Below are 55,439 nucleotides of genomic sequence, written 5' to 3' on the forward strand. Positions count from 1 at the left end.
CCGGCGTCGATCGCGGCCGGGTTCGCCGGTACGAACGCGGTCAGCTCGTAGTGCTTCCGGGCCGGCTTGCCGAGCGCGTCGAGCTGGCGGCGGAACTCGGCGACGAGCGCGGTGAAGTTCTGCTTGTCCTCGGGCCGGTAGACCGTGTCGACGTCACCGGCCGAGCCGGGCCACTCCCAGTCCAGGTCGATGCCGTCGAAGACTCCGGCGAGCGAGCCGGGTCCACCGGCGCTGCCGTCCGGGTTGGGCAGGTTGCCCCTGAGGTAGAGGTCGATGCAGGAGGCGACGAACTTCCGCCGCGACTCGGGGGTCAGCGCCGCGTCGGAGAAGTGTGTCGACCAGCTCCATCCGCCCAGCGAGATCAGCACCTTCAGGTCGGGGTGGATCGCCTTGAGCTTCTGGAGCTGCCCGAAGTTGCCGTTCAGCGGTTCACCCCAGGTGTCGGCGACGCCGTCCACGCTCTCCTCGGCCGGTACCGGTCGCTGGTAGTCGGCCCAGGCGTCGCCCTCGCCCGGCCCGCCGTCGACGTAGCAGCGGCCGTCCGGGCTGACGTTGCCGAAGGCGTAGTTGAGGTGGGTCAGCCGGCTGGCCGCGCCCGAGTCGTGCAGCTTCTTGACGGTGAAGGCCCGGCCGTAGATGCCCCACTGGGTGAAGTATCCGACCTTGACGAAGTCGCCGCGCTGGCCGCCATCGTGCCGGGACGGTGCGCCGGGAGCGGCCGAGGCCGGGGGTACGGCGACGCCGGCGAGCAGGGCGGTGACGGCGGTGGCCGCGGTGAGGGTACTGAGTCGACGGAGAACGGATCCGCGCATATGCACTCCTGAACGGGGGATGGAGCGTCGGCAGAACAGTTAGGAAACTTTCCGGTGCCTGCCCTGCAAGGTAGGGCGGTCGATGTCGGGTGGTCAAGTGCGCCGCGCCGGATCGCACCGAAGGTGTAGCGGTGGGTAGTTAAAGAACATTTAGGAATCTGAACTGATCCACTTCGTACCGTCCGCCGTACCCATCGGTAGCTGCAACCGGGCAGCGGACCATCGAGGGAGCGGTGTATGTACAGGCGACGCAGGACGACCAGCCGGGCGCGCAAGGTGTTCCTGGGCGTGGCGGCGGCGGCCCTGCTCGGCGGTGCGCTGGCCGTCGGCACCGGACTCGGCAACGCGGGTGAGAGCTGCGCCGGCCTGGACACCGCACTGCGCAACAACCTGAACTTCATCGCCGGCCAGCAGGCCAACCCGGACGCTCAGTCCGAGGCCCGGATCGCCAACCGGCAGGCCGTGGTCGACCTGATCCAGCAGCGTCGGGCCACCGCCGGCTGCACCGCCGACGTACGCGCGGACGCGTCCGCGCCGCCCGCCGCCCCGCCGGCGGCCGAGCCGACCAGGACCCCGGCGAAGCCCCCGGCCCAGCCGCCCAAGGCACCCGCCCGGCCGCCGGCCAACCCCGGCGGCGGCACCGGCTCCAACGGCGGTGGTGCCACCGGCGCGGGTGAGGTGGTCTGCAAGGGTTCGACGGTCACGCTCTTCAACGAGGACGCCGGCCCGGCGGCGTCCAGCGGCACCTTCCCGATCGGTACCACGTTGAAGGTCACCAACCTGGACAACAACAAGAGCGTCACGGTCAGGGTGACCAGCCCGTCCGGCAGTTGCGTACTGCTCAACAACGCCGCGTTCGAGCAGGTACGGGAGCCGGGCAAGTTCCTGATCCGGCGACCGGTGATCGAGCGGATCGGCTGACACCCGGGCTCGGGTGGCCCGGCCCGCACCGCCGACCGGTCCGGGCCACCCTTCCGGACAGTCCTTCACCGCTCCGCGTACGATCACGCCTGCCGAAGATATCTGACACGATCTAACGTTTTCGGCGCCGATTGCCACGAGGTCGTCAGCCACAAGGCTCCTACCAGGCGCAATACGGCATTCTGCGGCCTCCGCCGTGCTATGTTCCATCGGCCGACGGGTCCTTGGCAGGCATGGCTCTTCAGGTCAGTGAGGAAAGGGAAACGGTGGGCTCCGACCGGACGGTTTCTGATCAGCCAACGTGGCGGCGCAGTTCGCGGTGCGTCACCGAACACCATTGTGTCGAGTTCACCCTGATGGGTGACGGTGTCGCGCTGCGGAATTCCCAGCGGCCGATGGACATGCTCCTGATCCGGCGCAGCAGGTGGTCTGCTCTCGTTGCCGCGATCAGGGCTGGTGCCTTCGACGCGCCGGCTGCCGACGCATAGATAACCTCGCCGTCCTATTCCGTGGCCCGCGACTCCCGACGTCGCTGCGGTCGTACGACCTTGTCGCCGAGTCGGGTCGACTTGGCGAAGCCGTTCCAGGGCGGGTTGACCGGGAACCCGGGTGGTTCGTACGGGCGTGACGGCGGGCCGACCTTGACGGCGCGGAGGTATTCCTCGTTCACCAGGGCCATGAAACGGGCGGCCCGGGTACGTGGCTTGCGGTAGAGGTGCCAGTCGCCGTGCCGCTGCCAGAACAGCCGGGGAACCTCGCTGTCGAAGAACTGTGCCAGGAAGTTGCGGGCCTCGGGGGCGGTCAGACCGCCCCGCTCCCAGGCCCGGGTCCAGGACTTGATGATCAGGCTGCAGTAGTAGAACAATCGTTCGTCGACGTGTTCCGGTGAGACCCGAGAGCCCCAGCACTGGCAGTATTCTGGATTTTCGATGGCGAGCTTGACGAGGTCCTCGGTACGTTGGTGGATCGCCTGTATCCGTTCGTATCTGAACTGGCCGTACTGAACGGCCAGCGAGGCGGAGACGACCAGCAGAGCGAGCGCGGCCAGGAGGGCTGAGGCGGCCCCGTACGCCTGCCCGATGTCGCTGGCTCGCGAGTAGTCGTCACCACTGGTATAGAGACGATTGAGGATTGCCGGCGACACCGTCGCGACGAGTAGCGTGCCGCCCATCAGGAACGTTGACACGACGAGCAGTGCGCGTCGACTGAGTGTGCGCCCCAGTTCACCCAGAGGGTAGGGCTCGCGAACCGCCATCCGTGACTCCTCCGTCGGCCGGGGTCAGATAGCAATTCTGCGGGTTGCCCTCCGATGACTTCTCCTGTCATGCATGTTCATTCACAATCCAACGGGAGGCCTGGGGATTTGCCCGGTATCATGCCCCGTCAATCCGTGGAAGTTCCATTCCCGCCGACGTGCCGATCTTAGTTCGTGCCGCGACCGCCGGAAATGCCGTTGTCGCCTCCGATATCCGATGGCCGTTGTTCGATCATTATCGAGGCTTCGGCGTCGACAGCGCCGGGAGCCGGTGTGGCAGCTGCCAGCCGTCGGCGAGCCTCGACGGATGCACATTGCGGCCGCCGCCGAAGAACTCGCAGAACTTCATGATCAGTGGATCCCAGCCCAGCGGGTCGACGTGGTGCGTACCGGGGATGACCAGGGACTCGTCGACGTGCGCGCGGAGTACCTCGACCTGGAAGGCGGTGCAGTCCGGCGTCGGCTCGGCCATCGGCAGCACCGAGACGACCCGGCACTCCAACTGGATCGGGCACTGCGCGACCCGGGGCGCCCGGACCAGCTCGGACGGCTGCTCGGTCAGCCCGGCGAGAGCGAACTTCTCCGGCTCGTACCGGTAGCCCTGCGCCAGCTTGTGCTCCGGCACGTCCCGCTTCCCGGTGGTGAGCGCGATCCGGTCCACCGCTCCGACCAATGTCGACGACGGCAGGTTGAGTACGCACTCCCGCTCCCGCCGCAGGTTCGCCGTCGTCTGACCGCTGTTGCCCAGCCCCAGCATGCCGGACTGCCCCAGCCACCAGGCCGAGGACATCGGTGCGAGATTGGCGCTGCCGTCCTCGTTGCGGGAACTGATCAACACCACCGGGGTGCCGAAGTACAGCACCCTGAGCCCGGGAACGATGTGCATGCGGCAACCCTCGCCCTCCCGGCCGGTGGTTGCTGGCGGTCATCGGACGTCGCGCTCCGGCAGCTCAGTCACGTAAGTCCGGGACCGTGGAACCGGGAAGGCGGGTCAGCAGGTGCCGAAGCCCTCGTCGAAGAGGCGCCTCGCGTAGTCGGTGTAGCCGGCGACGGTCTTGCGGACCGTCCGCCCGTCGTGCAGGAACAGGTAGGCCCGGTCGCCCTGCATCGCCAGCAGCCCGTCGTAGCGGTAGCTGCCGGGTGGTGCGGTCAGCCGGGTGGCGGCCGGGTAGGCGGCCTCGACCTGGTCGACCGGGGTGCCGGCGGTGACACCCTCCGGGGTACGCACCGGAGGGCTGGCCCAGAGCAGCACCAGTCGGTCGTCGGCGAAGACCGGACTGACCGTGGTCGGATCGGTCAGGCTGGGACCGCAGGCCAGCGCCGGTTCGGCGTCGAGTTCACCGCGTCGGAGCAACTCCTGCTCGGTGTCGCCGAACCTGATGTCGCGGACGCCCGTGAGGTGGAGGACGTCCGGCCCGTAGGCGGGTGTCGTCGCCGGCTCGTCCGAGACCGTCCGGTACGCATGGCAGAGCGCCACCGCGCCCGCCACGAGTACGGCCACGAGACGTACGACTTTTCGTGCCTCCATGTAACCCTCCGGTGGCACAGCGTAGTTTACCCCTGATTTGTCCAGTTCGCCGGGGTGTGGATCCGCATCCACACCCTGTGGATAGCACATGTGTACGAGCAAAACCGGTTACCTTCCGCTGGCCACGCCGGCACAATCCCGGTGATGGTGATCATCGCGGAGCCGCTGCACGCGCGGCCTCGACCGGCGGAAAATCTGGCCTGGCTCGGCGACGGCTGGCCGGAGTTCGTCTTCCACGACCAGGAGACCGGCCGGCACATCGGGCGGATCCGCGAACTCTTCGCCAATCTGGAACTCGTCCTCCTCGACGACGACGTCGACCGGCCCGCCGGAGGTGCCGACGTCGACCGGCACGTCAGGGGTGACGGCGAGATCGTGGCCGCCGGCTGGGCGGTACCGCTGCGCTGGACCGGCGCCGTCGACGACCTACCGACCGGCTACACCGACTCGCTGGCCCGTGCGCTGGAGGCGTACGACGCCGGTGAGCCGCCGGACACGCTCGCGATTCTCGCCGCACAGGTAAGGCCCGATCGGCAGGGGCGAGGGCTGGCCGGGAAGTTGCTGCGGGCACTCGGCGACCTCGCCCCCGCGCACCACCGCGTGATCTGCCCGGTCCGGCCGACCCGCAAGGCCCGCTATCCGCTCACTCCGATCGACCGGTACGCCGGCTGGACCCGGCCGGACGGGACGCCGTTCGACCCGTGGCTGCGTACCCACGTCCGGTTGGGTGGGCGGGTCCTGACGACGGCGCCCAGTTCGCAGGTGATCACGGGCACCGTAACGGAGTGGCAGCGCTGGACCGGTATGGAGTTTCCCGACTCCGGCGAGTTCGTCATCCCGGACGGCCTGAGCACGCTGCACGTCGACCTGGCCACCGACTCGGCCACCTACGTCGAACCCAACATCTGGGTCCGGCATCGCTGACCTCGACACGCCCCGGACTCGTACGCCGCCGCCCCGGTCAGCATCGAGTCCTGCTCCGGGATAGCGGTCCAGGCGGCCCGGGTTACGGGGCCGGGAGCAGGTCCTTCGCCACCAGTTTGCCGTGCGCGGCGCAGACCCGGTAGACGTCCAGCCGAGGCTGGAGCACATCCCCGTGCGAGCGGTAGTACCGGCAGTCGGCGCCGGCCGGACTCGACAGTGGATCCGGATCCGGCGGCTCCAGCATCTCGCGGCGGGGCAGCAGCGGGAGCGCGCTGGCCCAGTCCTGCCCGACCCGCAGTTCGGCGTACCGGTCGGGGCTGAGTACCGAGTTGCTGGTCGCGTAGAGGTAGTAGCCAAGGGCGGCACCGCCGAGCGTTCCGGCGAACGCGGCCAGCACCATCGTCGCCGCGACCAGTCCCCGCCGGGCCTCCCGGTGCACCCGGCGCCGCCGGTCGGCGGCCGACCCGACCGGCGGGACCACGCCGGACGGCACCGGATCCGGCAGCGCCGCCGCCCGGGAGCCGCCGACCTGACCGGGCGGTCGGGCTTGGCCAGGCGGTAGGGGCTGACCGGACAGTCGGGCCACCACCTCGAAACCGCCGTCCCGCGCGCCGGTGTGCAGCGTGCCGCCGGCGAGCCGTACCCGCTCGCGGAGCCCGACCAGGCCGCGCCCACCCCCGACCGGGACCGGAGCGGGCCGCTGTGCCGTCGGCGGCCGGGCATTCGTCACGGCCACCAGCACCGTCCCGGTGTCGTCGACGTCGAGCCGTACGCTCACCGCCGCGCCGGGCGCGTACTTGTTGGCGTTGGTCAGCGACTCCCGCACCACCCGGTAGACGGTCCGCCCCACCAGCGGCGGAAGCGGTTCGGCCGGGCGCCTGTCGTGCAGTTCCACCGGCATACCGGCCGCCCGCGCCCGGTGCACCATATCGGCGACATCTCCGGTCTCGGCCCGCAACGCCGAACGGGCCGTCGACCCCGCCCCCGACCCCCGCCCCGGCTCCAGTCCCGACTCCGGTTCCGCCGGGGAAGAGGCACCCGTCGGGTCGGCGTCGTCCCGGAGGACGTCGATGATGTCCCGCAACTGCCCGGTGGCGGCGGCCGCGCCGGCCCGGAGCTGGCCGGCCACCGCCCGGGTCCGCTCGTCCAGGTCGGCCGACACCTCCAGGGCGCCGGCCCGGAGCGCGAGCAGGCTCAGCTCGTGGCCGAGCGAGTCGTGCATCTCCTCGGCGATCCGGGCCCGCTCGCGCAGCCGTACCTCGCGGGTCAGCATCCGCTGTTCGCGTTCGAGCTGCTCGGCCTGCTCCCAACCTGCGGCGACCAGCGCGCGCTGCTGCCGCCGGTACCGTCCGACCAGCCAGGGGAAGAGTCCGGCGTAGACCAGTGCGCCGGCCATCGTCGCCCAGTCCACGAAGCCGGACCAGCTCAACACCAGCGGGGTGCCGAAGACCGCCAGCGCGGAGTAGCTCGCCGCCGCCGGCCAGGTGCTGTCCGTACGCCGGCCGAGCAGATAGCTGACCAGCGGCAGGCCGAGGGAGTAGTTTCCGTCCAGCGCGCAGAGCAGCACCACCGCGAAGAGCGGGACCAGCGGCAGCCGGCGCCCCGCCGCGACCGCGCCGCCCCAGACCGCCAGGCCGCCGAGCAGCAGCCCCAGCGGGTACGCCCGGTGCCCGGTCCAGGACCAGCCGACCGGTGCCGCCAGCGACGCCCAGAGCAGCACGTCCAGCAGGAGAGCCCGGTAACGCCACCGCCCGCTCCCGAACCGGTCTGCCTGGGCCACGGGTCGCACCGTTCCGACGGTACGCAGCGAAGCGCCGCCCGACGATCCGGGACCTCGCCCGGCCGACCCGGAAATGCCGGCGTCATCGACCCTGAGAAAGGTCAGGGTCGGCAGGTGACCATCGGGTGCAGCCGACCTGCGGCCCGGCTTCGTAGCTTCGAGCCATGCTGACAACCGAGGCCGGGCTGAGTACCGCCCAGGTCGCCGAACGGATCGCGGCGGGACAGGTCAACGACGTACCGGTGCGGTCGGGGCGGAGCGTCGGGGAGATCGTCAAGGCGAACCTCTTCACCCGGATCAACGCGATCATGGGTGTGCTGTTCGGGGTGATCCTCGCGGTGGGACCGATCCAGGACGCCCTCTTCGGCGGGGTGATCATCGCCAACACCCTGATCGGGGTGGTGCAGGAGCTGCGGGCCAAGCGCACCCTGGACCGGCTGGCGATCGTCGGCGCGGCCCGTCCGGTGGTACGCCGGGACGGCCACGCCGTCGAGGTGACCTCCGCCGACCTGGTCCTGGACGACCTGATCGAGATGGGACCCGGCGACCAGATCGCGGTCGACGGGGTGGTGGTCGAGGCGGAGCAACTGGAGGTCGACGAGTCGTTGCTGACCGGCGAGGCCGACCCGGTGGTGAAGCAGCCCGGCGACCCGCTGCTCTCCGGCAGTTTCGTCACGGCCGGTGTCGGGGCGATGCGGGCCACCAAGGTCGGCCGGGCGGCGTACGCGGCCCGGCTCGCCGAGGAGGCCAGCAGGTTCACCCTGGTCAACTCGGAGCTGCGCGGCGGACTCAACACCATTCTGCGGTTCGTCACCTGGCTGATCGTCCCGACCGGACTGGCCCTGATCGTCAGCCAGTACCTGGTCAACTCCGACGACCTGCCGGAGGCGGTACGCCGGATGGTCGCCGGGCTGGTCCCGATGGTGCCGGAGGGGCTGGTCCTGCTCACCTCGGTCGCGTTCGCGGTCGGGGTGATCCGGCTCGGCCGGCGGCGCTGCCTGGTGCAGGAGTTGCCGGCGATCGAGGGACTGGCCCGGGTCAGCGTGGTCTGCCTGGACAAGACCGGCACCCTCACCGACGCGGCGATGACGGTGGCCGAGGTACGCCGGCTCGACCCGACCGCCCCGGTTCCGGAGGTACTGGGTCTGCTCGGCGCGGCCGACGAGCGGCCGAACGCCAGCCTGCGGGCGGTCGCCGAGGCGTACCCGGCGCCGCCGCACGGCACCGGGGCGAGGGCGGGGTGGCGGATCGGGGAGCGGATCCCGTTCTCGTCCGCCCGGAAGTGGGGCGGGGCCACCCTCACCGACCCGGACGGGATCAGCCGGCAGTGGCGGCTCGGCGCTCCGGACGTACTGCTGCCGGCCGGCCATCCGGCGCTGGCCGAGGCGGACGCGTACGGTGCCCGGGGTTTGCGGGTACTGCTGCTGGCCAGGGCCACCGCCGACGGGTCGGGGCGCGATCCGGTGCACGCGGTCGCGCTGGTGGTACTCGCCCAGCGGCTGCGGTCGGAGGCGCCGGACACGCTGCGCTACTTCGCCGAGCAGGGGGTGGCGGTCAAGGTCCTCTCCGGCGACAACGCGCTCTCGGTGGGCGCGGTCGCCCGCAGCCTCGGACTGCCCGGCGCCGAGCACCCGGTCGACGCCCGCGAACTGCCGACCGATCCGGCGGCACTCGCCGAGGTGCTGGGCCGGCACACCGTGTTCGGCCGGGTCGGGCCGCAGCAGAAGCGGGACATGGTGGCGGCGCTCCAGGGCGCCGGGCACACCGTGGCGATGACCGGGGACGGGGTCAACGACGTACTCGCGCTCAAGGACGCGGACATCGGGGTGGCGATGGGCTCGGGCAGCCCGGCCAGCCGGGCGGTGGCGCAGATCGTGTTGCTGGACAACAACTTCGGCGCGCTGCCGGCGGTGGTCGCGCAGGGGCGGCGGGTGATCGGCAACATCGAGCGGGTCGCGAACCTGTTCCTGACCAAGACGGTCTACTCGGTGCTGCTCGCCGTGATCGTGGTGTTGAGCCAGGTGCCGTACCCGTTCCTGCCCCGGCACCTGACCATCATCTCGTCGCTGACCATCGGCATCCCGGCGTTCTTCCTGGCGCTCGCGCCGAACTCGGAGCGGGCCCGGCCCGGTTTCGTGGGCCGGGTGCTGCGGTTCGCCGTACCGTCCGGGTTGGTGGCGATGGCGGCGACGATCACCTCGTACCTCTTCGCCCGGAGCGTCTACGGCGGTGACCTGGCCGCGGAGACCTCGGCCGCGACGCTGACCCTCTTCCTGGTCGGGCTCTGGGCGGTGGCGATCATCGCCCGGCCGTACACCTGGTGGCGGATCCTGCTGGTGCTCGCCCTCGGCCTGGCCTTCGTGACCATCCTGGTGGTGCCGTTCCTCCAGGAGTTCTTCCAGTTGAGCCTGGTCGGCACGACGGCGCCGGGTGTGGCGGTGGGCCTCGCGGTCGCCGCCGGGGCGCTGCTGGAACTGGTCCGGGTCGCCGTGCGCCGGACGGTACGCCATTCCTCGTGACTACTCGGCAGGGCGGCACGAATTGGTGAGTCGGGTGTGGACTCCTCTCCCGTAATCTCGTTCTCGGCCGGGAAAAACCCAGGTCGGAGACGGGTCGGACCCGAAAGAAACGGGTTCGGGAAACTGTCGGGGAATTGACAGTCCGGGCGACCCGAACAGCGGCGAGAAATGAGGAGAGCTGCCCCATGTACGTACGACGGAATGGCGCTGGGCGTACCCGACGGATCGTCACCACGGCGGGCCTGGCGTCCGCCGCGCTGCTGGCGACCCAGTTGGCGCTGGTCGCGCCGGCCAGCGCCGTGCCCGGCCTGGTGTTGAAGGTGACGGGCGGCCCCAGCAACAGCGGCTGGAAGACGACGAACGCGCAGTGTCCGCCCGGCACGACGGTGCTCGGCGGCGGCGGCCGGATCGTGAACGGCGACGGCCAGGTGACCATGGACACCATGCTGCCGCTGGTCGGCGGCGAGGCGTACTCGGTGACCGGGCGCGAGGACGGCGACGGCTACGGCAACTCCTGGTCGATCACCACCAGCGCGCTCTGCGCCCCGGCCCCGGCCGGCCTGGAGACCCGGACGCAGTTCTCCGACCACGACTCGAATGTCGGCAAGACGATGGAGGTCGAGTGCCCGCCCGGCAAGAAGGTCCTCGGGCTCGGTGCGGAGATGTCCGGCGGTCTGGGGCGGGTGGTCATCGACGACCTGCGGCCGAGCGCCGACCTGACCGGGATGACGGTGACCGGCATGGAGGACGGCGGCCCCGACCACCTCGGGAAGTGGACGATGGTCGGCAAGGCGATCTGCGCGACCCCGCCGGCCGGACTGGTCCGGGTGACCGGCTTCGGGATCCTGGACTCGCAGACCCCGAAGACCGCGACCGCGCGCTGCCCGGAGGGCAAGCGGGTGCACGGCGTCGGCGGTGAGATCGACAACGGCCAGGGCGAGGTACGGATGACCGCGATGTGGGCGAACTCGTCGACCACGGTCACGGTGACCGGTGCCGAGGAGGAGGGTGGCTACGGCAACTCCTGGGCCGTCAAGGCGTACGCGATCTGCGCCTGACCGTTCCCGTATCCCGGATCCCCGTACGCCCGCGCAGGGCGGTACGGGGACCCGGGTCGCCCGTGCTCCGGCCAGCTGGTCGAGGCGCATGTCGAGAATCGGGAGTGGCCGACGACCTGTCAGTAGAGATCCGAACGAAGGGAACAGTGAAATGGGAAAGGTCATCACCGGCGGCACGATGTCGCTCGACGGCTACATCGCCGGCCCGGACGAGAGCGGCTTCGACCTGCTGTTCCGGTGGTACGGCAACGGTGACGTCGAGATACCGACCGCCAGCCCGGACGTGCCGCCACTGCGGCTGTCGGCGGCGAGCGCGGAACTCCTCCAGGAAGAGTGGGGGAAGACCGGAGCCCTGGTCGTCGGCCGGCACCTCTACGACATGACCAACGCGTGGGGCGGCCGGCACCCGATGGATGTCACGGTGGTCGTGCTCACCCACCGCCTGCCGGAGGACCGGCCGGTGGCGGACGAGAACTTCGTGTTCGTCACCGAGGGCATCGAGGCCGCCGTCGCGAAGGCACAGGAGATCGCCGGCGACCGGACCGTTGTCGTCAACGGTGGCCAGATGGCCCGGCAGTGCCTCGAAGCCGGGCTGCTCGACGAGATCGGCGTCGAACTCGTACCGGTGGTGCTCGGCGGCGGCACACGTCTCTTTGCCGACCTCGGCGCCGTACCAGCGCAGTTCGACGGCCCGATCAAGGTGGTCGAGGGCGCGGGCGTCACCCATCTCCGGTACCGCGTGAAGAAGTGAGCCGACGCGGGTGACTGGCGGCCGGGCCGGCGTCCGGCCGGCCAGTCAACCCCGAACCGGTCCGAGCCGGTCCGATCCGGTCAGCGATGCAGGAGCGTGTGGCCGATGTTGTACACCCCGAGATCCGAGCCGGTCCAGACGTCGGACACGGTCAGGCCGGCGAGGGTCCGGCTGTCGGTGGGGCGGCGCTTCACCGTGTACCAGAGGTCCAGTTCGGCCACCAGCCCGCTGCCGCCGACCTGGCTCCCCGCGGCGAGCATGTCGAGCGGGCCGGTGCCGTCGAGGTTGAGGATCGAGGTCGACTCGCCGAAGTAGTCCCCCTCGGCAGGCGACCCGAGGAGGTTCGGCTGCTGGTCGTGCAGCGGTCCGTTCGGGCCACCCGGAATCAGCATGACCGAGCCGGCGCCGGTCAGCCCCTGGGCGGTACCGGGGATGAGCAGCACCGCTCCGGCGTCCCGCACCGTACCGACGTCGTACGCCATCGCCCCGGTGAGTACGTCGGCGCGTCCGTCGCCGGTCACGTCCCCGGTCGACAGTGCGTGGCCGAAGGAGACGTGCGGCGAGCCACCCTCCAGGTAGGCGTGCGGGTCGCCGGGGACTCCCGGCGTGTCCATGCTGATCACCGTTGCCTTCGCGACGTCCATGCCGGCAGGCACGCCGGGAGCGTAGGCGATGTAGCCGACCCAGCTCCTTGGGGCACTCGCGACCACGTCGCCGTCCCCGTCCCCGTCGATGTCGGCGATCGCCGTCTCGTCGCCGAGAGCGCTTACGCCGAGATCGGTACCGAGCAGGGTGGTGGCTCCGGTGGTCGTGATCCCGCCGGGACCGCCGCGCAGCAGCCTGACGAACCCGCCCCGGTACGGGCTCCCGTAGTTGTCGCCGTGCACCGGAGCGCCGACGGCAAGTTCGGCGTACCCGTCCCCGGTGGTGTCGCCGATCGCCACCGATTCGCCGAATCCGGCGATGGGGACGGCGACCGGGTCCGGGGTGGTGAAGAGTTGGACGTTCACCGTCGTGAGTCCCGTCGGGCTGCCGTAGAACAGCGTGACGGTGCCGGCGCTGCGCGATCCGTTGATCGTCTCACCGGGAGCGCCGACCGCGAGATCGTCCCGGCCGTCGCCGTTGACGTCACCGGCGGCGAGCGCGGCACCGAACTGGTTGTAGTAGCTCATCTCGCCCGGCACTCCGGCCGTGTCCTGGTTCAGATGCTGGGGACGGTCGATGTCGAGTCCGGTGGCGCTGCCGTAGAAGATCCAGGCCGCACCGCCGAAGGCATCGCCGGTGGCGGTGAACTCTCCCGGGTTGGCGACCACGAGATCCGCGTACCCGTCGCCGTTGAAGTCACCGGAGGTCATCGAGTCGCCGAAGTTCGGCCGGGTGGGCGAGGTGATCGGTGCGGTGATGTGGTCGCGGTACGGCAGGCCGGAGTAGGTGACGACGACGCCGTAGCCGCGCAGCAGGAAGCCACCGGCGACGACCTCGTCCCTACCGTCCCGATCGATGTCGAGCCGGGAGGTCGTGGCGGCGGCGGCGAGTTTCGGGGCGGTCGTGCCCGAGGTCCGTACCCGCTGGACGTCGATCCCCGGGTTGTCCCGGGTGATGGTGGTGCCGGGCCGTGGTTTGACGGGTGCTCCGGCGGCGGTGGTGGGCAGCAGTCCCACCAGGAGCGTGACGACACATGTCGCTCCGGCGAACGAGCGCAGCCGAGTACCCATGGAATTTTCTCCCCGTGATTAGCAGTGGGCACATGATGCCAGGCCCGTCCCCGGATCGGCTCCGCCGTTCGGAGGACGACCGGACGCTGTGCCGCCACCGTGACTCCACACAGGACTGTTCACGGCACAGGTGCGGTCAGCCCTGCTGGTAGCGCTCGTTCTGCCGCAGGGCCTCGGCTAGCTGGTCCTCGAGGATGATGATGCGGCAGGCGGACGCCATGTCGGTGCCCTGGTCGCACATCTCCCGCGCCCGCGCGGCCAGCCGCAGTTGGTAGCGGGAGTAGCGGCGGTGCCCGCCACCGGAGCGGTACGGGTCGATCAGTTTCGCTTCGCCGAGCCGGCGCAGGAAATCCGGTGTGCAGCCCACGATCTCCGCTGCGCGGCCCATCGTGTATGCCGGGTAGTCCTCGTCGTCGAGCATGTCGTCGGGTTGGGCCATGAAACCTCCATCACGAGGGCCCCGGCGCTCGAAAGCGCCGGGGCCCAAGGGTTAACGGGTCTGAAACACCATCTACCGGCAGAATCGCCGGCTTGTCGTATCCGCACCACCCGTGCGTGACGGGTTCTGGTGCGAGGATCGCATAAGCGTGACCGGAGACCACCTCTCGTTCGATGGAAGCTGCGGTGTCCGCGCCCAGCCCGGAACTGCGGCCGGCAGCGGGCGATCCAACGGTGTAAGAGCCCTCCCTTTCCTCTGACTTCCTCTGTCGTACTCCGTGCTGTCCGCCGGTGTCGGAGCCCACGCGACTTCATGGCCCCGCACACGTGCGGCGGACGTACTCGTACCTACTGCTACTCGTGCGTACTGCTCAACTGCGATGGATCTTTACTTCGGTGGATCTCTGTTGCCTAGCCGAGCGGAGCCGGAACGAGCCTCGGCCCCTGCTCCTCCGCCCTCGGGTGGGGCGGTTGCGTCAGCGTCTTTTCTTCACCCTTGACCTGAGGAAGATTAGCCGACGACGGCGAGAATATCTAGTACTTCGCACATAGATTTCCTCGCAGGACGCGGACAGCTCTCCGGCCGCTCAGGGATCGTCGGGGCAGCTCGTCCGACACCGCCCGCGTGCCGCGAGGGCATGCCGGCTAGGCCGGCGACCGTCCGTCTGTCGCCGCGACAAGAGCGTCGACCCGCACAATGACCTGTAGGCACGGTGGGTGCGGGTCGACATCCGCCCAGGTGCAGGCAGGATGCTTGTGCCCGACCACCCAGACCCAGAGCCCCGCCGGGGCCGTGCGGACGGCGTTGCGGTGGATTCGAGACAAGGTCATCTCCAGGTACGTGCCGAGCGGCACCGTGGCGCAGTGCGACCACTCGCCGGGGCCGAGCCGGAGCAGGGTGCCGACCGGCAGCTCCGGGATCTCGACGGCGGGGGTGACGGTTGGGCGCGGCCCGGTCACCGCCACTCCCGGTACCGGCGCCAGCGGCGACCATCCCAGCGGTAGTCGAGTACATAGCCCGGCAGACGCCGCAGCCACCACCACCGGAGCCAGCTCAGCACTGCTGTCCTGCCCTTTGCGGCAGTTGCAGGCCGAGGAGGAGGATCTGATCACACGAGGCCCGGGCCGGCTGGGCGGCGTCGGAGTCGTTCCCGTGGCCCAAATCGTCGCGCTGCCGGCGAGCCATTTCGAGCACCCGCTGACGCGCGGCCTCCGCTTCAGCCGCGTCGTGCTCCCGCGCTGCCCGCTCGACCGCTGCGATCCGGCGCTCTTTCCACCGTCCCAATATGTCCACCGCTCGCGCTCCTTCCGGATCGGAAAGCGCCGGCCCGGGGCTCGGCGGGGGATTGGCCCCGGGCGGGCGGGGCGCTCGGGTTGCGACCTCTGACACCGTGAAGACACCGGTCGCGCGCCCCGCTCGTAGCCTCGCCGTAGCCGTGGGTGAGGGACAGGGTCGGCGCGTCCTCCGGCCGTCCGCCACTGATTCGATGTGCGTCCGCAGACGGTGGGACCACTACGCTCTTCCCACGTGACGGACTATCTCCAGGTGGCTACCGCGACCGAGACGCGCGACGCGGCGGTTGATCTCGCCCAATATGTCGTTGGCGCCCGGCTGGCTGGCAATGCTCAGATCGTCGGACCCGTGACCAGCGTCTTCTGGCATCTTGGTCAGCAGGGCACCGGGGAGGAGTGGCGACTGTTGCTCTATACGACAAGAGACCGATACGCAGAGCTTGAGGCCGCCCTAATAGCCCGGCACCCCTGGGACAATCCGCAGATAACCGCTACTCAGATTGTGGCTGGCTCTGCGGAGTGTCTGCGCTGGTTGCGGGAGTCCGTTGCCGAGCAAGCTGGGCGATGACCATCTCCCGGAGATCCGCGACACAGCCCAGCCTCGCGTACGGGTCGAGTCGTCTGAGTAGGGATTCGATCCGCTGACGGGGTCGAACGGAGGCGACATCGGCGGAGAGCCGGAGCGCCTTCGCCGCAGTCGTGCAACACTGCTCGACCTCGTTGGCGTCCAGGTAGGCGTCAGCCAGCCAGGACAGGTACAGGGCCTTGTCCCGTGCGTGAGTGTCGTCATAGCGGTTGAGTACCGATTCCAGGATGGGAATCGCGCGCAGCGGCCGGTGCAGGACTGTCCAGCACCGTCCGGTCATGATCTCCGCTTCCTCATGGTCGACCCAGTACACCCAGTCGGGATCGGGTCGTTCATCCTGCTCGGTCAGGCAGGTCACGCCGATGCCGAGATGCCGTTCGGCTTCGTGATGCTGCTGGTCAACCGCGTGTATCCAGGCACGGCGCATGTGCAGTAGGGCGCGGACGCCGGGCGTGGCAGTCGGCTCGGCAGTGTCACAAGCCGCGGTGATGGTCGGCGTGGCGGGCCGGCCCAGCGTCAGGTCCTGATAGGCGAGGAAGGCCATGGCGTTGCCGGCCAGCGGCGGGTCGTCGGCATCGCGAGCTGCGGAAAGGCTCGTGCGGTAAAGCTGCTCGGCGTCGCCGTACCGCCCTGCGTCAAATGCTGCCCAACCGGCCATCTGTGCCTGCTCGGCGCAGACTGAGAGCAGCGCGCGACCGGTGGTGTCCGCGTAGTCGCCCTGTTCGATGAGACGGACGGTAGAACGCAACTCGGCGGTGTACATCTCGTAGGTGTCGGCGCCGCCGAGGTAGTCGTCGATCCGTCGGAGCCGGGCGGTGCGTTCGGCGATCTGTCGGGGCACTTCAGGGCCGACGCGGCGCCCGTAGTCGAGCATTGTCTGGGGCAGAGCGACTGCCATCCCCGCGCGTGCTATCACCTCCCGGCGCCGGATGCCGGTTGTGGCCAGAGCCGTCAACTCGCCACGTGCGCCGAGCGCGTCGTCGATCCGTTGAGCCGCCTGCTGCGTCGGCTCCTTTGCTCCGGTCTCCAGCTCGTGCAGATAACTCTTGCCATAGAAGGCGACCCGGGCGAGTTCGCGGAGAGATATCCCGCGCTCGGCGCGTAGCTGCCGCATCCGAGCCCCGAACCCCGGCGTGGAAGTTGCGAACATTGGCGCCTCTCATGTTGAGGACCCAGCCGTTGACCTCTGCTTTTCGACAGCGGTCGTTGTGGACGATACCGGGTAGAGACATGCGCCGACACCGATTGCCACGAGGATTTCGGCCCGAGGTTGTGCGGGCAGGCGTCCTCGTGCTTCCGGAGCCACCTGCGGTGGAGCTAGTCGAACCACACGACCAGGCGTACCCCGTCAACCTCGAAGCGCTGACTGACGGCGCGCCTCACGGCGATGACGTGTTCCCAACCGCTGTCCGGCCCGAGAAGGTCGTGCCGTGTCATGGGGGCGTGCTCGAATCTGGCCTCGACAGTGGTCCAACGATCCGGCCGCGCCTCCGCTGGGGACGCGCCCGGCGGGGGATTTGATACGTCCACCGGCAGGCCAAGAGAGCGGGGTTAACGGCATCGAACATTTACACGGCTCCCCTGAGTACCGATTTTCTTCGACAAAGGGGTTTCGGACTTCAATAGAGCCAGAGCCGTAAATGTCGGACGGCGCGCAGTGCTCATCTCGTCAGCGTCGCCACGAGGAAGTCGTCGGGGCGTCGAGCAGGACTGCCTGTCGACGTCCCAACGGCGGTCGTCCGGCGAACCAACTCGTACGACACGAGAAACGCCCGGCAGATCCGTGCGGTCTGCCGGGCGTTTGCGCTGCTCAGGTGAGCGGAGGATACGAGATTCGAACTCGTGAGGGTGTGAACCCAACACGCTTTCCAAGTCTGCCAGGCCCTGTCCGGTGTGCGGGACGGCCGGCTACACGATGCCCGGCATACTGCCGCAACCGCGCTCCTGGTCCTGGGCGTCTCCGGCCGCGCTGTGATGGGCATCATGGGCTGGTCGAACTCGGCCATGGCGGTTCGCTACCAGCACATGACCAACCAGGTACGGCGGGACATTGCCCAGCAACTCGGCATACTGCTCTGGGGAGAGCCGTCGGCGGATCAGGCAGGAAGTACGATTGGGTAACGACAGTTTTGCCTGGTCAAGCGGTTGAAGTGAATGCGTTAGCGGCATCTGCGACTGATCTTGAACAGGTTGATCGTAGCGGTGTCGCACCCTTCCGGCATAATCAGCGCCATGGAAGTTAGATCCGACTGGGCACTTGAGCTGCAGTTGCGGCAAATCGAAAAGGTAGCGGAGCGGCAAGAGGTCAAGACTGCCCTTTCGGCGGTGTTAGCGCACATTGCTGGTGGAGGCCGGAATCGCCGAGGCGGGCGGCAGTTGCTAACACTTCTAGGAGAGGCTCGTGACGAGGCGGCTGCTGCTGCCGAATGGCAGGTGGTACGGCTGGTTCTAGACTCAATCGATTACGCGGAAGGGCGGATCCTGAAGCCTGAGTTCGAGGAACGATATCGACTCTTTCAGGATGGAGCGGACCGCGATAGGCATCTCCGAGATGCATTGGGGGGATCTTTGAGGGGGGCATTTCAAATTGCCGCAGATGAAGGCGCGAATTATCTGAGCAAGAATCCTGAGGCTAGTGTGGAGGAGGTGATAGAGCACATGCGGGGCATAGGGAAGGATGCTCAATTCCTTCATGCGCCAGTCGATCGGCCAGGCCGTTATCGCATTGTTCGTGGACAAGCGGAGCTGTCTTTGTGGCTAGAGCAGGTCCTCCGAGGTAAAAGGATCGATGTAGAGGACGTCGAGATAATTGCCCGAGAGCTAGCCATGTCTCCTGAAGCCCTGGCGGTACTTGCCGCAGATAGGAACGGGCAGCTGATATTTGGTGCCGCAGAACTTCAGCGGCGTGCGTCTGACCTGAGAGGCTTGCGTAGGGTTGTTGAGGACCGGCGCGCTTCCGAGCTTGACCTTCAACGAGCCCTCGAAGGGCAGCACTGGATTTTCGGTGGGAGATTTATTGGGGAGGCCGCACACCGTAGGCTGGTACCCGGTGACGAAGTCGATATACCGCTGATTCGCGGTGACGGTGCCCTGCATGTGGTTGAACTGAAGCTGTCGATGAATTTGAGCGGTCCATTAGTGAAGCGGCATCGGAACGCGTGGGTGCCGTCGGGGAAGGTGCACGACGCTGTCGGGCAGGCAGTGAACTACCTGGTCGGCTTGGATGAGAATCGGGAACGTATCCGTCGTGATTTTGGGGTAGAGACTCGCCGGGCGAGCGCGCTGGTGCTGATCGGGCATCCGGCGTTGCAGTCGGAGGTGCCGGAAGACGAGATTAACGAGACGCTACGGACTCTCAACACGCATCTGAGCCGTGTGGAGGTCCTCACCTACAAGGAGCTTGTCGACAATGCCGAGCGCAGCCTTGGCGGGTCCGTCGGGGTGGCCTCTGTGCCGTCCCCCTGACGTTGGCACCGTTCGGCGGAGATCCACTCTCCTGGGCGCTTGTCTCCTGGGATGCCAGACCAAGCAGGCGGTCGACTGACTCGAACCGGACAACTGAGACGGAAATTGAGACGAGAGTGCTCAGAGTGACGTCGAGGCCGGTCCCGTGCGGGGCCGGCCTCGACGTTTCTGCTGCTCAGGCGAGCGGAGGATACGAGATTCGAACTCGTGAGGGTGTTAACCCAACACGCTTTCCAAGCGTGCGCCCTAGGCCTCTAGGCGAATCCTCCGTCCGACAGGATACAGGCTGCCCGCCGCCTGCCCACCCCGCCGGTCCCCCCGAAGATCCCGGAGCGGGCCGGGTACACTTGGCGGCACCCCCCGTGTGGCGTCACCTCGTGAACCTCCCCAGGGCCGGAAGGCAGCAAGGATAAGCGAGCTCTGGCGGGTGCACGGGGGGCCTTGTCTTCCCCCCCACGAGTGGTCCCTGACCAGCCCGGGACCGCCGCCTCGGTCCGACCGGCCGGTCGAGACGCCACCTGCCTCCCGTGATTGCCCGCCGCTCAACCGTCCGGTGGCCGGTGGCGGTGGAAATCGTCGGGCGCGCGTGACAACCTTGGCACTCGGCAGCGCGGCGGCGGGTGGAGAATGGCCCGGTCGAGAGGAGGCGGGACGAGTGGCACTGGCGCTCTACCGCAAGTACCGGCCCCGCACGTTCGCCGAGGTGATCGGCCAGGAGCACGTCACCGAGCCGCTGTCCCAGGCGCTGCGTACCGGTCGGTTGAACCACGCCTACCTCTTCTCCGGTCCCCGTGGCTGCGGCAAGACCTCCAGCGCCCGGATCCTGGCCCGTTCGCTCAACTGCGAGCAGGGGCCGACCCCGGAGCCCTGTGGCGTCTGCGACTCGTGCAAGAGCCTGGCCGCCGACGGGGCCGGCTCGATCGACGTGATCGAGATCGACGCGGCCAGCCACGGCGGTGTCGACGATGCCCGTGAACTGCGCGAACGTGCCTTTTTCGCCCCGGCCAGCAGCCGCTTCAAGATCTATGTGATCGACGAGGCGCACATGGTCTCGACCCAGGGCTTCAACGCCCTGCTGAAGCTGGTCGAGGAGCCGCCGGAGTACGTCAAGTTCATCTTCGCCACCACCGAGCCGGAGAAGGTCCTCGGCACGATCAAGTCGCGGACCCACCACTACCCGTTCCGGCTGATTCCTCCGGGCGTGCTCCGGCCGTACCTGGAGCAGCTCGCCTCGGCCGAGGGCGTCAAGATCGAGCCGGCGGTCTTCCCGCTCGTCGTCCGGGCCGGCGGCGGGAGCGCCCGGGACTCGCTCTCGGTGCTCGACCAACTTATCGCCGGTGCCGGCCCCGAGGGGGTCAGCTACGCCCGCGCGGTCGCCCTGCTCGGGGTGACCGACGCGGCCCTGATCGACGAGATGTGCGACGCGCTCGCCGCCGGGGACGGTGCCGCCGCGTACGCCACCATCGACCGGGTCGCCGAGGCCGGGCACGACCCCCGCCGGTTCGCCTCCGACCTGCTCGAACGGCTCCGCGACCTGATCGTCATGCGCCAGGTGCCGGACGCGGTCGCCAAGGGCCTGATCGACGGCCCGGCCGACCAGATCGAGCGGATGGCCGCCCAGGCCGAACGGCTCGGCCCCGCCACACTGTCCCGCTGCGCCGACATCGTGCACAACGGCCTGGTCGAGATGCGCGGCACCACCGCCCCCCGGCTGCTGCTCGAACTGATCTGCGCCCGGATGCTGCTGCCCGGCGCCGAGGACTCCACCGGCAGCCTGCTGCAACGCCTCGAACGCATGGAGCGCCGGCTCACCCTCTCCGGTGACGCGGCCCCGGCCGCCGCCCCGATCCGCCCGCCGGCCGCCGCCGCAGACCCGGGCACGCCCCCCGCGCCCACTCCCGCACCGCCGGCCGCCGCCAGCGCCGCGCCGGTCGCTCCCCCTCCGCAGGTACGCGAAACCACCGCATCCGGGCCCAGCCAGGCGCCCGCCGTTCCGGCTGAGGAGCGGCCGGAGCCACCGGCCCGGCGGCCGGTCCCGCCGGAGGCGGTGATGCCCGACCCGGCCACCCCGGATCCGATGCCGGCCGGTGCCGAGCCGACGGGCGAACTCGACGCCGCCGCCGTACGCCGGGTCTGGGGCGAGGTCGTCGGCATGGTCAACCGGAGCAACAAGCGGATCGCCGCCCTGATGCGCGACGCGGTCGTACGCGACCTCGACGGTGACACCCTGGTGTTGACCGTCAAGTCTCCGGTACTCGCCCAGATGCTCGCCAACTCCGCCAGTGTGCTCACCGACGCCCTCTACGAGGAGTTGGGCGGGCGTTGGCAGATCCGGTGCGAGGTGGCCGGCGAGCAGCGCGGGCCGGCGCCGACCGCCCCGCCCCGCCAGTCGACCGGCAGCGGACCGGCCGCGAACGGCACCCCGCCCCGGGGCGGCAACGGCTCGGCCCCGTCCGGTGGTGGCCGGGGCGCGAGCGGCGGCCGGGAGCGCACGACCGGACCCTCCGGCGCGGGCGGTTCGACGCCGTCCAGCGCCGATGACGACGACTGGCCGGAGCCGGCCCGACCCGGTGGTGTCGCACCCGGTGCGGCGGCCGACGACGACTGGCCCGAGCCGACGCCGCCGGGCGGCACCGCTGCCGCCGCCACGACAGGCGCGACACCCGCAGCGGCGTCGTCCCCCGGTGGCACCGGCACGCCGGCCGTCGGCGGTGGCTCGACCGGCGGCGCCGGCAGCCGTACCAACGGCAGCACCGCACCGGGCGGTGGCCCCGGGGCCACGGGCGCCGGCAACAGCGCCTCCGCCGGTAAGAGCGCGTCCGTCGGTAAGAGCGCGTCCGTCGGTAAGAGCGCGTCCGCCGGCAACAGCGCCGCCGTCGGTAGCGGAGTGTCGGGCGGTCATGGCTCGGGCGGCAGCGGCGTCGGTGTGCCGAACGGTGGGCGTACCGGTGCGGGACCCGGCGGTGGCGCGGTCAGTTCCGGGCTCGCGGCGGCCCGGGCGGCGGCGGCCGGCCGTGGACCGAAACCGGCCCCGGCGCCGGAGCGGACGGCGGACCGGGACTGGGCCGGCGAGCCGCCCTACGACCCCGACTACGACAGCCCGCGCCCGTCGACGGCGACGATCGGCTACGAGGGCTTCGACCCCGGGGACGAGCCCCTCGACGAGGTGATCGACGAGCGGACCGCCCGGCAGACCAGTGAGCAGCAGGCGGTGCAGTTGTTGCAGCAGACCCTCGGCGCGGAGCGGATCGGCGAGGTCGACCTCAAGTAGCGACGCCCCCCTTCGGCCGACCGGCCACCGGAACTCGACCGTCGGCTCCCGGCACCCGCCGGAAAACCGGACGCCGTCATGATCGACGATCTCCTACCATCGGTCGCCCGTCCCGGTTTTCTGTGATTCTGCTGTGAGTGTGGTGTGCGCGAGTTCTCGGTACCCGAGCGGCTCGGCGTGTTCGGTCTGGGCGTGGCGGCCAACCCGCTGATCGTCGGCCTGGCGGTGCTCACCGCCGCCGTGCCGCCGTTGCTCCTCCTGCGGGCGTCCGGCGTACTGCCGCCGCCGGTGGGTTGGTCCGACCGGGCACGGCGGCGTACGGGATGGGGCGCCGGCCTGCTCGCCGGCGCGAGTTGGCTGTCCCAGCTACACCGGCTCGGCCTGGGCTGAGCCACGACCCTTCTTCCACACCCTTCGTTTCTTCCACACCCTTCGTTTCGAGGAGCACTACTTGAAGTACGCCACCTGGGGGCCGCGGTTCGGCGCCCACATCATCGACCAGCTCGTGGTCCTGCCGCTCTACATCGTCGCCGCGGTCTTCGACCGCTCGGGCGTGGACGCGGAGACGGGCGAGGTCACCGGTGAGGGCCCGCTCTACTGGGTCTTCGTGGCGCTGGCGCTCGCGCTCTGGGGTTACAACCGGTGGTACATGACCGGCAGGACCGGGCAGAGCTGGGGCAAGCGGGCGCTGGCCATCCGGCTGATCGACGCGACGGCCGGGGAACCGATCGGTGCCGGCAAGGCGTTCCTGCGGGACCTGGCGCACTTCGTCGACGGCATCATCTGCTACATCGGCTACCTCTTCCCGCTCTGGGACGCCAAGCGGCAGACCATCGCCGACAAGATCATGAGGACCGTGGTCGTCGGCTGAGACGACGCGCCGGCCGGTCGCGGGCCGTCGAAGCGCCCGCGGCCGGCCGGACTAGGCTGGACGCGACCAGTTTCCGCAACCGAGGAGTCGCCGTGCGCCCGGGTGGACAGCCCAACCTGCAGCAGATGATGAAGCAGGCGCAGAAGATGCAGCAGCAGCTCGCCGCCGCGCAGGCGGAGCTGGCCGAGGCGGAACTCACCGGTACGGCCGGGGGTGGGCTGGTCACCGTGACCATCTCCGGTGCCGGCGAGGTCAAGGCCATCAAGATCGATCCGAAGGCGGTCGACCCGGAGGACGTGGAGACCCTGGAGGATCTCGTACTCGCGGCCGTGCACAACGCCCACGACGAGGTACGCAGGCTGACCGAGGAGAAGATGGGCCCGGTCACCGGCGGCATGGGCGGCCTCGGCCTGCCCGGTTTCTGAGCCACCCCGCGATGTACGAGGGTGCGATCCAGGATCTGATCGACGAGTTGGGGCGCCTGCCGGGGGTCGGTCCGAAGAGTGCCCAGCGGATCGCGTTCCACGTGCTCTCGGCCGATCCGGCCGACGTCACCCGGCTGGCGACCGCGCTGCGCCGGGTCAAGGAGCTGGTGCGGTTCTGCACCGTCTGCTACAACGTCGCCGAGTCCGAGCAGTGCCGGGTCTGCCGTGATCCACGCCGTACCGAAGAGGTGCTCTGCGTGGTCGAGGAGCCCAAGGACGTGGTGGCGATCGAGCGGACCGGCGAGTTCCGGGGCCGCTACCACGTGCTCGGCGGCGCGATCAATCCGCTGGAGGGTGTCGGCCCCGACAACCTGCGGATCCGCGAACTGCTGGTCCGGCTCGGCACAGGCTCGGTCCGCGAGCTGATCCTGGCCACGGATCCGAACACCGAGGGTGAGGCCACCGCGACCTACCTGGCCCTGATGGTCAAGCCGATGGGCATCTCGGTGACCCGGCTCGCCAGCGGCCTGCCGGTCGGCGGCGACCTGGAGTACGCCGACGAGATCACCCTGGGCCGGGCCTTCGAGGGCCGCCGCGCCGTCTGACCGGCCGTCCGGCATTCCGCCGAGCCGTCCGCCGTCCGCCGTCCAGCTTTCTCGGATCCCCGTCCCGGCTGGGGCCGGCCTCGTGCTGCCTTCGACCGGCTTCGTCCGGGCGCGGTTCCGGGCCGTCGGAGACCGCCGTATCTCTGACATCGGTGGGGATCAACCCGACGGACGATGTAACAAATTCGCATAGCCAGATCCGGACAAACGCCACGATTGTCGACCATGCGCGACGCTCTGTCGCCGGTGTCATGACGCTTAAGACACGATCCGGTACCAACCCATTCGCGGCCCGTTTCCGCCCGGTCCGCCCGGCGGCTAATGTCTCGCCATCGGTGGCCCCCGTCACCGCGTTTGTCGTATCCACAGGACGAGGTGAAGCACCATGCGTGCACCAAGACCGAAGGTCGCCATCGCGGCCGTAGCGGTCGCGGCCCTCGCGGTAGCCGGCTGTGCCGAGAGCGACCGCGGCGATTCGGGCGCAAGCCAGAAGGACACCCTGGTCTTCGGCGTGGCCGGTGACCCGAAGGTGCTCGACCCCAGCCTGGCCAGTGACGGCGAGTCACTGCGGGTCGCCCGTCAGGTCTTCGAGACGCTGGTCCGCCCCGAGGAGGGTGGCACCAAGATCACGCCGGGTCTGGCCGAGAGCTGGACCCCGGACGCGACCGGCACGGTCTGGACCTTCAAGCTCCGCTCGGGTGTGAAGTTCCACGACGGCACCGACTTCAACGCCGAAGCGGTCTGCGTCAACTTCAACCGCTGGTACAACGCCAAGGGCCTGATGCAGAGCCCCGACGTCACGCCGTACTGGCAGGACGTGATGGGTGGCTTCGCCGCCAACGAGCGCAAGGACCTGCCGGAGAGCCTCTTCAAGTCCTGCACGGCGAAGGACGCGACCACCGTCGACCTCGCCTTCAGCCGCGTCTCCAGCAAGATCCCGGCCGCGCTGATGCTGCCGTCGTTCTCCATCCACAGCCCGAAGGCGCTGGAGCAGTACCAGGCCAGCACCATCGGCGGCAGCGCCGACAACATCCAGTACCCGTCGTACGCGATGGAGCACCCGACCGGCACCGGGCCGTTCAAGTTCAAGTCCTGGGACGTCGCGAACAAGACGCTGACCCTGGAGCGGAACGAGGAATACAGCGGCGCGCAGAAGGCCAAGCTGAAGACCCTCATCTTCAAGACCATCTCGGACGAGAACGCCCGCAAGCAGGCGCTGCGCTCCGGGGACATCCAGGGCTACGACCTGGTCGGTCCGGCGGACGTGGAGCCGTTGAAGAACGAGGGCTTCAACATGCTGACCCGCCCGGCGTTCAACGTCCTCTACCTGGCGATGAACCAGACCGGCGGCAACCCGAAGCTCGCCGACATCCGGGTCCGGCAGGCGATCGCGCACGCCCTGAACCGGCAGGCGCTGGTCGACTCGAAGCTGCCTCCGGGCGCCAAGGTCGCCACCCAGTTCATGCCGGACACGGTCGAGGGCTGGAACCCGCAGGTTCCCACGTACGACTACAACGTGGAGAAGGCCAAGCAGCTCCTCGCCGAGGCCGGCGCCAGCAACCTGACGCTGCGGTTCCACTACCCGACCGAGGTCACCCGGCCGTACATGCCGAACCCGAAGGACCTCTTCGAGCTTCTCTCGGCGGACCTCCAGGCGGTCGGCATCAAGATTCAGCCGATTCCGCTGAAGTGGACCCCGGACTACCTCAACGCCACCGGTACGGGCACCGCGCACGACCTGCACTTCCTGGGTTGGACCGGTGACTACGGCGACGGCTACAACTTCATCGGCACCTTCTTCGACCGGCCGAAGCCGGAGTGGGGCTTCAACAACCAGGCGCTGTTCGACCTGTTCAAGAAGGCCGACACCACCGCGGACGCCGCCGCCCGGTACGAGCTCTACAAGGAGCTCAACACCGAGATCATGAAGTTCCTGCCGGGTGTGCCGATCTCGCACTCGCCGCCGGCGATCGTGTTCGGTAAGGACGTGACCGGCGTCAAGGCGAGCCCGCTCACCGACGAGCGGTTCGCCACCGCCGAGTTCAAGTCCTGACATAGAGAAAAGGGATCGCGGGCGGGCGCGCCCTGATCCCGGCCGGTAGACCCCGGTCGGAGATCAGCCGAGCGCCCGCCCGCGCGACCCTCCGCACCCCGCCAGAGGCCGCCAGTGTTCCGGTTCATCGTCAGACGCCTGTTGCAGCTGATACCCGCGCTCTTCGGGCTCTCCATCCTGTTGTTCATCTGGCTGCACCGGCTGCCCGGCGGCCCGGAGACCGCGATCCTCGGTGAGCGCGGCACCCCGGAGATGCGCGCCGCGATCCGGGACAACCTCGGACTGGACGAGCCGATCCTGGTGCAGTACGGCCGGTTCATGCAGCGCATGTTCCGGCTCGACCTGGGCACCTCGATCTCGACCAAGCGCGAGGTGACCACCGAGTTCCTGCAACGCTTTCCGGGTACCGTCGAACTGGCCGTCACCGCGTTGATCATCGCGATCGCGGTCGGCATCCCGCTCGGCTACCTCGCCGCCCGCCGTCGCGGCCGGCTCCTCGACCACGTCTCGGTGGCCGGATCGCTGATCGGGGTCTGCATCCCGGTCTTCTTCCTGGCGTACGTGCTGAAGGCGATCTTCGCGGAGAACCTGCACCTCTTCCCGGCCAGCGGCCGGCAGGATCCGACCATCGACGCGACCCGGATCACCAACTTCTTCGTCCTGGACGGACTACTCACCCGCGAGTGGGACGCCGCCGCCGACGCGCTCTGGCACCTCGTGCTGCCGGGTCTCGCCCTGGCCAGCATCCCGTTGGCGATCATCGTCCGGATCACCCGGGCGAGCGTGCTGGAGGTGCTCGGCGAGGACTTCGTCCGGACCGCCGAGGCCAAGGGCCTGACCGAGCGGGTGGTACGCCGCCGGCACGTGCTGCGCAACGCCATGCTGCCGGTGGCCACCACGATCGGCCTGCTCACCGGCGGCCTGCTCTCCGGCGCGGTACTCACCGAGACCGTCTTCGCGTTCAGCGGCATCGGGGCGTTCATCGCCGACTCGATCAGCCAGCGGGACTATCCGGTGCTGATGGGCTTCATCATGATCATTGCCGTGCTCTTCGTACTGGTGAACCTGCTGGTCGACCTCTCCTACAGCCTGATCGACCCGAGAGTGAGGGTCCGGTGAGCGCGAGGAGTGAGCTTGCGAGCCCCGCAGTCGCGAGCAGAGGGCAAGCTCCGGTGAGCGCGAGGAGTGAGCTTGCGAGCCCCGCAGTCGCGAGCAGAGGGCAAGCTCCGGTGAGCGCGAGGAGTGAGCTTGCTCCCATGAGGACATTGACGCAGCGCGTGAGCACGGCAGCCGCGAACGGATGGTGGGCCCGATGACGATCACCGAACGGGCCAGGAAAAAGGCCGAGAAGCTCGACCGGCTCGGCGAACTCTCCGCCGCCCGGGACGAGGAGCGCGGTGTCAGCCTCTGGCAGGAGGCGTTCCGCCGGCTCCGGCGCAACCCGGCCGCGATCGTCGGCACTGTCGTACTCGGCATCTTCCTGCTGGTCGCGATCGTCGGGCCGTTCTTCGTGCCGTACGGGCCGACCGACACCGTCGGGATCCGGGAAGGTCTGGTCAAGTCGGGGCAGGGCATCATCCCCGGCCCGACCGGTGACCACTGGCTCGGCTTCGACCACCAGGGCCGGGACGAGTTCAGCCGGCTGATCGTCGGAGCCCGGCAGACCCTGCTGGTCGGCGTCGTCTCCACGCTGATCGGTCTGGCGATCGGCGCCCTGGTCGGCGGCGTGGCCGGTGCCGCCGCCGGGCTCGGCGGGCGTTGGGGGCGCTGGGTCGACACCACCCTGATGCGGATCGTCGACATGATGCTGGCGCTGCCCAGCCTGCTGCTCGCGGTCAGCATCGCGGCGCTGCTCGGCGCCAGCCTCACCACCGTGATGATCGCGGTCGGTGTGGTCTCGGTTCCGGTCTTCGCCCGGCTGCTGCGCGGCGCGATGATCGCCCAGGCGAACAGCGACTACGTGCTCGCCGCGACCTCGCTCGGGGTACGCCGATCCAAGATCGCACTCGGCCACGTGCTGCCGAACTCGCTGGCCCCGGTCATCGTGCAGGCGACGCTGACCCTGGCCACCGCGATCATCGAGGCGGCCGCGCTCTCCTTCCTCGGTCTCGGCAACCCGGACACGGCGATTCCCGAGTGGGGCGTGATGCTCGCCGACGCGCAGCCGTACCTGGGCATCCGGCCGGCGCTGGCGATCTATCCGGCGGTGGCGATCATCATCACCGCGCTGGGCTTCACCCTGCTCGGTGAGGCGATGCGTGAGGCCCTCGACCCGAAGCTGCGGAAGTGATCTGTCATGGCACTGCTTGATGTGGACGATCTCTCCGTCACGTTCCGCCAGCGCGGGAAGCGTACGGTGCGGGCGGTCGACGGGGTCTCCTTTTCGGTGGACGCGGGCGAGGTCGTCGGTCTGGTCGGCGAGTCCGGCTGCGGCAAGAGCGTCACCTCGCTGGCGCTGATGGGGCTGCTGCCCCGGCAGCCCGGGATCTCGGTCGAGGGCCGGGCCTCGTTCGACGGCACCGACCTGCTCCGGGTGGACCGGCGGGCGATGCGGGACATCCGAGGCCGGGACATCGCGATGATCTTCCAGGACCCGCTCTCCTCGCTGAATCCGGTCATCCCGATCGGCCGGCAGGTGACCGAGGTACTCGCCCGGCACCGTGGGCTCAGCGGTGACGCGGCCCGCAAGGAGGCCGCCGACCTGCTGGACCGGGTCGGCATCCCGGACCCGAACCGCCGGCTCAAGGAATATCCGCACCAGCTCTCCGGCGGGATGCGCCAGCGGGCGCTGATCGCGATCGCGGTGGCCTGCCGGCCCCGGCTGCTGATCGCCGACGAGCCCACCACGGCGCTCGACGTGACCATCCAGGCGCAGATCCTGGAGCTGCTGAAGGATCTGGTACGCGACTCCGGTACCGCCCTGGTCATGATCACGCATGACCTGGGGGTGGTCGCCGGGATGTGCGACACCGTCAACGTGCTCTACGCGGGCCGGGTGGTGGAGACGGCCCGACGCAAGCCGCTCTTCGCCGAGCCGAGGCACCCGTACACGGTGGGGCTGCTCAGGTCGATCCCGCGACTGGACGCCGGCCGGGGCGAGCGGCTCTCCCCGATCCCCGGCTCGGTCCGGGACGTGCTCCCCTGGGCCGACGGCTGCGCCTTCGCGCCCCGCTGCGATCGGCAGGTGGAGGCGTGCCTCGGCCAGCCGCCGCAGCTCGCGCTGACCCACACCGATCGCACGTACCGGTGTGTCAACCCGGTGCCGCCGCTCGGATCGGCCTCGACCGCGCCGGCTTCGCCGAAGGCGGCGGAGCCGGAGGTGGCGGGTGTGATTCCGGCGCAGGCGACGGCGACGACGCCCGAGGATGTGCCGGTACCGGTGGACGAGCAGGCGAAGCTGCCCGCCACGCGCGAGGAGGAGTCGGCATGACCGACGTGAAGGCCACCGGGCAGTCCGGCAACCTGGTCGAGGTCCGGGATCTGAAGGTGCACTTCCCGATCACCCGGGGCGTGCTCTTCGACCGGGTCGTCGGGCACGTCAAGGCGGTGGACGGGGTCGACCTCTCCATCCCGCGCGGCAGGACGTACGGGCTGGTCGGCGAGTCGGGCTGCGGCAAGTCGACGCTCGGCCGGGCGCTGCTCCAGTTGACCCGGCCGACGGGCGGGCAGGTGAACTTCGACGGCGTCGAGCTGACCGGGCTGCCGCCGAACCGGCTCCGGGCGATGCGCCGCCGGATGCAGATGATCTTCCAGGACCCGATGTCCAGTCTGGACCCCCGGCAGAACGTCGAGTCGATCCTGGTCGAGGGGTTGCAGGCGCACGGGATCGGCGCCGACCGGGCCGCCCGGCGGGACATCATCACCAAGACGCTGGACGCGGTCGGGCTGCCGAAGTGGGCGCTGTCCCGCTATCCGCACGAGTTCTCCGGCGGGCAGCGGCAGCGCATCGGGATCGCCCGGGCCCTGGTGCTCGGCCCCGAGCTGATCGTCGCCGACGAGCCGGTCTCGGCGCTGGACGTCTCGATCCAGGCCCAGGTGGTGAACCTGCTCGACGAGCTACAGGACGAGCTGGGGCTGACCTATCTGGTGATCGCGCACGACCTCGCGGTGGTCCGGCACATCTCCGACGTCGTCGGCGTGATGTATCTCGGCGCTCTGGTGGAGGAGGCGCCGAGCGACCGGCTCTACCGCGAGCCGCTGCACCCGTACACCCGGGCGCTGATGTCGGCGGTGCCGGTGCCGGACCCGGAGCTGGAGGACCGCCGGGAGCGGATCCTGCTCGCCGGTGACCTGCCGTCGCCGGCCAACCCGCCGGCCGGCTGCCGCTTCCACACCCGCTGCCCCTGGGCGCAGCCGACCCGGTGCGCCGACGAACGGCCGGTGCTGCGGGCGATCGGCGAGAGCCGGGTGGCCTGCCACTGGGCGGAGCAGATCGCCAGCGGCGAGATCCGGCCGCACAAGGTGAGCGTGCAGATCGTCCGGCCGGAGGACGAGGGCGAGGCGCCGGGCGTGGTCTCCGCGCCGAGCGAGCCGGGCTCGTTCGTCTGAACACGACAACCCCGGCCCGGGGTAGCTGGCGGGCCGGGGCTGTCGTGTCGCGCTGTCAGCTTTCCGCGTGGGCCTCGGCCGGCACGTTGTCGGTCGGGTCGTAGACCCAGATCGGCCGCCAGTCGGCCAGCTCGTGATAGCGGCGCAGCTCGGCGAGGCCGCTGAGCCACCCGGTCCAGGCCGCGTACGGCGGCTGGTCGAAGCCGCTCTGCACGAAGGAGAGCTTGGTCTTTCCTCCGCTGCCCTCCAGCTCCCAGCTCACCACCCCGGCCGGGCCCCAGTCGACGGTCATCGCCCGGCCGGGGGTCAGGTCGAGCACCTTGGCCGGGTTGGGGTTGTTGTCGAAGCCGCCCATCGCGTAGCGGCCACCGACGAAGGGCTCGATCCCGATCGGGTAGCCGAACCACTCGCTGGCCTTGGCCGAGTCGGTCAGCGACTCGTAGACCGCCTCGGGGGAGGCGTCGATGACGATCTCCTCGCGGAGCGTCGCCGAGGTGAAGTCGGTCCTCGGGGTGAGCGGCCGCCCCTCGACGTGGTCGACGAGGTTGGCGATCGCCAGTGACCAGTACGTCTGGAGCACGCCCCGGATGCTCGCGCCGGTCATCACGTCCTGGAAGCTCCAGTGCGTCTGGGAGAGCGAGATGATCGTGGAGTCCGGGCTCTCCTCGGTCAGGGTGATCTCGGTGCTGGTCTCCTCGCCGTCCAGCAGCCAGTCGAACCGGAGACTCTGCTCGCCGACGTGGCGCAGCCGCTGGTGTGGCGCGTCGCCCTCGGGCACGTCCCGGCCCCAGAACTCGTACCGGTGCGGCAGCTCGACCTCGGCGTGCTCGGCGAGCCAGACGCGCAGCTCGGCGGCGTCGGTCAGCGCCTGCCAGACGGTCTTCACCGGGGCGGCGGCGCGGGCGCGGAGGTTCAGCGGTGCGGTCATGTGGTGCCTCCATGTGGGTAGCAGGCGACGGCGAGCTTGAAGGCGTCGCCCTCGGCTCCGCCGTAGCGGGTGAACAGCTCTTGCAGTGCGGTCTGTAGGTCGGTGAGGAACTGTTGGCGTTGTTCCGCCGGCACCCGGATCTCGCCGGAGACGCCGATCGACGGCAGCTCCGGGGCGGTCCGGTCGAGGGCGGCGATGTCGGCCTGGACCTCCTCCATCAGGTTGAGCAGGTAGCCGAGGCTCATCTCGTCCTGCGCCTTGCGCAGTCCGAGCCGGCCGACCAGCCGGGGGGAGAGCCAGTAGGAGCGGGCGCTCGCCTGGTAGATCCCCTCGGAGATGCCCCGCACCTTGCGCTCGGAGACCTGGTCGACGAGGCCGGCCTCGACCAGGCGCTTGACGTGGTAGTAGACCCGCTGCGGGGTCTGGCCGAGTTGGTTCGCCACCTCGGTGCAGGTGCGCGGCTCGGCCAGTTGCCGCAGCACCTCGATGCGCTGCGGCTTGAGCAGGGTCTCGGCCTGCTCGATCTGCTCCAGGTACATCACGTCTCTCATGGCAAAAATCATCCTGTACGTAAAAACTGATTTTGTCAATCGGGCACGCGAAAGCCGATCGGGGGTCCGATCGTGGCGGTGGAGGGTCAGCCCTCGGGGCGGTTGAGCAGGCCGACCGCGACGGTGTGCACCGCGACCAGGTCGGCCGGGTCGGCCAGCGCCGCCCGCCCGCCGGTGACCGCGTACCACTCGGCGGCGTCCTTGTACTGCACCCGCAGGACGGCGTCCTTCCCGTCCAGCTCGGTGCGGAGCGTCAACTCGCCGGTGATCACCCCGACCTCGTCGGTCATCACCCCACCGGGGCCGGCGGTGATGTCGGTGCTCTGCGCGGCGGTTCCCGTCTCGCCCATCAGCAGCTCCCCAGCATGTCGTCGAGCGCGGCCTTCTCGCCGGAGGTCACCGAGAGTCGCCAGTAGTGCTTGACCGCGATCCAGTCCTCCGCGTACTGGCACCAGTCGTCCCGGTTCGACGGCTTCCACTGGGACGGGTCCTGGTCACCCTTCGCCCGGTTGGAGCTCGCCGAGACCGCCACCAACTGCGGCCGGTCCAGGTCGTTGGCGAAGTCGCCCCGCTTGTCGTCGTCCCACTCGTCGGCACCCGACCGCCAGGCGTTGGCCAGCGGCACCATGTGGTCGATGTCCACGTCCGAGGGGTCGGCGAGGGTTCGCTTGTCGTACCGGCTCGACCAGCGCCCACCGACCACGTTGCACCCGGAGAGCTTGATGCCGGTGCCGTCCCGCTGGAGCACGGTGTCCCGGACGTCGCAGTTCTTGCCCGCGTTGCGCCAGTGCGGGAAACGCTCCCGGCTGTAGCCCCGCATCGACCCCGCGCTCGCCACGGTGAGCTGGTCGAGCTGGGCCTGGGTGTCGGCCGGCCCGGACGGCTCCGGTGCCGGGCTCTCGACCGGGGCGCAGGCGGCGGCGGCCGCGAGCAGGCCGACGAGCACGGCCGCTGTTCCCGACCGTGCTAGTGATCTGGTACGGATGAACGGCACGCTTTCAGCTCGCGAGGTGTGTAGACCGGCGCCGGGGCAGCCGACGCAGGTTCCGGCGTTTCGCGGCATCTTACGACACAGGCAGGGCAGATTGACACCGTGAGTGACTCGTCAGCCCCATTGCGGATGTCCAGTACGGCCGGCCGGGGCACCCTGCTCGCCGCCGTCGTCGCCTCCGGCATGGTCTTCCTGGACGCCACCGTGGTCAACGTGGCCCTGCCACACCTCGGCGCCGAACTGCACGCCAGCACCGCCGGCCTACAGTGGACGCTCAACGGCTACCTGCTGACCCTGGCCGCCTTCGTGCTGCTCGGCGGGGCGCTCGGCGACCGGGTCGGGCGACGGAGGGTCTTCCTCGCCGGAGTGCTCGCCTTCACCGCCGCCTCCGTACTCTGCGGCGCGGCGCAGAGCGTCGAGTGGCTGGTCGTGGCCCGCCTCCTCCAGGGACTCGGCGGTGCGCTGCTGACCCCCGGCTCGCTCGCCCTGCTCCAGTCCAGCTTCCACCCGGACGAGCGGGGCCGGGTGATCGGCGCATGGTCCGGCCTGGCCGGCGTGTCGACCGCGCTCGGCCCGTTCCTCGGCGGCTGGCTGATCGACACGCTCTCCTGGCGGGCGATCTTCTTCCTCAACCTCCCGCTCGCGGTGATCGTGATCCTCGCCGCGCTGCGCTGGACCCCGGAGAGCCGGGCCGAGGGCGCCCCGGCGGCCCGGTTCGACGTGACCGGCTCGCTGCTCGGCGCGCTCGGCCTGGCCGGCGTCACGTACGCGCTGATCGAGGCGCAGCAGCTCGGCCCCGGTTCCGGGCAGGTGGTCGGCGCCGCCGTACTCGGAGTCGCCGCAGCCGTCGGGTTCGTGCTGCTCGAACGGCACCGGGGCGAGCGGGCGATGCTCCCGCCGACCCTCTTCGCCAGCCGGCTCTTCGGGGTGCTCAACGTCTACACCGTGCTGGTCTACGCCGCGCTGACCGGGCTCACCTTCTTCTTCTCCGTCTATCTCCAGAACGTCGTCGGCTACTCCGCCCTGGAAACCGGCCTGGCGACCCTGCCGATGACCGTACTGCTGCTGGTCGGCTCGGCCCGCTCCGGCGCGCTCGCCTCCCGGATCGGCCCACGGCCACAGCTCACCGTCGGCCCGCTGGTCGCCGCCGCCGGGCTCTTCCTGCTGCACGGGGTGAGCCGGGGCGAGGCGTACTGGACCGGCATCCTGCCCGGGATCACCCTCTTCGGGCTCGGCATGACCCTGGTGGTGGCCCCGCTGACCGCCTCCGTGCTCGCCGCCGCCCCGGACCGGCTGGCCGGCGCGGCCAGCGGCTTCAACAACGCGGCGTCCCGGGTCGGCGGACTGGTCGCCGTCTCCGCACTGCCGCTGGTGGTCGGCCTCTCCGGCGGCGGATACGCCCGCTCCGGCCAGCTCACCCCGGCGTACCGGCAGGCGGTGCTCTGGTCCGCCGGGCTGATGGTGCTCGGCGCGCTGCTCGCCGCCGTGGCGGTGCGCCGGCCGGAGCGGGAGCCGAAGAAGTCCCGCCCCTGCCCGTCCCTGCCGCCGCCCCCGACCCACCAGCACGAACCGGACCGGAATGCGGACCGGTCGGCGGCGGGACGGCGTCGCTCGTAGCGGTGCCGACAGGCGTGCCCCCCGGATCGGGCGGGCACGTCGGCGGCGGCGTGCCGGATCGTGCGGGCCGGCCGGGATCACCGGTCCGGCCCGCACGACGCGGCTGTTCAGGGCAGGGCGTGACCCCTGGCTCGGTGGGTCGGGTGGCTCAGCGCAGGGCGCGGTTGACGGCGCTGGTCACCGCGCGCACCGAGGCGGTCACGATGTTGGGGTCCGAACCGACACCCCAGACCGTACGGCCGTCGACCTCGCACTCCACGTACGCGGCGGCCTGGGCGTCGCCGCCCGAGGACATCGCGTGCTCGTGGTAGTCGAGGACGCGTACCCGGACGTCGAGCGCCTGCAACGCGTTGACGTACGCGTCGATCGGGCCGTTACCGGTTGCCGAGAGCGACCGGCTCTCGCCGCCGAACCGGGCGCCGACCTCGATCTCGACCTTGCCGTCGGCGGTGCCGATGGTGTAGCCCTCGACCTGGACCGCCGGCTCCCGCTGCTGGTCGACGAGGTATTCCTCGGCGAAGAGCCGCCACATCCGGCCCGGCTCCACCTCGCCGCCGCCGTCGTCGGTGACCCGCTGCACGACCCCGGAGAACTCGATCTGGAGCCGCCGGGGCAGGTCCAGGTGGTGCTCCGTCTTCATGATGTACGCCACGCCGCCCTTGCCGGACTGCGAGTTGACCCGGATCACCGCCTCGTAGGTGCGGCCCAGGTCCTTCGGGTCGATCGGCAGGTAGGGCACCGCCCAGCCGAACCGGTCGACCGGCACCCCGGCGGCCTCCGCGTCGGCGTGCAGCGCGTCGAAGCCCTTGTTGATCGCGTCCTGGTGCGAACCGGAGAAGGCGGTGTAGACCAGGTCACCCGCGTACGGGTGCCGCTCGTGCACCGGAAGCTGGTTGCAGTACTCGACGGCCCGCTTGATCTCGTCGATGTCGGAGAAGTCGATCTCCGGGTCGACACCCTGGGAGAAGAGGTTCAGCCCCAGCGTGACCAGGTCGACGTTGCCGGTGCGCTCGCCGTTGCCGAAGAGGCAGCCCTCGACCCGGTCGGCCCCGGCCAGCAGCCCCAGCTCGGCGGCGGCGACCCCGGTACCCCGGTCGTTGTGCGGGTGCAGGGAGAGGATCACGCTCTCGCGCCGGGGCAGGTTGCGGTGCATCCACTCGATCGAGTCGGCGTAGACGTTCGGGGTGGCCATCTCGACGGTCGCCGGCAGGTTGATGATCAGCGGCCGGTCCGGGGTCGGGTCGATGACCTCGATCACCGCGGCGCAGACCTCCAGGGCGTAGTCGAGTTCCGTCCCGGTGTAGGACTCCGGCGAGTACTCGTAGAAGACGTCGGTGTCCGGGGCGTGGATCTCGTGGTATTTCTGGCACAGCCGGGCGCCGGAGGTGGCGATGTCGGTGATCCCGGCCCGGTCCAGCCCGAAGACGACCCGGCGCTGGAGCGTCGAGGTCGAGTTGTAGAAGTGCACGATCGCGCGCCGCGCACCCCGGATCGCCTCGAAGGTGCGGTCGATCAGGTGCTCCCGGCACTGGGTCAGCACCTGGATGGTGACGTCCTCCGGGATCAGGTCCTGCTCGATCAGCTGCCGGACGAAGTCGAAGTCGGTCTGGCTGGCCGACGGAAAGCCGACCTCGATCTCCTTGTAGCCCATCTGCACCAGGAGCTGGAACATCCGCCGCTTGCGCTCCGGCGACATCGGGTCGATCAGGGCCTGGTTGCCGTCGCGTAGGTCGACCGCGCACCACCGGGGCGCCGCCTCGATGCGCCGGGTCGGCCACTGCCGGTCGGGCAGGTCGATCGCGAACTGCTGGTGGTAGGGCTGGTAACGCTGGAACGGCATGCGGCTGGGCCGCTGCCGGGCTATCGGATCACCGTCGGTGGTGGTGCCGGCAGGTTGTGCCATGGCGGAAAGCTCCCGTGGTCATGTGGCGTGAGCGCCGAGTGTCAGATCGAGATGTCAGATCTTCGAGCCGGATCCGGGTGTCGGACCGGCGCGTCGGATCTTGGAAAGAGGCTGGCCGCAACGGGGTCCGGCCGGAATGCAGGACGGCGCGCTTCAACTCCGCGACGAGGTGCCGGCCTGGGAAGCCTCGTCGCGGCAGCGAAGGAGCAGGGCCTGCCACATGACAAAGTCACCTTAAGCGCTCGACGAGCGATCGGGTAAGCGTAGTCCGCAATTTGAGAAAGGCCCAGGTGGTGAGGGGTGCGCCGGGCGGGTCAGCGCAGCATCAGCTCGGCCAGCGGGCGGCGCTGGCGCAGGCCGATCTCCCGGGCCCGCAGGTCCTCGGGGAGGGAGTACGGGTCACCGAGCCGGCCGACCGCGACCACCACGTGCGGGCGTACCTCGGCGGAGAGTTCCAGGTCGACCCGGAGCCCGGCGGCGTCGAAGCCGGAGATCTGCCGTACGTAGAGGCGCAGCGCGGTGGCCTGGACCGTGAGATGTGCCACCGCCTGACCGAGGTCGTACGCGGCGTGCGGGAGCGGCCCGCCGGTCGGCCCGGTGGTGGCGTGCGCGCCGAGCAGCAGCGCGGAGGCCCGTCCCGCCCAGCGCTGGTTGCCGACGGAGAGGTTGGTCAGGATCCGCTTGAACGCCTCGTCGTCGCGGCGGCCCACCAGGAAGCGCCAGGGCTGGGTGTTGTCGGCGGACGGGGCCCAGCGGGCCGCCTCCAGCAGGGACGCGACCTCGGCGTCGGTGAGGTCGGCGACCGGATCGAAGGCGTGCGGGCTCCACCGGGTCGCCAGTAACGGGGAGAGCTGGGCCATGGTGCCGAGTGTGCCGTATCGGGCGCTCTGTCCCCACACCGGGGTCACCTGACGTGACCAAGCGCACCCATAACGTGAGTGAAGATCATCCGCCGTCGCCCGGCGATGTTGCCGTCCCGCCGTTCTCTCCGGTCCCGCCGCCCTGCTCTTCCGGGCTCCCGTCCTCCCCGGTCCCGCCGCTGTCGGTTCCGCCGTTGTCGGCCGGGTCGCCGGGTGGCGGTCCGGCGACCGGCAGCGGCTCCCGGTCGACCAGCGGGCCGGGCAACGCGACGGTGGCCGGGGCGGCGGTCGGCGTACCGGCCAGGGTCAGGGTGCCGGCGGGCAGCCGGGCCGCCGTCAGGGTGCCGTCGGGGGCGTAGCAGTAGATGCCGGGATCCAGCGGCGGGCTGACCGACGCCGAGGTCGACTCGACCGCGAAACACCTGCCCTTGGCGCCCGGCAGCGCGGCGACGGAGACCGAGAGCGGGGCCTGCCGGTCGGTGAAGACCTCCGGCCAGTCGGTGAACGGGTGCCGCAGCCGGGGATCGATGGCCGGGTCGAGCGGCTGGTCCGGCCCGGCCACCCGTACACATCCCGAGTCCGGCTGCCCGGCCGAGGGGAGCGCGCACTGGAAGAGGCCGGAGCCGTTCTGCGCGAGCGAGACGTCGGCGCTGCCGCCGAGCGCACCACCCGGGACGTCCACCCGCCAGGAGCCGTCCGCCGCCCGCACCACCGAGAGCGACCGGTCCGGCTGACCGGGTGCGGTGAGCGTGTAGACGGCGGTCAGGTGGCGGTCCTGCGCGGCGGCGGCGAGCGCCGCGAGTTCGTCCCGCGCCTCGGCCGGCTGGCTCGCCACCGGGGCGGGGGTGGTCGCGGCCGGCGCCGGGTCCGCCGTGCCGCAGCCGGCGAGCAACACCGACCCGGCCAGCAGGAGCGTGCCGAACAGGGGGGCTACGCCGGAATGCACCTCGCCATTCTCGGGGTATACCCCGGGAACGGGCGGTCAGTCCAGCTACCCTCGCGTGTCGCGGCGGGTCGGATGGTGGGAACGCCTGGTCGGGGCGACGACGCGGGCCGGTACCCTGAGTTGGTCTCACACGGCGCCGCCGGTCTCGACCCGGCGGCGTCGGCACGCTCAGGGCCGTGCGCCTCGCCCGGCCCAGGGGAAGGAGAGCACCGTCGTGGCACTGGTCGTGCAGAAGTACGGCGGATCGTCGGTCGCCGACGCCGAGCGGATCAAGCGGGTGGCCGAGCGGATAGTCGCCGCCCGCAAGGCCGGCGACGACGTGGTGGTCGTGGTCAGCGCGATGGGTGACACCACCGACGAGCTGCTCGACCTGGCCAACCAGGTCAGCCCGTTGCCGCCCGGCCGCGAACTCGACATGCTGCTCACCGCCGGTGAACGCATCTCGATGGCGCTGGTGGCGATGGCGATCCACAACCTCGGCTACGAGGCGCGCTCCTACACCGGGTCGCAGGCGGGTGTGCTGACCACCTCGGTGCACGGCCGGGCCCGGATCATCGACGTCACGCCCGGCCGGCTGCGGGCGGCCCTCAACGAGGGTGCGGTGGTGATCGTCGCCGGTTTCCAGGGCGTCTCCCAGGACACCAAGGACATCACCACGCTGGGCCGGGGCGGCTCGGACACCACCGCGGTGGCCCTGGCGGCGGCCCTCGGCGCGGACGTCTGCGAGATCTACACGGACGTCGACGGGGTCTTCACCGCCGACCCGCGGATCGTGCCGAACGCCCGGCACATCAGGACCATCACCTACGAGGAGATGCTCGAACTGGCCGCCTGCGGCGCGAAGGTGCTGCACCTGCGGAGCGTGGAGTACGCCCGAAGGGCCGGGTTGCCGATCCGGGTACGTTCGTCATACTCGACCAACACCGGCACGATGGTGACCGGATCGACGGAGGACCTGCCCGTGGAGCAAGCACTTATCACCGGGGTCGCCCACGACCGGAGCGAGGCGAAGATCACGGCGGTCGGCGTACCGGACGAGCCGGGCGCGGCGGCCCGGATCTTCGAGACCGTCGCGGCGGCCGAGATCAACCTCGACATGATCGTGCAGAACGTCTCGACCGAGGGCACCGGCCGGACCGACATCTCCTTCACCCTGCCCAAGACCGACGGCCCGACCGCGATGGCGGCGCTGAGCAAGGTGCAGGAGCAGGTCAAGTTCAAGGGCCTGCTCTACGACGACCACGTCGGCAAGGTGTCCCTGATCGGCGCCGGCATGCGCTCGCACCCGGGCGTGGCGGCCAGCTTCTTCGCCGCGCTGGCCGAGGCCGGGGTGAACATCGAGATGATCTCCACGTCGGAGATCCGGGTCTCGGTGGTCTGCCGGGACACCGACCTCGACGCCGCGGTGCGGGCCGTGCACGAGGCGTTCGACCTGGGCGGCAGCGAGGAAGCGGTGGTGTACGCCGGGACCGGGAGGTAGCCCGCGATGACGACCCTCCCCACGCTCGCGGTGGTAGGGGCGACCGGTGCGGTCGGCACGGTCATGTGCGACCTGCTCTCCTCCCGGAAGAACGTCTGGGGTGAGATCAGGCTGATCGCCTCGGCGCGCTCGGCCGGGCAGACGCGGATGTGCCGGGGCGAGGAGCTGACCGTACGGGAGCTGACCGCCGAGGCGTTCGACGGGGTGGACGTCGCCATGTTCGACGTGCCGGACGAGGTTTCCGCGCAGTGGGCGCCGGTCGCGGTCTCCCGGGGTGCGGTGGCGGTGGACAACTCCGCCGCGTTCCGGGGCGACCGGGACGTGCCGCTGGTGGTGCCGGAGATCAACCCCGAGCAGGTACGCAACCGTCCCAAGGGCATCATCGCGAACGCCAACTGCACCACCCTGACGATGATCATCGCGGTCGCGCCGCTGCACCGCGAGTACGGGCTGCGTGAGCTGGTGCTCTCGTCGTACCAGGCGGTCTCCGGGGCCGGGCAGGTCGGGGTGGACGTGCTGCACGACCAGCTCTCCAAGATCGCCGGTGATCGGGCGCTCGGCTCCCGACCGGGCAACGTGCGGCAGGCGGTCGGCGACGACCTCGGCCCGTTTCCGGCCCCGGTGGCGCTCAACGTGGTGCCCTGGGCCGGATCACTGCGGGACGGCGGCTGGTCGTCGGAGGAGCTGAAGCTGCGCAACGAGTCGCGCAAGATCCTCGGCCTGCCCGACCTGAAGGTCTCGGCCACCTGCGTACGGGTGCCGGTGGTCACCGGGCACTCGGTGGCCGTACACGCGGTCTTCGGCACCGAGGTGGACGCGGAGGGCGCCCGGGAGGCGCTGCGCAACGCCCCCGGGGTGATCCTGGTCGACGACCCGGCGGCGGGCGAGTTCCCGATGCCGATCGACGCGGTCGGCACCGACCCGTCCTGGGTGGGCCGGATCCGCCGTGCGGTGGACGACCCCCGCGCCCTCGACCTCTTCGTGACCGGCGACAACCTCCGCAAGGGCGCCGCCCTCAACACCGCCCAGATCGCCGAACTCCTCGCCGCGGAGTTCTCCGCCGCTCGGTGAGCGCGGGGCCCACTTTCCGGGCGGCGGCGGTGGGGGTCAGGCGGCGGCCAGCCGGACGCCGTCGCGGCCGTCGCGCTTGACGCTGTAGAGGGCCTCGTCGGCGCGGCGCAGGGTGAGGTCGGGCGGCTCGCCGGTCTGCTGTACCGCCACCCCGATGCTCACCGTCCGGCCGGTACGCCGGGCCGCCTCCACCAGACGCTGGGCGATCCCGACCGCCTCCTCCGGGCGGAGCACCTCGACCACGGCCACGAACTCGTCACCGCCGATCCGGTACAACTCGTCACCGTGCCGCAGCGCGCCCTGGAGGGCCCGGGCGAGATCGACCAACACCCGGTCGCCGGCCTGGTGCCCGTAGGTGTCGTTCACGGCCTTGAAGTCGTCGACGTCGACCGCGAGCAGAGCCGTCCGGCCCGGGTGCGACTCGGCGATCCGCTCGCCGAACGAACCGTGGTGGCGCAGCCCGGTCAACGGGTCCGAGCTGGCCCGCTCACGCAGCCGGGCCAGTCCGCTCAGCCGTTCCAGGCAGATCCACGACTGGGCGGCGAGCAGCTCGATCAGGTTCACCGTGGTCGGGTCCGGGCGCAGGCTCCGGGTGTCGCCGACCAGCAGTACCCCGCAGAACTCGGTCGGGCCGAGCGGCACCGAGATCAGGGTGCGCACCCCGGCGGCGATCAGCACGTCCTGGTCCGGCGTGGTCGGATGGTGCCCCTCGCCGAGCGTGTAGGAGGCGCCGTAGACGTGCGCGTGCGCCCGGAGCCGTTCCAGCACCGATCGGCCGGCGCCGGCCAGCGCGGCGTGCACCCGGGACTCGAGATCGTCGGGTACCAGGTTCGGGGTCGCCACCCGGGGGCCGGCCGTTCCGTCCAGGACGAAGACCGCCGAGCTGAGCCCGGAGACGTCCCGGGCCGCGGAGACGGCGGCGGTCATCAGGTCGGACTCGGTGGCGGCGGCGGTCAGCGCGGAGGCGTGCCGGAGCAGCTTCTCGCTCCGGGTCTCGGCGGGCGGGCCGCCGAGCTGCCCGATCCGGGTACCGAGCAGCGCGGCGACCCGCTCGACGGTGTGCCGCCAGGCGTCCAGGTCGACCTCGGTGGTGGGCCACTCCAGGTCGAGTACCCCGATCGGCTGGCCCGTCCGGTCGAGGATCGGGGCACAGATCTCGGCCCGTACGTCGGGACGTAACGGTACGTAGTCGGGCTCCTTCGTCACGTCCGGCACGGTCTCGGTCTTGCCCGAGGCGTACACCCGGCCGGGCGTACCGGCACCGGCCGGTACCGAGGCGAAGACCTGCCACGATCCGGTCGCGGCGACACAGCGGAGCCGATCGCGGACCCAGAGCAGCACGGCGACCCGTCCCGGAGTGTGTCGGCCCAGCGTGGCGACTGTCACCTGGCCCGCCTCGACGGCGGTGGACGCCGTGGGCAGCCGGGCGGTCACGTCGCGGACGACGCGGGAGTGGTCGTGGGACACCGTTTCCGATCCGGGGAGGAGGGGTCGAGGGGGCCCGACCAAGATTACTCAGGGTGCTGGGAATTCGCTGGGTGCGAGTGACCCCCGCCTCCTCCCCGGGGCGCTCGGGTCAGTGGATCAGCGCCAGGGCCGCCTCGCGGAGCGGGGCCGGCGCCTTCGCCGGGGAACCGGCGTCGAACGGCGGCTCCGGGTCGTACTCGATGGCGAGCTGGACGGCGTGCGCGGTCGGCGCGTCGGTCGCCTCGGCCAGCAGGGTCAGCGCCATGTCGATGCCGGCCGAGACGCCGGCCGAGGTGACGATCCGGTCGTCCCGGACCACCCGCTCCCGGACCGGCTCGGCGTCGAAGAGCCGCAACTCGTCGAGCCAGCCCCAGTGGCTGGTCGCCCGCCGCCCGGTCAGCAACCCGGCCGCGCCGAGCAGGAAGGAGCCGGCGCAGACCGAGGCGGTCCACCGGGTGTACTGGTGCGCGAGGGCGATCCAGCCGACCAGCGCGGCGTCGGCGAGCGCGGCCCGGGTGCCGGCCCCGCCCGGTACGACGACGACGTCCGGGCGGGACAGTTCGGCGTAACTCGCGGTGGCGGTGATCGCCATCGTGCCCCGGTCGTCGACGACCGGACCGGGTTCGGCGGCCACCATGGTGACCGTGACACCGGGGGCGAAGGCCAGCACCGTGTACGGCCCCACGACGTCGAGGGCGGTGTATCGCGGATAGAGCGGAATGGCGACGTGCATGCTCGGTTCCTCCTCGTCGGAACGAACGGACTGGATCGGCTGTCCGGAGGTGCTCCCGGCGGGAGCCCTCCCCCGGGCGGGTGTCGGGACGTGCGGGATCGACTCCGGTGCCGGTGGTGACGGCTGCTGTCGGAGGGGTGGCGAGTAACGGAGATAAGCGGTGTGGTCAGCTCTGTTTGGTGCGGAAGCGGCGGCGGTAGTCGCCGGGCGCGACCCGCCAGTGCCGGCGGAAGACCCGGTAGAGGGTTTCGGCGGCGCCGAGACCGGACTCCCGGGCCACCCGGTCCAGCGGATGGCCGGTGCGTTCCAGCAGCCGGCGTGCCGCGTCGGCCCGGCTGCGTTCGACGTACCGGCCGGGGGAGACGCCGGTCTGCTCGGTGAAGAGTCGGGAGAAGTGCCGTTCGCTCATTCCGGCGCGCCGGGCCAGCGCCGGCACGCTGAGATCCTCGGCCGGGTTGGCGTCGATGAAGGTCTGTAGTTCGCGCAGCGGGTCGCTGCGGGGCACCGGGGTCCGCATCGCCGTGCTGAACTGGCTCTGCCCGCCCGGCCGGTGCAGATAGACCACCAGGCCCCGGGCGACGTGCCGGGCGATCTCGTGGCCGTGGTCCTCGGTCACCAGCGCGAGCGCGAGGTCGATGCCGGCGGTGACTCCGGCCGAGGTCCAGACGTGCCCGTCCCGGACGTAGATGCGGTCGGCGTCCACCTCGACCGCCGGATAGCGGTCGCGCAACTCCTGGGCCGCCAGCCAGTGCGTGGTGGCCCGCCGGCCGTCGAGCAGGCCGGCCTCGCCGAGCAGGAGCGCACCGTTGCAGACCGAGCTGACCCGGTCGGCGATGCCGGCCAGCCGGGAGATCCCGGCGACCAGTTGCCGGTCGGCGAGATGCGCCGGTGCGGCGAGCCCGCCGACCACGAGCAGGGTGTCGATCGGCCCGGTGACCTGGTCGAGGGCGAGTGGCGCCAGCGTGGTGACGCCGTTGCCGCCCGTCACCGGGCCGGGGCGTACCGCCGCGACCTCCAGCCGGTAGCCCCGGTGATCGCCGACGATCAGACTCGCCAGCGCGAACACGTCGGCCGGGCCGGCGAGGTCGAGGTTCTGGAAACCCTCGAAGGTCACTGCCACCACCCGTCGTTGCATGTATTCATGCTGCTCGCGGCGGAGTCGTGGCGTCAATGACACAGGTATTGCAGATTACGCCAGCGGCGTCCGGCATCGTCGGACCGACCCGGCGGTCGGCCAACACGCCGGGCCGAAGGCCGTACGCCGCTTCGTGCTTGGCTAGGATCGGCCACAGTCTTTGTGATCATGGCGGCGGGAAACCGGAGGACGGAGAGCCCGACATGGCGAGGTTGCCCGACGAGGTGGTGGCCGCGATCGGCCGGATCACGATCGCCGCCGGCGACCTGGAACTCATCCTGGCCTGGATCGGCGCCGACCAGGCGGGCGGCAACGCGTTCGAGGTGCTCGCCAGACCCGGTGAGCCGGTACGCGCCGCCCGGGGCTCGGTCGAGTTCGCCACCCCGGAGTACCGCCAGGCGTACCTGCCGGTCGTCGAGATCGCGGCGAAGCTGCTCGCCAAGCGGCACGCGGTCGTCTCCGCGATGTGGGTCAGCGAGGCACCGGACGAGTCGGAACGGCGCTGGGAGCTGCTCGACGACAAGACGCACGTACGCCAGCTCGTCGACCCGCGCGCCCTCGACGAGCTGTCCCGGCAACTCCTGGAGGCGCGCAACCGGCTGGTCGCGATCGTGACCGCCCAGCTCAACAACGATCCGGTACCCGCTCCCTGAGCCGAGTGCGTGCGGCCGGGGTCAGCTGTCCTCGCACGCCTGCCGGGCGTTCCGTTCGAAGCTGGCCCTGGTCATGACCTCCTGCTTGCGGTGGCTGACCGGAGCCAGCACGTGCTCGCCGTCGAGCTTGGTGAAGGCGTCGGTCTCGAACCTGACGGTGAATGCGTCCCGGTGCCCGTACGCGGAAATGCCGTACCAGACGCCGGGCTCGATCCGCTGCAAACTCGACCTGTTCACGGTCCAGTTGGCCGGCGGTGTCGGGTCGAGCAGCGGGATCTCGTTGACCGGCTCGGCCCGATCGGTGCGGACCGACCACTCCGGACGGTCGGCAGTGGCGCCGGTCGACGGGCTGGCGGAGGCCGTCTCGGAGTCCTCGTACAGGTGGATCGAGGCGCCGGCCGATCCGCAGCCGACCAGCAGGACCGTCGGCTCGCCGTCCCGGAGCGCCAACGCCGCCAGCGGCTCGTTCGCGGGCGTGCAGCCGGCGAGGGATGCCAGGAGCAGCGACAGCAGCAGAACAGCACGGAAGGGGCGCATGGTTCCACCGTGCCGGCGAAGGATCACCGTTCAGGCTCGGGACGGCCACGATCGGTGGACGGCTGGTGCACGGAATTGAGCCACCTGAGCCGCTGAGGGAGCAGGCCCTGGTCTTCCTCGGCTTCGTACCGATCGCCGTCAACCTCGCCCCGCTGGCCCGGCGGCCCGGGTCTCCGGCGCGGCCAGCCGAGGAGGCGCGGGTGTAACGGGTTTTTTCCTACACTCGGAGGGTGCCGCGTACCGGTTCCTTCCGTTACCGGGTACACGCGCGCTGCGAGCCGAGCGACGCGATGCGGCTGCTCGGGGACGTGCGGCGGCAGGGCGAGCTGCATCCGTTGATCGTCCGGGTACGTCCCCGACCGGCCGGGCCGGGGGCGCTCCGCACCGACCTGGTCACCGACCGGCTGCGCTGGCCGCCGCCGACGGGCGCTGATCCTCCGGTCCTCTCACCAGGTCGCGAGAGCTTCGTGGCACTGCTGTCGCTGGCGGAACGCGGTCGGGCCGGTGTCGGGTAGTTCTTCACGCGAGGTGCCTGTGTGTCACCAAGGTGACACACAGGCACCTCGCCGAGTCGACACATCGGTCCGGCAAGGGTGCTCCGGGAGGACGTAGCCGGGCCGCGAAGGTGTCAGCCGGGCGTCAGGGTGTGCCGGCCGGGTGGCAGTTCGTACATCATGGACGGAGAGGAGATCCGGCGGCGATCGGTCGGAGCGCGATGTCCATCGATCGTGGGACGATGGCGACAAGCGATGGGGGCTCGATGAGTGACGATCAGACGAATCCCGTGCCGGAGCCGGAGCCGGAGCCGAAGCCGGAGCCGAAGTCGGTAGTTCCGTCCCATGACCCGCTGGCCGCCGCTCTCGGCAACGCCTCCCTGGTCGGCGTCGGCTACCTGATGCTCGGCCGGCTCAGGCTGGCCGTGGCCGCCACACTGGTCAGCGCCGTACTCGTCGCCTTCCTCGTCTGGGGCAGCCGGTCGGTGTGGGCCGAGGTCGTCGTACTTCTTTGGTGGTTGGCGCTCGTCGGGCACGCCTGGTTCCTGGCCGGCGGGCGCGGTCAGGGCGCCGTACAGCGTGACCAACGGCTGATCGCGCTCGCCGTGACGGTGCCGGTGCTGCTGGCCGTGGGGATCCTGCGGTTCGACGCGGCGAGGATCGAACGGACCGTCACCGAGGCCCGGGAGGGCGGCGACTGCGCGCGGGCGTTGACCGCCCTGGACCGGGTGTCGTTCGGCCATCGGGTGGCCGACGCCCCGCTGACCGTCCGTGGCGAGCGGAGCGCCGAAGCCTGCCAACGACTGCGGACCGCCGAGGAGAAGCTCGACACCGGGCTGACCGGAGACACCGACGGGTTGAAGGCGGGCTTCGATGGGCTCGCCTCGGTCCTCGTGGAGCTGCCCGGCCACGAGAAGATGGTGGACACCACCCTGGAGAGGTTCTTCGGCGGGCTGCCAACCAGAGACCCCTGCCAGACGGTCGCGGTCACCGACTGGCTTCGCCAGCGGCAGCCGACCAACAACGCACTGGACCGGTCCGCCGAGGCCGTGGCGCGGACCGCGCCGGCCGCGCTCGTCGGCTGCGCCGACAACCTGATGGCCGCCAGCAACTGGGAGGCCGCCCGGACGCGTTACCAGCAGCTTCTCGACCAGTACCCCGGGCAGGAGTTGAACGCCCGGGCCGTCGAGGGGGTCAAGCGGGCCGGCCTGGCCATCGAGCTGGCGAACGTGCGCCGCCTGCTCGAAGGACCGACCAGCACCCGACCGGAGTACTGCACCAAGCCGGCGCCCTACAGCGCCGCCGCCCCGTACACCAGGGGCAGGACGAACCGTGCCCTCTTCTACGGCGACGAGGAGTACACGAGGAAGCTCCCCGCCGCCTGGCGGGCCACCGACGTCACCACCGCGGTGCTGGTGGTCTGCGTGAGCCAGAAGGAGTACGGGACCACAGTCCGGACCTGCCCCTACGAGAACAAGATCTCTTCGCGGTTCCCGACGTACGTGGCCTTCCGCAAGATCGCGATTCCGGTGCAGGCATACGAACTCCGGACCGGGAAGCTCGTGGTCAACGCGAAGGTGGAGATCAGCGGTTCGAGTTGCCCGAGGGTTCTCACCTACACCCGATACACCGGCCTCATCGACATCGGCCCGCCGTCGGAGGTGTACGTCACCGCCTCCGACGCCAACGTCCGGTCCGCCTTCCGCTCCCTGATCAGCCGAGGCTAGGGCGTAGCGGGGAGTGACCCGGGAGACGGGTCAGGCCCGGTATCACTTGTCGTGATACCGGGCCTGAACTGCACTTACTCTGGTCGGGGTGGCCGGATTCGAACCGACGACCTCTTCGTCCCGAACGAAGCGCGCTACCAAGCTGCGCCACACCCCGAGGCGTGCCGAGCAATAGTAGCCCACCCGCCCCGTCGGGCAAATTCGGTATCCCGCCCGGTGCGTCCCGGCCCGCACCGGCTGCCGAACGGCGGCAGGTCAGCGCGGGATCAGGGTCAACAGCGACGCCTCCGGCCGGCAGGCGAACCGTACCGGGGCGGTGGGGTGGGTGCCGAGGCCGGCGGAGACGTGCAGCCAGGCGTCCGTCTCGGGCCAGCGGTGCAGCCCCCGGGCCATCGACCGGGGCAGGCCGCAGTTGGTGGTCAGCGCGCCGACCAGCGGGACCCGGACCTGGCCGCCGTGGGTGTGGCCGGCGAGCAGCAGGGTGAAGCCGTCGGCGGCCATCTCGTCGAGTACCCGGGGCTCGGGCGAGTGGGTGACTCCGATGGCGAGGTCGGCCTGCGCCGGTACCGGTCCGGCGACCGAGGCATAGTCGTCCCGCTCGATGTGCGGGTCGTCGACGCCGACCAGCTCGATCTGCCGGCCGCCGGCCTTGATCGACGTCCGGGCGTTGTTCAGGTCCGCCCAGCCGGCGCCGACCAGCACCTCCCGCAGATCCTCGGCGGGCAGCTCGACACCCTGCACGTACTCCCGATCCGGCAGCAGGTAGCTGAACGGATTTTTCCAGACCGGTCCCCGGTAGTCGTTGGAGCCGAACACGAAGGCACCGGGGTAGTCGAGCATCGGTTGCAGCGCCCGCAGCGCCCCGGGTACGGCGTCGGGGTGCGCCAGGTTGTCCCCGGTCACCACCACCAGATCCGGGTCGGTCGCGGCCAGCGACGCCACCCAGGCCTGCTTGCGGCGCTGGTCCGGCATCATGTGCAGGTCCGACAGGTGCAGGATGCGCAGCGGCTCGGCGTCGGTGGCGAGCACGGGTACGTCGTACCGGCGCAGCGTGAACAGGTTGCGTTCGACGAGCGAGGCGTACGCCAGGGCGGCACCGCCCGCGACGACGGTACCGGCGGCCAACCGGAATACTGTGCGCTTCTGCATGCCGCTCAGGGTAGTTTGACCGTCCATGGGCACCTTGAAGGACCTCCTGACCACGGACATGCGTACCGCGCTGAAGGCTCGTGACGAGCTGACCACCTCGACGCTGCGGATGGCGTTGGCGGCGATCGGCACCGCCGAGGTCGCCGGCAAGGAGAAGCGGGAACTCTCCGACCCCGAGGTGCTGGCGGTGCTGACCAAGGAAGCCAAGAAGCGCCGGGAGGCGGCTGCCGCCTTCGGCGACGCCGGGCGGGCCGAGCAGGCGGAGCGGGAGCGGGCCGAGGGCGAGGTGCTCGACCGGTACCTGCCGAAGCAGCTCGCCGACGAGGAGCTGGCCGAGCTGGTCGCGGGGGCGCTGGCCGCCGGTGGGTTCACCGAGCGCGGTCAGATGGGCCCGGCGATGAAGGCGGCCCAGGCCGCGGTGGCGGGCCGGGCCGAGGGCGGTCGGGTCGCCGCCGAGGTACGCCGGCAGCTCGGCGCCGGCTGACGGCGAACGCGTGACGGGCGGGCATCCCTGGTGGGGGATGCCCGCCCGTCGTCGTCGTGACGTGTGTCGGCTCAGCGGCGGCCGGGTGGCCGGGGGCCGCCCGGTCCGGCCGGAGCGTTCGCGCCGGCCGGGGCCTTGCCGTTGCTGACCTCGATGGTCACCGCCCCACCCTTGATCGTCCGACCCTCGGGGCTGGTGCCGGCGGCGGTGCCGGCGGGACAGGTCGAGTCCACCTGACCGCCCAGCTCGGCCTCGAAGCCGGCACCCCGGACCCGGGAGAGGGCGGACTGGACCGGCTGGCACTTGACGTTCGGGATGCTCCGCTGGTCCCCATTGACGATCTTGCCGCCTGGCGGGGTGAACTGGATCGAGGGTTTCCCCTTCATCGCGTCCCGGAGCGTCTGGTAGACGGCGTGGTTGACGCCGCCGGGCTCGTTGTGGCCCATGTTCTGGGTGGTCTCGGCCCAGTCCGGGTCGGCGAGGATGCCGGCGACCGCGAGCTGCTTGGTCATCACGACCAGCGAGGCGGTCTTCTCGCTGTCGGTGGTGCCGCTCTTGCCGGCGACCGGCTTGCCGACGATGCCCCGGACGTTCCCGGCGGTACGCCCCTTGCAGCGCGAGGTGGACGAGTTGTCGCCGACCGGGCAGCGGGCCGCGTCGACGGCCGCCCGCGCGACCTCGGCTTTGATCGTCTGCGAGCACTGCGGGTTGGCGATGTCGAGCTTGTTGCCGTCCTGGTCCCGGATCAACTGCACCGGGATCGGCTTGCAGTACTTGCCGTCGGCGGCGAGCGTGGCGTACGCGTTGGCCAGCTCCAGCGGGGTCGTCTGGGAGACACCGAGGGTGAAGGCGCCCCAGCCGTTCGCCGACTGCTTGGTGGCGGCGAAGTTCGCGTCGTTGCTGGCCCGGAAGGTGATGCCCATCCGCTTAGCCGCGTCGACCACCTTGGCCGCGCCGACCCGCTCCTGGAGCGGCACGAAGTAGGTGTTCACCGACGACCCGAAGGCGCTCCACATGTTGTGCACGCCGGCCATGCTCGCGCTGGCGTTCTGCGGGCAGTACTTGTTGGTCCCCGGACAGGCGGCCGGGGAGTTGTGTTCGACGATGTACTTCGTCTGGGCGACCGGCTTGGCGTTCATGCTCCACTCCAGCGGGTAGCCGTTCTCCAGCGCCGCCACCACCGTGAAGATCTTGAAGGTCGAGCCGGCCTGGTAACCCGTGATGTCACCACCGCCGGTCAGCAGCGGGTTGGTGGTGTTCGGGTACGTACCCCGAATCTTCTTCCGCTTCTTCGCCGGGTTCGTGCTGATCTTGTTCTGCGGGTTGTTCGGGTCGTCGAGCTTGTAATTGCGGTTCACCGCCAGCGCGCGGACCCGCCCGGTGCCGGGCTCGACCGCCGCCACCATCATGGCTTCCTTCTTGCCCGTCTTGACGTTGCGCTCGACGGCCTTCTTGGCCGCGTCCTGCGTCTTGGCGTCGAGGGTGGTGACCACGGTGTAGCCGCCGCTCTTGAGCCGCCGCTCCCGGTCGTACTTGGTGCGGCCGAAGGTCTCCTGATCCATCCACCAGCGGTAGAAGAAGTCGCAGAAGAAGCCCCAGTCGTTCTTGCCGACGTCGACGCAGCCGTTCGGGGTGCGCTTGTCCTTGACCACCAGCCTGACCGCCTTGGCCTTCTCGGCCTCCTCCGCGGTGATCGCCTTGGTCTCGACCATCTGGTCGAGGACCCAGTTGCGCCGCTCGACCGCGGCCGGGTAGCCGGCCTTGGTGGTCGGGTCGTTGTCCGACGGTGCCTTGACCATCCCGGCCAGCATCGCCGCCTCTTCGAGCTTCAGGTTCTTCGGGTGCTTGCCGAAGTACACCTGGCTGGCGGCGAAGATGCCGTACGCGCCGTTGCCGAACGGGGCGATGTTGAGGTAGCCCTCCAGGATCTCGTCCTTGCTCAGGTCCGCGTCGAGTTGCAGGGCGTACCGCATCTCGCGCAGCTTCCGGGCGCTGGTGTCCTCAGTGGCCGCCACGACGTCCTGCGGGTGCGTCGCCGAGTAGGCGATGGTGAGCCGGACGTACTGCATGGTGAGCGTGGAGGCACCCTGGGTGGTGACCCCGGCCTGGTTGTTCGCCACGAACGCCCGGGCGACGCCGTTGACGTCGACGCCGTTGTGCTCGTAGAAGCGCTTGTCCTCGGCGGCGACCAGCGCCTGCCCGACGACCGGTGCGACGTCCTTGAGCGGTACGTCGCGACGGTTCTCGTCGTACATGGTGGCGAGCGGGGTCTTGCCGTCGGAGGCGTAGAGGTAGCTGATCTGCGGCGCCTTCTTGACGGTCAGTTCGGTGGGCAGCTTGTCGAACGTCTCCGCGCCGGCCTTGGCGGCCAGCCCGGACATCGCCACTGCGGGGAACGCGGCCGCGGCAACCACCACGCCGGCCAGCAGCCCACAGATCAGCAGCGACGCGGCGTTGGTGAAGACATTGTGGTCACGCTTCCGCATCCAGGTCACCTCGACAGGGTACGTGAATCGACACAGAGGTCGCGCCCTGCGTACTTTCCCCATTTCCTGCGGGCGCTGGCCTCGTTGTGTTAAACGCACGACCCCTGGTGCGCGGTTGCGGGCTCCTTGCTGCCGAGTCTCCTCCCTCCGGGAAGTCTCCGCAGCGTTTTCGCTGATCGCCGCCGGGTAGTCAGGGCCGGATTGCCGGACGAAGGGCCAGGAAATGTCCGGGTTGACGGATTTGGCTGACAACGTTGCGTAATCAGTTGACTACAGAGCATGATGGTCGAGCGAGAGAAACGCATGTCGTCCGTGGTGCCCGGGGGAGGGCGTCACGGGTGGCCGGGGGGTTATCGCCGGCTGACCGGCTCTGGTCGGTAGCGGGACTGCAAGGGGGGACAGGAGCAGATGGGCATGATCACAGATTGGCCCACGTTGGCGGCGTGTCAGAACGGGGATCCTGACGCGCTGTTCGTGCAGGGCGCCGAACAGAACGTGGCGAAGCGGATCTGCCGCAGCTGCCCGGTGCGGTACGAGTGCCTGGCCGACGCGCTCGACAACCGCATCGAGTTCGGCGTGTGGGGTGGCATGACCGAGCGGGAACGCCGGGCGCTGTTGCGTCGTCACCCGCAGGTGGCGAGCTGGCGCAAGATGTTCGAGGCGGCCTTGAAGAACAAGGACAAGGTCCTGGTCAACGCCGGCTGATCGCGGCACCGATCGTGCGCAGCCCGTCGACGTCGTGTACGTCGGCGGGCTGAGCCGTCACCGCCACCGTCGGTACCGCCGGGAAGGCGTCGGTGAAGACCCGGGCGACCCGCCGCTCCCGCGCCGCCTGCTGACTGAGCGCGGCATGCGCCAACAGGGTCTCCACGGTCGCCTCGTGCCCGCCCAGCTCCACCAGCCGCTCGGCCGCGGCCAGGCTCTCGGCGGCGGTCGGCCGCTCCACGACGGGCCGGTGCACCCGGTTGAGCACCAGGCCGGCCAGCGGCATCCGCTCCTGGCTGAGCCGGCCCGCGAAGTACGCCGCCTCCCGGACCGCGTCCGGCTCCGGGACCGCGACCAGCAGGAACGCCGTCTCCCGTGCCTGGAGCACCCGGTACGTCTGCTCGGCGCGCTGCCGGAAGCCGCCGAACATCGAGTCCAGCGCCGCCACGAAACCGGACAGGTCAGTGAGCAACTGGGCGCCGAGCACCTTCTGCACCACCCGGGAGAACATCCCGAACGAGGCGGTCACCAGGCTGAACATGCTCCGACCACCACTGCGGGCCGGTGCCAGCAGCAGCCGCAGCATCCGCCCGTCCAGAAACCGGGAGAGCCGGGCCGGCGCGTCGAGGAAGTCCAGGGCGGACCGGGACGGCGGGGTGTCGACCACGATCAGGTCCCACTCGCCCCGGGCGTGCAACTGGCCCAGCTTCTCCATCGCCATGTATTCCTGGGTACCGGCGAAGGTGGAACTCATCGCCTGGTAGAACGGGTTGGCGAAGATCTCCGCCGCCTTCGCCGGATCGGTGTGCGCGAGCACCACGTCGTCGAAGGTCCGCTTCATGTCCAGCATCATGGCGTGCAGCTCGCCGCCGCTGGTCTCGACGTCGATCCCCTTGACCTGCCGGGGGGTGTTGTCCAGCTCGTTGAGCCCGAGCGACTGGGCCAGCCGCCGGGCCGGGTCGATGGTCAACACCACCGTGCGCCGGCCGTGCCGCTCGGCGGCCCGGAGCGCGAGGGCGGCGGCAGTGGTGGTCTTGCCCACCCCGCCCGAACCGCAGCAGACCACGATCCGCACGCCGGGATCGGCGAGGATCTGGTCGATGTCCAGCTCCGGTGCTGGTTGATCGGGACGCACCAACCGAGCGTATCGGCACAGTGCCGCGCGGGCGGCGTGGTGGCGCTCAGGTGTGAGTCAATCGGCGCCGAGGTGTGCGGGCGGGGCCCTGGTTATCGCTCTTTGTCGTGGAAGGGGCCCTTCCCTACACCTCAGCCGGCGCCGAGCAGTGTGTCGGCGATCAGGTCCAGACCGGTGCGGTCCACCCCTTCGGCGAGCAGCGGCAGCTCCACCAGGGGCAGCCCCAGCTCGACCAGGTCGGCCCGGAGCGACTCCTCCAGCTCCCGCCGGATGAGCTGGTCGCGGGCCTCGGCGTGCAGGCCGGCGACGGTCGCCCGGTCGGTCGGCAGGCCGGCGGCCGCCAGCCCCCGGCGCAGCTCGGCCTGGGTCACCCGGCCGGCCAGCAGCGGCGGACGGGTCGCGTTCAGGATCAGCCGCCCGACCGGGATCCGCAGGCTGTTCAGGTCCGCGATCGCGTCGATGGTCTCCTGGACCGGCATCTCCTCCAGCAGCGTGACCACGTGCACGGCGGTCATCGGGGAGCGGAGCAGCGCCGCCACCCCCTCGCTCTGGGTCTTGATCGGGCCGACCTTGGCCAGCCGGGCCGTCTCGGCGGTGACGTTCAGGAACCGGCCGATCCGACCGGTCGGCGGCGCGTCCAGCACCACCGCGTCGTACACCCGGCGCTTGTCGGCCGTCCGGGTGGTCGCCTCCTTGACCTTGCCGGTGAGCAGTACGTCCCGCAGCCCCGGTGCGATCGTGGTGGCGAAGTCGATCGCCCCGAGCTTGCGCAGGGCCCGGCCGGCCGCACCGAGCTTGTAGAACATGTCGAGGTACTCGAGGAGCGCCTCCTCGGAGTCGACGGCCAGGGCGCGCACCTCGCCGCCGCCGCGCGCGGTGGCGATCGACCGCTCCTCGTACGGCAGGGGATCGGTGCCGAAGAGCTGGGCGATGCCCTGCCGACTCTCCACCTCGACCAGCAGGGTACGACGACCGCCGCTGGCCAGCGCCAGGGCCAGCGCGGCGGCGACCGTGGTCTTGCCGGTCCCGCCCTTACCGGTGATCACGTGTAGCCGGGCCGGCCACCGGGCACTCGCCCGGTCGGCGTCCACCCGGTCGCCCGACTCCTCGCCCGCTCGCACCCTCCGAGCCTAACCAGCCCGGAGCCCGAGCAGCCCGCCGGTCAGATCACGTCACAGACCCACCAGCCGGCCTCGCGTACCACCACGAAGGTCAACTGCTGGTCCACCGACCGCTCGTCGCCGGTGGTCATGGTGAGTTCGGTCGACACCAGGGCCCGCGCCTCGGTCTGCTCGTCGACCTTCGGGGTGGCCCAGCGGAACCGTGCGGTGTCGTACCGCCCGGCGGCCTCGGCCACCTCCTCGATCTTCGCGGCGATCTTGTCGCTGTCCCGGGCGGCCGAGCAGACCAGGCCGTTCGCCCGGTCGGCGTCCCGCTCGCTGTAGACCGCCGTCAGGAACTCGTCCACGGCGACGACCGGATCGGCGGCTCCCTCGCCCCGCTCCGCGCCCCGGAGCACCAGGAAGGCGGTGACCCCGCCGAGTACGCAGAGCAGCAGCGTCACGGCCA

General features: G+C 70.4%; 52 protein-coding genes, 2 tRNA genes, 1 other RNA gene and 2 pseudogenes (2 of these 57 cut by a window edge). 29 read left to right on the forward strand and 28 right to left on the reverse strand.

Annotation, left to right across the window (positions count from 1 at the left end; translation table 11 throughout):
• A protein-coding gene (locus C6361_RS09635) for a glycoside hydrolase family 18 protein (RefSeq protein WP_107267524.1) crosses the window boundary here: on the reverse strand, window positions 1–812 show its 5' portion. The gene continues 559 nt to the left of window position 1, outside the view; only the first 812 of its 1,371 coding nucleotides appear in the window; it begins with the start codon at window positions 810–812; its stop codon lies off the left edge, out of view.
• A 237-nt stretch (window positions 813–1,049) separates the two neighbouring features.
• On the opposite strand from C6361_RS09635, the gene C6361_RS09640 reads away from it, so the two are divergent.
• On the forward strand, window positions 1,050–1,733 hold the full coding sequence (locus tag C6361_RS09640; protein WP_107267525.1) for a hypothetical protein: 684 nt from the start codon (window positions 1,050–1,052) through the stop codon (window positions 1,731–1,733).
• Between the two features lie 233 nt (window positions 1,734–1,966).
• A complete protein-coding gene (locus tag C6361_RS39175; protein WP_107267526.1) occupies window positions 1,967–2,221 on the forward strand; it encodes a DUF397 domain-containing protein in 255 nt (84 codons plus the stop codon).
• Window positions 2,222–2,235: 14 nt separating this feature from the next.
• Here the strand turns inward: C6361_RS39175 and C6361_RS09650 are convergent, their stop codons facing one another.
• The 3 genes from C6361_RS09650 to C6361_RS09660 all read right to left on the reverse strand — a co-directional run bounded on the left by C6361_RS09650 (window position 2,236) and on the right by C6361_RS09660 (window position 4,516).
• Window positions 2,236–2,988: a DUF6082 family protein gene (locus C6361_RS09650; protein WP_159079267.1), complete on the reverse strand. Its 753-nt coding sequence runs from the start codon at window positions 2,986–2,988 to the stop codon at window positions 2,236–2,238.
• Between the two features lie 235 nt (window positions 2,989–3,223).
• Window positions 3,224–3,874: a flavin reductase family protein gene (locus tag C6361_RS09655; protein ID WP_107267527.1), complete on the reverse strand. Its 651-nt coding sequence runs from the start codon at window positions 3,872–3,874 to the stop codon at window positions 3,224–3,226.
• A gap of 105 nt (window positions 3,875–3,979) precedes the next feature.
• The gene (locus tag C6361_RS09660; RefSeq protein WP_107267528.1) at window positions 3,980–4,516 is read right to left on the reverse strand and encodes a hypothetical protein; all 537 of its coding nucleotides are present in this window, start codon (window positions 4,514–4,516) and stop codon (window positions 3,980–3,982) included.
• A gap of 144 nt (window positions 4,517–4,660) precedes the next feature.
• Between C6361_RS09660 and C6361_RS09665 the strand changes: the two genes are divergently transcribed.
• Window positions 4,661–5,440 (forward strand): hypothetical protein, encoded by a 780-nt coding sequence (locus C6361_RS09665; protein WP_107270856.1) that lies wholly within the window; start codon window positions 4,661–4,663, stop codon window positions 5,438–5,440.
• 82 nt (window positions 5,441–5,522) lie between these two features.
• Here the strand turns inward: C6361_RS09665 and C6361_RS09670 are convergent, their stop codons facing one another.
• Window positions 5,523–7,229, reverse strand: a complete 1,707-nt coding sequence (locus tag C6361_RS09670) for a sensor histidine kinase (RefSeq protein ID WP_159079268.1) — start codon at window positions 7,227–7,229, stop codon at window positions 5,523–5,525.
• Window positions 7,230–7,384: 155 nt separating this feature from the next.
• Here C6361_RS09670 and C6361_RS09675 point away from each other — a divergent pair, with 155 nt between their 5' ends.
• The 3 genes from C6361_RS09675 to C6361_RS09685 all read left to right on the forward strand — a co-directional run bounded on the left by C6361_RS09675 (window position 7,385) and on the right by C6361_RS09685 (window position 11,548).
• Window positions 7,385–9,739, forward strand: a complete 2,355-nt coding sequence (locus C6361_RS09675; RefSeq protein WP_107267530.1) for an HAD-IC family P-type ATPase — start codon at window positions 7,385–7,387, stop codon at window positions 9,737–9,739.
• Between the two features lie 185 nt (window positions 9,740–9,924).
• Window positions 9,925–10,797, forward strand: coding sequence for a hypothetical protein (locus C6361_RS09680; RefSeq protein WP_107267531.1), 873 nt, complete (start codon window positions 9,925–9,927; stop codon window positions 10,795–10,797).
• A gap of 151 nt (window positions 10,798–10,948) precedes the next feature.
• Complete coding sequence (locus C6361_RS09685) at window positions 10,949–11,548, forward strand: dihydrofolate reductase family protein (protein WP_107267532.1); 600 nt, start codon at window positions 10,949–10,951, stop codon at window positions 11,546–11,548.
• A gap of 80 nt (window positions 11,549–11,628) precedes the next feature.
• Here C6361_RS09685 and C6361_RS09690 read toward each other — a convergent pair whose 3' ends face one another.
• The 4 genes from C6361_RS09690 to C6361_RS09705 all read right to left on the reverse strand — a co-directional run bounded on the left by C6361_RS09690 (window position 11,629) and on the right by C6361_RS09705 (window position 14,995).
• The gene (locus tag C6361_RS09690) at window positions 11,629–13,263 is read right to left on the reverse strand and encodes an FG-GAP-like repeat-containing protein (protein ID WP_107267533.1); all 1,635 of its coding nucleotides are present in this window, start codon (window positions 13,261–13,263) and stop codon (window positions 11,629–11,631) included.
• A 136-nt stretch (window positions 13,264–13,399) separates the two neighbouring features.
• Complete coding sequence (locus C6361_RS09695) at window positions 13,400–13,702, reverse strand: MerR family transcriptional regulator (RefSeq protein WP_107267534.1); 303 nt, start codon at window positions 13,700–13,702, stop codon at window positions 13,400–13,402.
• 644 nt (window positions 13,703–14,346) lie between these two features.
• The gene (locus tag C6361_RS36930; protein WP_159079269.1) at window positions 14,347–14,661 is read right to left on the reverse strand and encodes a hypothetical protein; all 315 of its coding nucleotides are present in this window, start codon (window positions 14,659–14,661) and stop codon (window positions 14,347–14,349) included.
• Between the two features lie 94 nt (window positions 14,662–14,755).
• A complete protein-coding gene (locus C6361_RS09705; RefSeq protein WP_107267536.1) occupies window positions 14,756–14,995 on the reverse strand; it encodes a hypothetical protein in 240 nt (79 codons plus the stop codon).
• A gap of 252 nt (window positions 14,996–15,247) precedes the next feature.
• Here C6361_RS09705 and cutA point away from each other — a divergent pair, with 252 nt between their 5' ends.
• The gene (gene cutA, locus C6361_RS09710; protein WP_234359583.1) at window positions 15,248–15,562 is read left to right on the forward strand and encodes a divalent-cation tolerance protein CutA; all 315 of its coding nucleotides are present in this window, start codon (window positions 15,248–15,250) and stop codon (window positions 15,560–15,562) included.
• On the opposite strand, the gene C6361_RS09715 is transcribed toward cutA, so the two are convergent.
• The gene (locus tag C6361_RS09715) at window positions 15,486–16,694 is read right to left on the reverse strand and encodes a helix-turn-helix transcriptional regulator (protein ID WP_107270857.1); all 1,209 of its coding nucleotides are present in this window, start codon (window positions 16,692–16,694) and stop codon (window positions 15,486–15,488) included. The genes cutA and C6361_RS09715 overlap by 77 nt on opposite strands.
• 764 nt (window positions 16,695–17,458) lie before the next feature.
• Here C6361_RS09715 and C6361_RS09720 point away from each other — a divergent pair.
• Window positions 17,459–17,701 (forward strand): annotated as a pseudogene (locus tag C6361_RS09720) (tyrosine-type recombinase/integrase); the annotation flags it as partial.
• A 111-nt stretch (window positions 17,702–17,812) separates the two neighbouring features.
• Window positions 17,813–19,045, forward strand: a complete 1,233-nt coding sequence (locus C6361_RS09725) for a Shedu anti-phage system protein SduA domain-containing protein (protein ID WP_107267538.1) — start codon at window positions 17,813–17,815, stop codon at window positions 19,043–19,045.
• A gap of 184 nt (window positions 19,046–19,229) precedes the next feature.
• Here C6361_RS09725 and C6361_RS09730 read toward each other — a convergent pair.
• Window positions 19,230–19,314, reverse strand: a tRNA-Ser gene (locus tag C6361_RS09730).
• Window positions 19,315–19,399: 85 nt separating this feature from the next.
• Between C6361_RS09730 and ffs the strand changes: the two genes are divergently transcribed.
• The 11 genes from ffs to C6361_RS09790 all read left to right on the forward strand — a co-directional run bounded on the left by ffs (window position 19,400) and on the right by C6361_RS09790 (window position 30,818).
• Window positions 19,400–19,489, forward strand: an RNA gene (gene ffs / locus C6361_RS09735) — signal recognition particle sRNA small type.
• A 211-nt stretch (window positions 19,490–19,700) separates the two neighbouring features.
• Window positions 19,701–22,316 carry a DNA polymerase III subunit gamma and tau gene (locus tag C6361_RS09740; protein WP_107267539.1) on the forward strand — a complete coding sequence of 872 codons (2,616 nt, stop codon included), beginning with the start codon at window positions 19,701–19,703 and terminating at the stop codon, window positions 22,314–22,316.
• Window positions 22,317–22,460: 144 nt separating this feature from the next.
• Window positions 22,461–22,706: a hypothetical protein gene (locus tag C6361_RS09745; protein ID WP_107267540.1), complete on the forward strand. Its 246-nt coding sequence runs from the start codon at window positions 22,461–22,463 to the stop codon at window positions 22,704–22,706.
• Window positions 22,707–22,767: 61 nt separating this feature from the next.
• Entirely contained in the window at window positions 22,768–23,187 is a 420-nt protein-coding gene (locus tag C6361_RS09750) for an RDD family protein (RefSeq protein ID WP_107267541.1), read from the forward strand.
• Between the two features lie 116 nt (window positions 23,188–23,303).
• Window positions 23,304–23,612 (forward strand): YbaB/EbfC family nucleoid-associated protein, encoded by a 309-nt coding sequence (locus C6361_RS09755; protein ID WP_234359584.1) that lies wholly within the window; start codon window positions 23,304–23,306, stop codon window positions 23,610–23,612.
• 11 nt (window positions 23,613–23,623) lie between these two features.
• Window positions 23,624–24,217 carry a recombination mediator RecR gene (gene recR / locus C6361_RS09760; protein ID WP_107267542.1) on the forward strand — a complete coding sequence of 198 codons (594 nt, stop codon included), beginning with the start codon at window positions 23,624–23,626 and terminating at the stop codon, window positions 24,215–24,217.
• A gap of 385 nt (window positions 24,218–24,602) precedes the next feature.
• Entirely contained in the window at window positions 24,603–26,270 is a 1,668-nt protein-coding gene (locus C6361_RS09765; RefSeq protein WP_107257310.1) for an ABC transporter substrate-binding protein, read from the forward strand.
• A 114-nt stretch (window positions 26,271–26,384) separates the two neighbouring features.
• Window positions 26,385–27,389, forward strand: coding sequence for an ABC transporter permease (locus C6361_RS09770; protein WP_107257311.1), 1,005 nt, complete (start codon window positions 26,385–26,387; stop codon window positions 27,387–27,389).
• Between the two features lie 193 nt (window positions 27,390–27,582).
• Window positions 27,583–28,560, forward strand: a complete 978-nt coding sequence (locus tag C6361_RS09780; RefSeq protein ID WP_107263727.1) for an ABC transporter permease — start codon at window positions 27,583–27,585, stop codon at window positions 28,558–28,560.
• A 6-nt stretch (window positions 28,561–28,566) separates the two neighbouring features.
• Complete coding sequence (locus C6361_RS09785; protein ID WP_107267544.1) at window positions 28,567–29,700, forward strand: ABC transporter ATP-binding protein; 1,134 nt, start codon at window positions 28,567–28,569, stop codon at window positions 29,698–29,700.
• On the forward strand, window positions 29,697–30,818 hold the full coding sequence (locus C6361_RS09790) for an ABC transporter ATP-binding protein (RefSeq protein WP_107267545.1): 1,122 nt from the start codon (window positions 29,697–29,699) through the stop codon (window positions 30,816–30,818). Before C6361_RS09785 ends, C6361_RS09790 begins: the two co-directional genes overlap by 4 nt.
• Before the next feature lie 55 nt (window positions 30,819–30,873).
• Here the strand turns inward: C6361_RS09790 and C6361_RS09795 are convergent, their stop codons facing one another.
• The 4 genes and pseudogenes from C6361_RS09795 to C6361_RS09810 all read right to left on the reverse strand — a co-directional run bounded on the left by C6361_RS09795 (window position 30,874) and on the right by C6361_RS09810 (window position 33,282).
• A complete protein-coding gene (locus tag C6361_RS09795) occupies window positions 30,874–31,746 on the reverse strand; it encodes an SRPBCC family protein (protein ID WP_107267546.1) in 873 nt (290 codons plus the stop codon).
• Window positions 31,743–32,297 carry a helix-turn-helix domain-containing protein gene (locus C6361_RS09800; protein WP_107257315.1) on the reverse strand — a complete coding sequence of 185 codons (555 nt, stop codon included), beginning with the start codon at window positions 32,295–32,297 and terminating at the stop codon, window positions 31,743–31,745. Before C6361_RS09800 ends, C6361_RS09795 begins: the two co-directional genes overlap by 4 nt.
• An 86-nt stretch (window positions 32,298–32,383) precedes the next feature.
• Window positions 32,384–32,614 (reverse strand): annotated as a pseudogene (locus C6361_RS09805) (hypothetical protein); the annotation flags it as partial.
• Between the two features lie 32 nt (window positions 32,615–32,646).
• A complete protein-coding gene (locus C6361_RS09810) occupies window positions 32,647–33,282 on the reverse strand; it encodes an HNH endonuclease family protein (RefSeq protein ID WP_107263728.1) in 636 nt (211 codons plus the stop codon).
• Window positions 33,283–33,417: 135 nt separating this feature from the next.
• On the opposite strand from C6361_RS09810, the gene C6361_RS09815 reads away from it, so the two are divergent.
• The gene (locus C6361_RS09815; RefSeq protein ID WP_107267547.1) at window positions 33,418–34,905 is read left to right on the forward strand and encodes an MFS transporter; all 1,488 of its coding nucleotides are present in this window, start codon (window positions 33,418–33,420) and stop codon (window positions 34,903–34,905) included.
• A 148-nt stretch (window positions 34,906–35,053) separates the two neighbouring features.
• Here the strand turns inward: C6361_RS09815 and leuA are convergent, their stop codons facing one another.
• The 3 genes from leuA to C6361_RS09830 all read right to left on the reverse strand — a co-directional run bounded on the left by leuA (window position 35,054) and on the right by C6361_RS09830 (window position 38,614).
• Window positions 35,054–36,808 carry a 2-isopropylmalate synthase gene (gene leuA / locus C6361_RS09820; RefSeq protein ID WP_107267548.1) on the reverse strand — a complete coding sequence of 585 codons (1,755 nt, stop codon included), beginning with the start codon at window positions 36,806–36,808 and terminating at the stop codon, window positions 35,054–35,056.
• 314 nt (window positions 36,809–37,122) lie between these two features.
• Window positions 37,123–37,668, reverse strand: a complete 546-nt coding sequence (locus C6361_RS09825) for a nitroreductase family protein (RefSeq protein ID WP_107257319.1) — start codon at window positions 37,666–37,668, stop codon at window positions 37,123–37,125.
• Window positions 37,669–37,753: 85 nt separating this feature from the next.
• A complete protein-coding gene (locus C6361_RS09830; protein WP_199853313.1) occupies window positions 37,754–38,614 on the reverse strand; it encodes a hypothetical protein in 861 nt (286 codons plus the stop codon).
• Window positions 38,615–38,828: 214 nt separating this feature from the next.
• Between C6361_RS09830 and C6361_RS09835 the strand changes: the two genes are divergently transcribed.
• Entirely contained in the window at window positions 38,829–40,094 is a 1,266-nt protein-coding gene (locus C6361_RS09835; RefSeq protein ID WP_107257321.1) for an aspartate kinase, read from the forward strand.
• A gap of 6 nt (window positions 40,095–40,100) precedes the next feature.
• A complete protein-coding gene (locus C6361_RS09840) occupies window positions 40,101–41,165 on the forward strand; it encodes an aspartate-semialdehyde dehydrogenase (protein WP_107267549.1) in 1,065 nt (354 codons plus the stop codon).
• Between the two features lie 36 nt (window positions 41,166–41,201).
• Here C6361_RS09840 and C6361_RS09845 read toward each other — a convergent pair whose 3' ends face one another.
• From C6361_RS09845 to C6361_RS09855, 3 genes are all read right to left on the reverse strand, one after another.
• Window positions 41,202–42,632 (reverse strand): diguanylate cyclase, encoded by a 1,431-nt coding sequence (locus tag C6361_RS09845; protein WP_107257323.1) that lies wholly within the window; start codon window positions 42,630–42,632, stop codon window positions 41,202–41,204.
• A 109-nt stretch (window positions 42,633–42,741) separates the two neighbouring features.
• On the reverse strand, window positions 42,742–43,365 hold the full coding sequence (locus C6361_RS09850; RefSeq protein WP_107257324.1) for a DJ-1/PfpI family protein: 624 nt from the start codon (window positions 43,363–43,365) through the stop codon (window positions 42,742–42,744).
• Window positions 43,366–43,531: 166 nt separating this feature from the next.
• Window positions 43,532–44,500 (reverse strand): GlxA family transcriptional regulator, encoded by a 969-nt coding sequence (locus C6361_RS09855; RefSeq protein ID WP_107267550.1) that lies wholly within the window; start codon window positions 44,498–44,500, stop codon window positions 43,532–43,534.
• Window positions 44,501–44,703: 203 nt separating this feature from the next.
• Here C6361_RS09855 and C6361_RS09860 point away from each other — a divergent pair, with 203 nt between their 5' ends.
• On the forward strand, window positions 44,704–45,153 hold the full coding sequence (locus C6361_RS09860) for a hypothetical protein (RefSeq protein ID WP_107257326.1): 450 nt from the start codon (window positions 44,704–44,706) through the stop codon (window positions 45,151–45,153).
• Window positions 45,154–45,174: 21 nt separating this feature from the next.
• Here the strand turns inward: C6361_RS09860 and C6361_RS09865 are convergent, their stop codons facing one another.
• Window positions 45,175–45,690, reverse strand: a complete 516-nt coding sequence (locus C6361_RS09865; RefSeq protein WP_107267551.1) for a hypothetical protein — start codon at window positions 45,688–45,690, stop codon at window positions 45,175–45,177.
• 65 nt (window positions 45,691–45,755) lie between these two features.
• Here C6361_RS09865 and C6361_RS36935 point away from each other — a divergent pair, with 65 nt between their 5' ends.
• From C6361_RS36935 to C6361_RS09875, 3 genes are all read left to right on the forward strand, one after another.
• Window positions 45,756–45,896 (forward strand): hypothetical protein, encoded by a 141-nt coding sequence (locus tag C6361_RS36935; protein ID WP_159079270.1) that lies wholly within the window; start codon window positions 45,756–45,758, stop codon window positions 45,894–45,896.
• Between the two features lie 24 nt (window positions 45,897–45,920).
• Complete coding sequence (locus C6361_RS09870; protein ID WP_107267552.1) at window positions 45,921–46,205, forward strand: hypothetical protein; 285 nt, start codon at window positions 45,921–45,923, stop codon at window positions 46,203–46,205.
• A gap of 245 nt (window positions 46,206–46,450) precedes the next feature.
• On the forward strand, window positions 46,451–47,911 hold the full coding sequence (locus C6361_RS09875) for a tol-pal system YbgF family protein (RefSeq protein WP_199853314.1): 1,461 nt from the start codon (window positions 46,451–46,453) through the stop codon (window positions 47,909–47,911).
• Between the two features lie 80 nt (window positions 47,912–47,991).
• Here C6361_RS09875 and C6361_RS09880 read toward each other — a convergent pair.
• Window positions 47,992–48,068: transfer RNA gene (locus C6361_RS09880), tRNA-Pro, on the reverse strand.
• Window positions 48,069–48,166: 98 nt separating this feature from the next.
• On the reverse strand, window positions 48,167–49,060 hold the full coding sequence (locus C6361_RS09885; RefSeq protein WP_107267553.1) for a metallophosphoesterase: 894 nt from the start codon (window positions 49,058–49,060) through the stop codon (window positions 48,167–48,169).
• 25 nt (window positions 49,061–49,085) lie between these two features.
• Between C6361_RS09885 and C6361_RS09890 the strand changes: the two genes are divergently transcribed.
• Complete coding sequence (locus C6361_RS09890) at window positions 49,086–49,544, forward strand: GatB/YqeY domain-containing protein (RefSeq protein WP_107267554.1); 459 nt, start codon at window positions 49,086–49,088, stop codon at window positions 49,542–49,544.
• Window positions 49,545–49,615: 71 nt separating this feature from the next.
• Here C6361_RS09890 and C6361_RS09895 read toward each other — a convergent pair whose 3' ends face one another.
• Window positions 49,616–52,030 (reverse strand): transglycosylase domain-containing protein, encoded by a 2,415-nt coding sequence (locus C6361_RS09895; RefSeq protein ID WP_107270859.1) that lies wholly within the window; start codon window positions 52,028–52,030, stop codon window positions 49,616–49,618.
• Between the two features lie 408 nt (window positions 52,031–52,438).
• On the opposite strand from C6361_RS09895, the gene C6361_RS09900 reads away from it, so the two are divergent.
• Window positions 52,439–52,735 carry a WhiB family transcriptional regulator gene (locus C6361_RS09900; protein ID WP_101369108.1) on the forward strand — a complete coding sequence of 99 codons (297 nt, stop codon included), beginning with the start codon at window positions 52,439–52,441 and terminating at the stop codon, window positions 52,733–52,735.
• Here C6361_RS09900 and C6361_RS09905 read toward each other — a convergent pair.
• From C6361_RS09905 to C6361_RS09915, 3 genes are all read right to left on the reverse strand, one after another.
• Window positions 52,722–53,870: an ArsA-related P-loop ATPase gene (locus C6361_RS09905; RefSeq protein WP_107267555.1), complete on the reverse strand. Its 1,149-nt coding sequence runs from the start codon at window positions 53,868–53,870 to the stop codon at window positions 52,722–52,724. The genes C6361_RS09900 and C6361_RS09905 overlap by 14 nt on opposite strands.
• Window positions 53,871–54,001: 131 nt before the next feature.
• Entirely contained in the window at window positions 54,002–54,961 is a 960-nt protein-coding gene (locus tag C6361_RS09910; protein ID WP_107270860.1) for an ArsA-related P-loop ATPase, read from the reverse strand.
• Between the two features lie 71 nt (window positions 54,962–55,032).
• A protein-coding gene (locus C6361_RS09915; RefSeq protein WP_107267556.1) for a hypothetical protein crosses the window boundary here: on the reverse strand, window positions 55,033–55,439 show its 3' portion. The gene runs 229 nt beyond the window's last position; 407 of the gene's 636 nt are visible here — the last part of the coding sequence; the start codon falls outside the window, past its right edge — the gene reads right to left on this strand; the stop codon is at window positions 55,033–55,035.

The sequence above is a fragment of the Plantactinospora sp. BC1 genome, assembly GCF_003030345.1.
Taxonomy (GTDB): Bacteria; Actinomycetota; Actinomycetes; order Mycobacteriales; family Micromonosporaceae; genus Plantactinospora.

What these genes read in the sequence shown, in the direction of transcription:
- C6361_RS09640 (WP_107267525.1), top strand. Translation starts at nt 1,050, where the DNA reads ATGTACAGGCGACGCAGGACGACCAGCCGGGCGCGCAAGGTGTTCCTG.
- C6361_RS39175 (WP_107267526.1), top strand. Translation starts at nt 1,967, where the DNA reads ATGGCTCTTCAGGTCAGTGAGGAAAGGGAAACGGTGGGCTCCGACCGG.
- C6361_RS09650 (WP_159079267.1), bottom strand. Translation starts at nt 2,988, where the DNA reads ATGGCGGTTCGCGAGCCCTACCCTCTGGGTGAACTGGGGCGCACACTC.
- C6361_RS09655 (WP_107267527.1), bottom strand. Translation starts at nt 3,874, where the DNA reads ATGCACATCGTTCCCGGGCTCAGGGTGCTGTACTTCGGCACCCCGGTG.
- C6361_RS09660 (WP_107267528.1), bottom strand. Translation starts at nt 4,516, where the DNA reads ATGGAGGCACGAAAAGTCGTACGTCTCGTGGCCGTACTCGTGGCGGGC.
- C6361_RS09665 (WP_107270856.1), top strand. Translation starts at nt 4,661, where the DNA reads ATGGTGATCATCGCGGAGCCGCTGCACGCGCGGCCTCGACCGGCGGAA.
- C6361_RS09675 (WP_107267530.1), top strand. Translation starts at nt 7,385, where the DNA reads ATGCTGACAACCGAGGCCGGGCTGAGTACCGCCCAGGTCGCCGAACGG.
- C6361_RS09680 (WP_107267531.1), top strand. Translation starts at nt 9,925, where the DNA reads ATGTACGTACGACGGAATGGCGCTGGGCGTACCCGACGGATCGTCACC.
- C6361_RS09685 (WP_107267532.1), top strand. Translation starts at nt 10,949, where the DNA reads ATGGGAAAGGTCATCACCGGCGGCACGATGTCGCTCGACGGCTACATC.
- C6361_RS09690 (WP_107267533.1), bottom strand. Translation starts at nt 13,263, where the DNA reads ATGGGTACTCGGCTGCGCTCGTTCGCCGGAGCGACATGTGTCGTCACG.
- C6361_RS09695 (WP_107267534.1), bottom strand. Translation starts at nt 13,702, where the DNA reads ATGGCCCAACCCGACGACATGCTCGACGACGAGGACTACCCGGCATAC.
- C6361_RS09715 (WP_107270857.1), bottom strand. Translation starts at nt 16,694, where the DNA reads ATGCGGCAGCTACGCGCCGAGCGCGGGATATCTCTCCGCGAACTCGCC.
- C6361_RS09725 (WP_107267538.1), top strand. Translation starts at nt 17,813, where the DNA reads ATGGAAGTTAGATCCGACTGGGCACTTGAGCTGCAGTTGCGGCAAATC.
- recR (WP_107267542.1), top strand. Translation starts at nt 23,624, where the DNA reads ATGTACGAGGGTGCGATCCAGGATCTGATCGACGAGTTGGGGCGCCTG.
- C6361_RS09765 (WP_107257310.1), top strand. Translation starts at nt 24,603, where the DNA reads ATGCGTGCACCAAGACCGAAGGTCGCCATCGCGGCCGTAGCGGTCGCG.
- C6361_RS09780 (WP_107263727.1), top strand. Translation starts at nt 27,583, where the DNA reads ATGACGATCACCGAACGGGCCAGGAAAAAGGCCGAGAAGCTCGACCGG.
- C6361_RS09785 (WP_107267544.1), top strand. Translation starts at nt 28,567, where the DNA reads ATGGCACTGCTTGATGTGGACGATCTCTCCGTCACGTTCCGCCAGCGC.
- C6361_RS09790 (WP_107267545.1), top strand. Translation starts at nt 29,697, where the DNA reads ATGACCGACGTGAAGGCCACCGGGCAGTCCGGCAACCTGGTCGAGGTC.
- C6361_RS09795 (WP_107267546.1), bottom strand. Translation starts at nt 31,746, where the DNA reads ATGACCGCACCGCTGAACCTCCGCGCCCGCGCCGCCGCCCCGGTGAAG.
- C6361_RS09800 (WP_107257315.1), bottom strand. Translation starts at nt 32,297, where the DNA reads ATGAGAGACGTGATGTACCTGGAGCAGATCGAGCAGGCCGAGACCCTG.
- C6361_RS09815 (WP_107267547.1), top strand. Translation starts at nt 33,418, where the DNA reads ATGTCCAGTACGGCCGGCCGGGGCACCCTGCTCGCCGCCGTCGTCGCC.
- leuA (WP_107267548.1), bottom strand. Translation starts at nt 36,808, where the DNA reads ATGGCACAACCTGCCGGCACCACCACCGACGGTGATCCGATAGCCCGG.
- C6361_RS09825 (WP_107257319.1), bottom strand. Translation starts at nt 37,668, where the DNA reads ATGGCCCAGCTCTCCCCGTTACTGGCGACCCGGTGGAGCCCGCACGCC.
- C6361_RS09840 (WP_107267549.1), top strand. Translation starts at nt 40,101, where the DNA reads ATGACGACCCTCCCCACGCTCGCGGTGGTAGGGGCGACCGGTGCGGTC.
- C6361_RS09850 (WP_107257324.1), bottom strand. Translation starts at nt 43,365, where the DNA reads ATGCACGTCGCCATTCCGCTCTATCCGCGATACACCGCCCTCGACGTC.
- C6361_RS09855 (WP_107267550.1), bottom strand. Translation starts at nt 44,500, where the DNA reads ATGCAACGACGGGTGGTGGCAGTGACCTTCGAGGGTTTCCAGAACCTC.
- C6361_RS09860 (WP_107257326.1), top strand. Translation starts at nt 44,704, where the DNA reads ATGGCGAGGTTGCCCGACGAGGTGGTGGCCGCGATCGGCCGGATCACG.
- C6361_RS09865 (WP_107267551.1), bottom strand. Translation starts at nt 45,690, where the DNA reads ATGCGCCCCTTCCGTGCTGTTCTGCTGCTGTCGCTGCTCCTGGCATCC.
- C6361_RS09875 (WP_199853314.1), top strand. Translation starts at nt 46,451, where the DNA reads ATGAGTGACGATCAGACGAATCCCGTGCCGGAGCCGGAGCCGGAGCCG.
- C6361_RS09885 (WP_107267553.1), bottom strand. Translation starts at nt 49,060, where the DNA reads ATGCAGAAGCGCACAGTATTCCGGTTGGCCGCCGGTACCGTCGTCGCG.
- C6361_RS09890 (WP_107267554.1), top strand. Translation starts at nt 49,086, where the DNA reads ATGGGCACCTTGAAGGACCTCCTGACCACGGACATGCGTACCGCGCTG.
- C6361_RS09895 (WP_107270859.1), bottom strand. Translation starts at nt 52,030, where the DNA reads ATGCGGAAGCGTGACCACAATGTCTTCACCAACGCCGCGTCGCTGCTG.
- C6361_RS09900 (WP_101369108.1), top strand. Translation starts at nt 52,439, where the DNA reads ATGGGCATGATCACAGATTGGCCCACGTTGGCGGCGTGTCAGAACGGG.